The following is a 57,671-nucleotide window of genomic DNA, read 5'->3' as shown; positions in this document are numbered from 1 at the left end:
GATGCACATGGAGCGAGACCACATCAAGGTATAAACGCAATTGACGTTATTTCAATGATTAATATTGGATTGAAAAATATATGGTTACCACCGCAAACATCGCATTCTGTTAAGATGACGAGATGCCAAGCTGGTGGTGATAATTTAAATATCATTCCGGGAAACGGTCATTTTAGCTTAGATGTAAGGGCAGAAAATAATATATTACTAGATGAGTTGAAACAGAAGATCGAGCACGTAATTACGTCTACTGAATCAATGGGATCCAAAATTTCTTATGAGTGGATTGATCTTGCGCCAGGAGCAGAAGTATCAGAAGAAGCAGAGCGTTTTATGCGTAAAGGTATTCTTGAAGTGTATGGGGAAGAGGGATGTACGGGACCGCTGTATACGACAGGAAGCGATGACTTTCATTACTATACAGTGAAAAGACCGCATTTAAAAGCAGTTATGCTAGGACTAGGGGCAAATCTACAACCGGGATTACACCATCCGTATATGAAGTTTGATCATTCTTGTATAATGGATGGGGTAGAAATATTGAAGCAAACTGTATTGAAAGTATTAGAAAACAGGGGCTAGAGAGCTCCTGTTTTTTTGTAGTAATTTGTCGGTAAGTCGATATATTTTCACGCACCAAATAATTTGATGAAAAATGAGCATTTAGTACATGGTGTATAATAATAAGTACCATTTTTTAATAGGAGAAGACGAATGAACGAACAATATTACGATGCTGTATTACATATAAAAACTGTCGGAGAGCAAAAAGGTTTTAATAAATCTTTACATTACCACCGTTATGAGCCGACACCATATAGTGGATTAGAAGAACTGTTGAATCAATACGAGATTAAAGGTGGCGATCGAATTGTAGACTTTGGATGTGGAAAAGGGAGATTGAATTTTTACATGCATCATAAGTGCGGTGCTTCAGCTGTAGGAATTGAAATGAATGAAGAATTTTATAAAGAAGCGATGGAGAACCTTGAGCGTTATGTAAAGAAGGTAAGAAGCAGTAAAGATAAAATCCAATTTGAATGTTGTTTAGCACAGGAATATGAGATTGATCCGCGTGATAATCGGTTTTATTTCTTTAATCCGTTTTCAGTACAAGTGTTTATGAATGTAGTAAATAACATCTTACGTTCGGTAGAAGAAGCAGAGAGAGAAGTGGATATTATTTTATACTATCCTTCGGAGGATTATATTTTCTTCTTAGAAAATCAGACTGCGTTTGAACTGAAGAAAGAAATTAGGTTGCCAGAAGCTTATGAGAAGAATGGGAATGAGAGATTTTTAGTTTATACATTAGGATTATAAAAAAAGCAGGTGCCTTGGCACCTGCTTTTTAAAACTCACGTCTCTATAATTAGTTACGGATTAAGTAATCAAATGCACCTAAAGCTGCATTCGCTCCTGAACCCATAGAGATGATAATTTGTTTGTATGGATTATTTGTACAGTCACCTGCAGCAAACACTCCTGGTACATTTGTAGCACCGTGCTTATCTGTTACGATTTCACCGCGAACGCGTTCAACTGTGTCACCTAACCAGTCTGTGTTTGGCACAAGACCGATTTGAACGAATACACCTTGTAATTCAACATGGTGAACTTCTTCAGTTTCACGATCGATGTAAGAAATACCGTTTACTTTGTCAGTACCAGTAATTTCTTTCGTTTGAACGTTTTTCAGAACAGTTACGTTAGGTAGGCTGTTAAGACGCTCTTGTAATACAGCATCAGCTTTTAATTCTGGCATGAATTCAAGAACAGTTACGTGCTTAACAATACCTGCTAAGTCGATAGCTGCTTCAATACCAGAGTTACCTCCACCAATAACCGCTACATCTTTTCCGATGAATAATGGACCGTCACAGTGTGGGCAGTATGCTACACCTTTGTTTTTGAACTCAGCTTCACCTGGTACGCCAACGTTACGCCAGCGAGCACCTGTTGAAACGATTACGCTCTTACTTTTCAGAATAGCGCCGTTTTCAAGTTCCACTTCAATAAGTTCTTTTTTCTCTAAACGTTTCGCACGTTGTAGATTCATTACATCGATGTCGTATTCTTTTACGTGCTCTTCAAGGCTTGCTACTAGCTTAGGACCTTCAGTGCGTTTTACGCTGATGAAGTTCTCAATACCCATAGTATCCATTACTTGACCACCGAAGCGCTCAGCAACGATACCAGTGCGGATGCCTTTACGTGCTGCATAAATTGCTGCACTTGCACCAGCTGGGCCGCCACCAACAACAAGAACATCGTACGGATCTTTATCAGAAAGCTCTGATGCATCTGGACCGTTACCCATTTTAGCTAGAATTTCTTCAAGTGTCATACGACCACTTCCGAAAGACTCACCGTTTAGGTAAACAGTTGGTACTGCCATGATGTCTTTACTTTCTACTTCCTCTTTGAATGCAGCGCCGTCAATCATAGTATGTGTAATACCAGAATTTAGAACGCTCATTACGTTAAGAGCTTGTACAACATCAGGACAGTTATGACAACTTAGGCTGATATAAGATTCAAAATGATATTCGCCTTGAATGTTTTTTATTTGATCAATTAATTTTTGTTCAACTTTTGGAGCGCGTCCACTCACTTGTAGTAAAGCTAACACTAATGAAGTGAATTCGTGTCCTAATGGAATACCAGCGAATACTACACCAGTGTCTTCACCAGGGCGATTTACGCTAAAGCTTGGTGTTCTCTCTAGTTCAACTTTTTCTACTGTAATCTTAGATGACATAGTAGTTAATTCATCTACTAGAGATAACATATCTTTAGATACGTTATCGTCTCCTGCGCTAACTTTAAGTAAAATGTCATTCTCCATTAATTGAAGGTATTGGGATAGTTGTGTTTTTATATCTGCATCTAGTATCATTTTGATCGAACTCCTTAGATTTTGCCTACAAGGTCAAGGCTTGGTTTAAGTGTTGCAGAACCCTCTTGCCATTTAGCTGGGCAAACTTCACCTGGGTTGTTACGTACGTATTGAGCTGCTTTAATTTTGTTAACAAGAATGCTTGCGTCACGGCCGATACCGTCAGCATTGATTTCCATAGATTGGATAACGCCGTCTGGATCGATGATGAATGTACCACGAGCAGCAAGACCTTCTTCTTCCATTAAAACGTTGAAGTTGCTAGTGATTGTGCGAGTTGGGTCACCAATCATAATGTATTCGATTTTGCCGATAGTTTCTGAGCTATCATGCCATGCTTTATGTGTGAAATGAGTGTCTGTAGATACAGAGTATACTTCAACGCCTAGTTCTTTAAGTGTTGCATATTGGTTTTGTAAGTCTTCAAGTTCAGTTGGACAAACGAATGTGAAGTCTGCAGGGTAGAAACAAACTACGCTCCATTTTCCTTTTAAACTTTCATCAGTAACTTGGATAAATTCTCCATTATGGTAAGCATTAGCTTTAAACGGTTTTACTTCTGTGCCGATTAATAACATATTAAAATTCCTCCTAAATGTTGGTTTTGAGCATCGGAAATTAGTTTGCTCATAAAATATATTTTTTAATTAACTATAATAATTCTAATTCAATATTAATTATCATATAGAAGTGGTTATTTTGTCAAGGAGAATGTAGCACTTTATTGTAATTTTAATTAATATTTATTCTCAATTAAGATTATGAAGTAGTTTAGCAGTGATAGAGTAGAAAATTTAGTTTTAAATGAGTGAATATAGTCATAGGTGAAAGGGTGTTTTAATTTAAGATTGAAATATAAAGATGATAATTAAATTTATTCGTGGAAAGAGTTCTTAGTAGATTTTGTATTTGAAAAGTAACTTCTTATTTTATTGTACAAAGAATTTTGCAATAAATAAAACAAAATGTATCGGAATCTTTTTGAACAATTTTTGTCATCATGGCATTTACTGTTGCAGAAGAAATCGAGTTTTGAGCTCAAATTTATTATCAATGGATTATATGCTGCTGGAGATATTCTAAAGCATGAAGGGAAATTACATTTAATAGCAGGAGCATTCCAAGATGCTGGAAATGCTGTGAATAAAGCGAAACAATTTATTCAACCAGATGCAAGTGAGTACGGAATGGTTTCTTCGCATAATGAAGTATTTAAAAAGAGAAATCGAGAATTGATTAAGCAGATGATGAAATAAGAAAGGAACCAAGTATACCCCCATTTACATCTCTATTTCTATGAATGAGAGGTGTAAATGGGGGTTTTCCTGTTTACTATATTTTCATTCATTATCATGACACCGGTTTCATTAGTTCATGTCATATGAATGTATTTCTCCAAAAAGGGAATACAAAGACTTGAACGTTTTATTTGTAAATCTTTCTTGAAAACAATGAATCTATGCTTGATTTGTGTTGGTCAACATCAAATTATGCTGTCCCTTTTGCTTGTTCGTTTGGAAATGGCATATTCTGTATGGAAGAAATGTATTGTTTTCCATGTTTTCGAGCTAACGATTCCAATATTTGACGAACGCGTTTTGTAAGATGACCTTGTTTTTTTATAGCCTCACAATATGCATCATAGAAAGCGTATTTAGACCAAAGGAAATCATCTTGTTGGAATAAGAAATGATTTTTGTACCATTCACCAATCGTATGGTAACAATTGCTTTCATGTGCTGCTGCACTTTGAGAAAGAATACGATCGGATAAAGACTTAGATAGATGAGAAATTGTGTTTTCTGTTTCAACTCGTAATGTTTTTTCTAACATTGTAATGATGTGTCGAGTAGCCATATGTTAACTCTCCTTTGTGTAAATGGGTAATACCATTCTATATTTAAAAAAATACTTACTATATTATTATACAATATATGGAATGCATCTACCTGCTTTTTAATTTGCATTTACAAAATCTTTTTTATTTGTTTACAAAAATAAAGTAAAGTAAGGTACAGTATATATATGAAAAAACAATAAAGGAATGAACACATTGTATATAACGATAGAAGAGGCCGCGGAGTATTTGAATTTACCAAAATCGTATGTTGAAGATTTAATTCAGCAAAAGAAAATTCGTGCGTTGTTCGATGGAGAGCAATATTTATTAAATAAAGAACAATTTAATACACATTTAGAACAAATGGAGAAATATAAACAGTTAGTGGAAGAAATATTAAACGAGCCCATTCCGGAAGATATGGATGTTAAAGACGAAGATTAAATTTATGAAAAGATCCCGTATTAAGATATACAGAAATGTATCTTAATACGGGATCTTTTCGTATTAGAAGGTTACATATTGCTCTGAAAGCAATTTCATAATTATAATTTAAAGGGATAAAATTTGAAATATTTTTGGGGTATTGATCAAGAGGAGTTTTTATATGAACAAATTCAAAAGCTTGGTTTATGAAGAAAGAGAAGCTTTAAAAGTATTTTTATTATTATTCTATATTATATTCTTTTTATATGACGTTATCTATTATTTTGTTTATCCTGCTATGGATATTAATGAGGCAACGATAGGTTGGCCAGAAGGCGGTATGGGGATAGGTGTATATATAGTAGTAATATCTTTATTTCCTATTTCAATATATCTTCAAAAACAAGGGTATGTTTATTTTGTAAAATATTTATTTTTAATTGGGTACATGCTTATTGATCTTATTAATAACCTAATGATTTATCTACACAGTGATCGTGTTTTTGAAAGCGGAAATATGGTTGAAATACTGTTAATTTTATTTGCACCGATTTTTGTGAATAGAAAATATTTTTATTTAGTTTCCTTTAGTGTAATTGGAAAATATGTATTTTTTACGTTGGTATTACAAGATATAAAAGTTGTGATTCCGCTTGTTTTATGTGTATTCTTTTTTATTATTTCACATTCTTTGTTAAAACGATTTCAGTCTTATGTAAGAACAGTTGTTGAGATGATGAATATTATGAAAGAGACCGAAAATTTAGCTGTAATTGGGACTATGTCTACAACAATTGCTCATGAAATTCGAAATCCATTAACAGCTCTAAAAGGATTTACACAAATCCAAAAAGAAAGAAACCCTACTGATGTGATGAGCTATGAGATTATGCTACAAGAAATTGAGAGGATTAACGGGTTTGTTAGTGAATTGATGTTATTGGGAAAACCGAAACCGATTAATTATGAATGGTGTAATATACGAGAAATCCTTTTATATGTTGTACAGTTAATGGAAAGTTATGCGTCTCAATATAAAGTGAAATTCCACTTGCAAGTAGATGGAAATTTACCCGCTATAAATGGCGATGATAAGCAATTAAAACAAGTGTTGTTAAACATTATCAAGAATGGAATAGAATCGATGCCAGAAGGTGGAGACATTCATATTCGTGCATTCAAAAAAGCTGGAGATAATTTGTGTATTTCTGTCCAAGATCAAGGTTTTGGTATAGAGAATGAGAAGATAGAGAAAATCGGAAAGGCATTTTATACAACAAAGGAGAATGGTACAGGTCTTGGGTTAATGATTACATATAAAATTATTGAAGAACATCAAGGGAGTATCGCAATTCAAAGTAGTATGGGCGTAGGAACGAAAGTGAAAATTTATTTACCAACAGCGTAGTGCATTAGAAGAAAAATTTTTTCAGAAAAGTGCTCTTGTTGTGTAAATATAAACATTTTATAAAATGTTTCAAGAAGGGTTTTTTTTATAAAACACTTCGTTTATAATGGAGGAAAATATCGACATGAAGCTTTGAGCTCGTGTAACGGTTCGGTAGTGTTATGAAATGAAAAGAAAAGAAGGGGTGCACGCGCATCCTTTTTTCTATGCAGATATGATGAAAGGGGTGGTATGATGGAATTAACATTAAATTCGGCTGTATGTTTACACACGATTCAATTTCGAAAAGAGCAAAAGAATTATATTGTAAAAGATACGATTACAGGAGAAAAATATGAAATGCCGCCACTTTGGATTGATGCACTAGCAATGATGCGTGACGGTTTTTTATTGGGAGAAATTGAGGAGAAATTAAAAGAAGAGTATCCGGCAGAAGAAGTAGACATGTTAGCATTCACGAGGCAAATGTTAGAGCTAGAACTTGTCGGAATGGTAGATGGAGAAGAGATAGCTTGTACAAAGAAGAAAGATAAAGATTATTTAGCTTGGGTACGCCCACGGGTGGAACAATTCTTTCTTAATTTAAATAAAAAATATAGAAGCAAAGGTCAAAAGTGATCTTTGCTTTTTTTGTTGTCCTTAAGTAGTTCTTATTTTAAAAAATAACAGCAAATGCTCTGGCAAAAGCACCATCACTATTTTTAATTTTTAAAGGTGCTGCTGAGAAAAAGAAGCGCTTCGTTTTAATGGAATCTAGATTTGTTAAGTTTTCAATTAAATAAATGTTATTCCCTAGTAATATGTGATGAATAGGTGATGTTTCTGTAGTTACTTCATCAGGAGAAATAAAATCTAAACCGACAGATTTTATTTTTAATTTAACTAGTTCTTCAGCTAATTCTTCGGAAAGATAAAATGCTTCTTTCGCATAAGATTCCGTGTTCCATTTATTAGATAGATTGGAATGGAAAATAACAATATCTCCTTCCTTTATGTCGATAGTATTGAGTACTTCCTTAGGCAACTTTCGTTCTTGAACATGAGTTACATCGATAAGAACAGCTTCGCCTACAAATTGATCAAGGGGTAATCGATCAATTGTTGTTGCGCCAGAAATAAAATGCGCAGGAGCATCGCAATGCGTGCCGACATGAACGACAGAATGAAAATCTGTAACTTGATATCCTGTCTCTTCAACACTTGTAATTGCTTCTAGTTGGATTTTTGGTGTTCCAGGAAATTGAGACATATTGTTTTCAAACGTTTGTGATAGGTCAATTACTTTCATCCTAAATACCTCCAATATATGTTTTTAAAATAATAAAAAGCTCATCTTCCATAATCAAGAAAGATGAGCTTTACATACAGTAGTTAAGTTTTATCTTCCAAAATGCAAAGCATTTTGCAGGAATTAGCACCTATTCAGTTTTTATAAACTGAGGTTGCTGGGCTTCAAAGGGCCGGTCCCTCTGCCTCTCTTGATAAAGGTATATTCAGTTTTAAGATTCGGAATTTTTTGTTTGTTTAATTGTAATTCATTTCCTTTTTTAGTGCAATACAAAATAGGTATTCACCCAAATAAAGTATCTCGCATATTGTAGCTTATGTAAGTAGAATGCTGCGAAGGGGTGGGTGCAGTGACAGGGAATGTATTGAACTATTTTGCTGGTGGAAATACAGCTAGAGGATTTTATAGCTTGTATGAAGAGAGTTTAAAAGGGCTAGATAGGTTGTTTATTTTAAAAGGTGGTCCAGGAACAGGGAAGTCTTCTTTAATAAAAGCAATTGGGCGTGAATGGGCTGAAAAAGGATATAATATTGAATTTTTACATTGTTCTTCTGACAATAAGTCAGTTGACGGTGTAATTATTCCGAAGTTAAATGTAGGAATTGTCGATGGGACATCGCCACACGTTATTGAGCCGAAAATGCCTGGAGTTGTAGAAGAGTATATAAATTTAGGGGTTGCTTGGGATTCAAATAAATTAAGAAAGCAGAAATTAGAGATTGAACGATTCGTTTCAGAAGCAAGTAAAGCCTTTCAAGCAGCTTATGGATGTTTTAAAGAAGCGTTAGTTATACATGATGAGTGGGAGAAAATATATATTAATAACATTGATTTTAATAAAGCAAACGAATTAACAGATCAGCTTATACAGAAACTATTTGCAGATAAAAGTGGAGATAAATCGATCGTGAAACACCGTTTTTTAGGGGCTGCTACACCGAAGGGAGCGGTTGATTTCGTTCCTAATTTAACAGAAGGACTGCCGCATCGCTATTTTATAAAAGGTCGCCCAGGTTCCGGGAAATCAACGATGCTTAAAAAATTAGCCAAGGCAGCAGAAGAAAAAGGTTTTGAAGTAGAAGTGTATCATTGTGGATTTGATCCAAATAGTCTCGATATGATTATTGTAAGGGAACTAGGATTTGCAATTTTTGATAGCACAGCACCGCATGAATATTTTCCAAGTCGTGAAGGTGATGAAATTATTGATATGTATGATCTCATTGTTACACCAGGGACAGATGAGAAGTATGCTACGGAAATTCGCGACGTTTCAATTCAGTATAAAACAAAAATGAGCGAGGCGATGTCTTTCTTAGCAAAGGCAAAATCAGTTCGTGATAAATTAGAGCGAATTTATATTGCTGCTATGGATTTTTCAAAAGTCGATGCGTATAAAGAAGAAATTCAAAAAGAGATTGAACGAATTGCAGTTGCTGTAATTGAAAAGAAAAAATAAGTATTTTGTTAGGCTGTCGGGAATTTTCTGACAGCTATTTTAGTATGTAGTAAAATTAGAAGTATATTTGTCGAATTTCCAGGGAAATGATCAAAAAATAGGGAGGGTATGAAATGAAAGTGAAAATTGAATTAGAATTAGAAAGAATTGAAAAAGAGAATGATGTGAAAATTTTATTTGCTGTAGAATCAGGGAGCAGGGCGTGGGGATTTCCGTCGAAAGATAGTGATTATGATGTTAGGTTTGTCTATATACGTCCTGTAGATTGGTATTTATCAATTCATGATAAACGTGATGTAATTGAATATCCAATTAGCGATGATTTAGACATAAGTGGCTGGGATATTAAAAAGGCATTGCAACTATTTGCAAAGTCAAATCCAGCGTTACTTGAATGGATTCGATCACCGATTTTTTATTCGAAAAACTCTAACCTTCCAGAACAACTTCAGCAAATGAGTGAAAAGGATTTTGATCCGAAATCAACAATATATCATTACTTACATATGGCTTCAAAAAACTATCGTGAATTTTTACAAGGTGAAAATGTAAAGTTGAAAAAGTACTTTTACGTATTACGTCCTATTTTAGCCTGTAAATGGTTAGAAGAGAAAGGGACATTGCCCCCAGTAGAATTTGACCGGTTAATTACGGAACTATCAGTAGAGTCTATCGTATTGAATGAAATTGAAAAGTTGCTAATAAAGAAAAAAGCGGGTACTGAATTGGATATTGGTCTAAAAATTAATGTGTTAAATCAATTTTTAGAGGAGCAAATTGATTATTATCAGCAATACGTGAAAGGGATTGAAAAGGGACTAGGCATCGATATTGAAAGCTTAAATACATTATTTCGAAATATGTTGTTTGAAGTATACAAAAAAGAGCATAAGTAAGTTTATGCTCTTTTTTTGTTTGTAGGAATAAAGAAAACAGAGATAGATGCGATAAGACCTGCAAATGAGAATAAGTAAAAATTCCATGCCAAGTCATACTGCATTGTCATAATAATACCGACAAGAACCGGACCGGCGATTGCGCCAATTCGTCCAAGACCAAGTCCCCAGCCTAAAGAGGTAGCTCGGATATGCGATGGGAAGTATTGTGTTACATACGCATTTAATATTTGAGTAATACCGACTGATCCAATTCCAGCAAGACCAATTAAAAGATAAATGATTGTAATGGATGGTTTAATTGTTAATAGTCCGATACATATGGCCGCCATAAGATAGGAGATGCTGATAACAATTTTTGCTCCTATACGATCCGCGATTGCCCCAGCAAATAATGCACCGATAGCTGCAGTAATGTTTAGCATAAGTAGAAATGATAAACTAGATCCAAGTGGATATCCTGCTTGGCGCATCATCTGTGGTAACCAAGTGTTTAAACCATATATTAAAAACATTCCCATTATATAAGTGGTCCAGAAAAGTAGAGTTGCTTTCATGTATTCTTTTGAGAATAATGTAAGGAATCCGTTTTTCTTTTGTATATTAGTTGATGTTTGAGGAATTTCTTTTCTTACATGTAATTCAATTTGAAAACGATCACGAATTTGTTTCGCTTCTTCTTGCCGATTACGTGACAGTAAAAATTGAATGGACTCAGGTAAATAACGAACAATGAAGGGAATGAGAAGTAGAGGAATCATTCCGATGCCAAACATAATTCTCCATCCGAAATCTTCTAACATAAACATGGACAAAATGGCGCCTAGTACGATACCTAAGGGATAGCCGGTAAACATAATTGCATAAATAAAAGATTGTCGCTTTTGGGGTGAATACTCAACAGTAAGTGCCGAAGCTGTTGGGATAACACCACCTAATCCAATTCCTCCGATAAATCGAGATAGCCCGAATAATTCCGGAGAAGGAGTAATTGCAGCTAAGCCCATTGTAATAGAAAAAAGGGCTAGGCAGCATATGAGTGTCCATTTTCGTCCAATTAGATCTGTAATGGTTCCAACTAGAATAGCACCAATAAACATCCCAAATAAAGCATAGCTGGCAATTGTTCCAGCGTGAGCTGGTGATAGTGCCCAGCTATTGTCCTCTAGGAGCTTTGGTAGAACGGCACCGTAAATACCTAAATCATATCCGTCAGCTAGAATGGCTAGCCAACAAATAAAAACAACAAGTTTTGTAATAGAGCTTGAAAAGGTAGTTTTTGTAGATTCTAGATGAGGTGGAGCAGAAGGTTGCATAGTATTCACCTCTTTTTTGTAAATTAATATATTATTTTGTTGAATGCTAATATTTTCCTTCTTATGTCGAAAATTATCTGAAAAATCTTCATAAAAATAAAGAAGTTCAACGGGATTTCCGTTGAACTTCTTTGTTTTTTTACTCGTTATCAACTCGTTTCAATGGCTGATCTGCTGGACCTTCGATAACGTCCCCATCAATTGAAAAGCGAGATCCGTGGCAAGGACAATCCCAAGTGCAATCACCGTTATTCCATTCAACTTCACAGCCGAGGTGCGTACAAGTTGTATCGACAATATGTAATTCTCCTTCTTTGTCTTTATAGGCACCTGCGCGTTTACCGTTGACACGTACAACAGATCCTTCGCCAACTTCAAGATCTTCTGGTTTACGTAAAGCAGTTTCAATTTTTCCTTCAATTAAATGTTTAGCAACATCAATGTTCTGTGTAAGGAATGACTTTATGTCCGGATTCGAGTGGAAGCGTGATGGTACAAAAAGTTCTTTATAGGGATTGTGAATTTTTGTAATTGAATCTTTTAGTAAATGAGCTGCTACAGTTCCAGTTGTCATGCCCCATTTACGATATCCTGTTGCAACAAATATATTTGGATTACTTTCATTAATATGTCCGATATAAGGGAGTTTATCTAAAGTAATTAAGTCCTGTGCAGACCATCTATAAGGAACCTCATCTACTCCAAAAGTAGCTTCAGCAAAGGAATATAGTGCTTCATAATGAAGCATCGTATTAATCCCTTGCCCTGTTTTATGGCTTTCTCCACCGATTAAAATTAGTTGTTCACCATTGCCTGTTATATAGCGTAAGGAGCGTTTGGGATCATCAATACTTAAATACATCCCTCCTGGATAATCTGTTTTCGCTTTTATAGCAAGAGCATAGGAACGTTCTGCATACATTCGCGTAAAGAAAAAGCTATTGGCATCATAAAAAGGGAAATGTGAGCAAGAGACGACATATCCACAAGTGATGCGGTGACCACTCTTTGTAATTACTTGTGGATAAACCCCTTTTTCAATATCTAACGCTGTTGTTTGTTCATAAACTGTTCCACCCATTTCCACAAACTTTTCTAAAAGTGTTTTTAAATAAAGGAGAGGATGGAATTGCGCTTGATTCTTCATTACAAGTGCTGATTGTACTGGAATAGGTAGGGGTAGGGATTGAACATAGTCACAAGGAATATTTAATTTTTGATAGGCTTCATATTCTTTCGTTAAATTTCGTAATCCATTATCAGTAGTTGTGTATAAATAGGAATCTTCATTTGTGAAATTACAGTCAATTTTATATGCTTGCACAGTCTCGCTTATAAATTGTAGAGCTTTATTATTTGATTCGTAGTAAAGCCGAGCTTTTTCAACACCAAAATGATTTATTAATTCGTCATAAATAAGATCATGTTGTGCTGTTACTTTTGCAGTTGTATGTCCAGTTGTTCCATTTAAAATAGAGCCAGAATCAATTAAAACAACTTTCAATCCTTCTTTAGCGAGTAAATAGGCAGTGGTAATACCTGTAATACCAGCACCGATGACAGCAACATCTGTCTTTATATTTTCGGATAAATGAGGAAAAGTAGGAAACTGAGTGGATTTAATCCAATAGGATGATGGCAATTGTGGAAATGTGTCATCTGTCATTACGAAAACCTCCTGATTTAGAACAATTTTCCTTTTAATATCTCCATATTATATGGAATTCATGTGTGCTATTTTTGAAGGATTTTAATTTTAATGAACGAAAGATATAATTATTCTAAAATAATTATTTTTAGGGATTAGTATGAAGAGGTATGCTTTATATAAAACTAAATTCAAGTGATCGTATTTGTTAATACATAGAGAGTTCTTGAGTGAGATAGAGTTTATAGCTTTTAAGTATATTTATATATATAACGGATAAATCCTTATAAAACCTATACTTTCTCTTTATTGAAATAAGGTATAATTATAAAAATATAACCAACCTTTATTACTAGGTCATAAAAGTTGTTGACAATATAGAAAGTCTATTGTTATGATTCATCATGTGGAAAGGTTGATAGAGAGTAAAAAGAGAAATGTTTTTCATTGATAATAAAAGCGAAAAATAAGTGACGATAGAGTGAGTATATTTTCCTTATGATAAATGCTTTTTGGATCGCCTAGTAAAATCAATCTGGAAGCAAGAATTGATATATGCAAGTTGCGCAGGGCGCGGCATAAGAAAGGGGCAAAAGGATGAAGGAGCTTCATACGTTTGGGTGGTATGCAGCGCGTGTATCACCACATTTGCCAAAAAAAGCATTTAAACCAGTTCCTACTCGTTTATTTGGTGGACTGGCTTATTTACTTGTGGCATTGGCGGGGTTAATAACGATTGGTGTATTTGAATTGAATGTGTGGGCAAATCTAGGAATTGCAATTGTTCTTGGACTATGTTTTGCTTCACTTGGATTTTTAGGACATGAAATTTTACATGGAACGGTTGTAAGAAAGGCATGGCTTCGTGATTTTTTAGGTGCGATTGCATTTATGCCATTATCAACTGGTCCAAAACTTTGGAGAAAGTGGCATAATGCAACGCATCATGTTCACACACAGCATGAAGAGAATGATCCAGATGCATGGCCGACACTTGAGAAACTTAAAAAGAGTAAATTTTTGAGCTGGGTATATCACATGCCTCTTCATGTTCGTTCATTCTTTAGTTTTCTGTCACTAACAATTCAATTTACATTGCATTCGACTCGAATGTTCTTTCATTTTATTAAGGAATTTAAGTCATCCAATCAAAAATCTGTATGGCTTCAACTTCTTTTGCCTTGGACGGTTTGGATTAGTCTATTGTTTATTATGGGACCTGCAAAGTGGTTATTTGCATACGTGATTCCGTTGTTAATTGCTAACTTTATTGTAATGGCATATATCGCAACAAATCATCGCTTAAATCCAATTGTTCCAGTAAATGATCCATTAGCAAACTGTTTATCAGTAACAGTGCCGCGCTGGGTAGACGTTTTACATTTCAATTTCTCATACCATACAGAACATCATCTGTTTCCTGCTATGAGCTCTAAATACTATCCGTTAGTAAAAGAGAAAATTAAAGAAATGTGGCCGGAACGTTATCACGAAATGCCAATGACAAAAGCATTGGCAGCGCTTTGGAATACACCACGTGTGTATTATCAAGGAAGTGAGTTAATTGATCCTCATAAAGAACATTTCTACGGTTCTTTAGGAAATGGACTAGACCCTCATAATATTTCATATCGTGAGGAACATATAGAGGAAAAAGAGGCTATTAAAAAGGTAAATCAATAAAATTAGATATATTTTAAAGTGAAAAAGCAAGCTCTCTTGGAGCTTGCTTTTTATTATAAAGAAACTTCTTTCTTGTTCTTTATATTGACGTGGACAGAGTTATTTTCTTTTCGTTGTAGTCGTTTTTCTAGAAGACTAACAAGATAAGTAAATAGAAGAACAAGTGCGAGATAGTATACACCAACAATGATATATGTATCTAATTGTTGGAAGTTACCTGCGGCAATCGATAAACCTGATCCCCATAATTCGGACATCCCTACGTAAGCAACAAGGGAAGAATCTTTCAATCCAATAATAAATTGATTCCCTAGAGGAGGAAGAGATAGGCGAAATGCTTGCGGTAAGATAATACGGCGCATCGCTAAAGGATAAGGCATGCCTAAAGAGCGAGCAGCTTCCAATTGTCCCCGGTCAACGGATTGAATTGATCCGCGGAAAATTTCTGTAATATACGCACCGTTATGAATTGCTAAAGCAATTGCTCCTGCCCAAAAAGGGGTGAAAACAACAACAGATGTAATCCCAAAATAGAGAATTGCGATTTGAACAATTAAAGGTGTACCACGAATAATGGCGATGTATACATGAGCAATACTATTTAAAACCTTATTGTTAGAGATTCGAAAGAAGGCGAATAGTAATCCAATTAGTGAACCTAGTAATAGGGATGTTAATGTTAATTGTAATGTGACAATAGTAGCCTTTAAGAGTGTAGGATAGGTAGAAATAAAAATTTCAAACATATGTGTCACCTCATATTGTATGGATTTTAGTAGGGAATGAAATGCCCCACATGAAAAGTGGGGCATGATTTATGGAATCATTGAATAGCTAACTTACTTCGCTTTTGCCTCTTCCCCAAGAATATTACGGCCAAACCATTTTTTACTGATCTTTTCATACGTACCATCTTTAATGATTTCATCTAAAGCTTTATTTACTTTCTCAACCATTTCTTTATCATCCTTGCGAATAGCAATTCCCATTTCATCAAGATTTAATGGCTTTCCAGCTTCTTTTATATTAGATTTTCCTTCTTTTATCATACGTAAACCAACCATCTGGTCAGTGATTACTGCGTCAACACGCCCAGGCTCTAGGTCCATAAGTGCGGTAATATCACTATCGTACTCTGTAATTTGATCTGTATATTTTGTAACAAGACTTTTAAAGGTACTAGCCTTTACAACACCAATTTTCTTACCCTTCAAGTCCTCTGGAGAAGAGATAGATGTATTCTTTTTAGATACAAAAATTTGGGCACCAGAGCGATAATAAGGATTTGAGAAATTGACAGCTTTTAATCGTTCTTCTGTGATTGCCATACTTCCTAATATCACATCATATTTTTTTGATTGTAGGCCTTGAATCAATGTTTCCCAAGGATTTGTAACAGGAGCAGGTTTCATTCCCATCTTTTTTGCGAGAGCTTCACCTATTTCTACATCAAAACCGACAAGTTTCCCGTCATTTTCTTTATAGTTAAAAGGCTTGTATAAGCCACTCATCGCGTAACGAAATTCCTTTTCACCGTTTGATGAAGTAGTAGAACTTTCCTTACTACAGGCTCCTAGTATGAAGGATGTACATAATGTAATACTCGCAACAATGGTTAATAATTTCTTCTTCATAGAACCCCTCCTATATATTGATCATACGGATGGTTTTAAGTATGTTATCGAGATATTTTATTTGGACAATTAGTTGTGCGCCGTATGAATGTATTTCTTTACGCTTGAAATAGAAGTAACATTATAAAACGTTACGTAAAAATTGCTTTGCCCGTTCATGTGATGGAGCTGAAAAGAATTGCGCTGGAGGAGCATCCTCTACAATTTTCCCATCATCCATAAAGATGACGCGATCAGCTACATCTCTTGCAAAATTCATTTCATGAGTAACAATAACCATGGTCATTCCTTCTTCAGCAAGTTCTTTCATAACTTGCAATACTTCTCCAACAAGTTCAGGGTCTAAGGCTGAGGTAGGTTCATCAAATAGCATAATTTTAGGATTCATAGCAAGAGCTCTTGCTATCGCAATGCGCTGTTTTTGGCCACCTGAAAGTAGGTGGGGCGTTACGTCAGCCTTATCCTGTAGGCCGACTTTTTGTAGGAGTTGATTCCCAATCTCCTTTGCATTTGCTGTCTCCAATTTTTTAACGTGAATAGGTGCTTCTATGATGTTTTCTAGTGAGGTCATATGAGGAAAGAGGTTAAAGTGCTGAAAAACCATACCGACATTTTCACGGACTTTGTTTAAATTTGAATGCTTTGGATCAATTCGTTCACCCTGAAGGTGAATTTCACCTTCATCGTACATTTCTAAAAAGTTAAGACAGCGAAGTAATGTACTTTTTCCGGAACCACTGGCACCAATTAAAACAACAACTTCTTTTTCTTTTACTTCTAAATCAATTCCTTTTAAAACATCAAGTGAGCCAAATGATTTTACTAGATTTTGAACTTGAATCATACAAAACCTCCAGTCAAAAATATATTTTACAAATGTTGCCCCTTATTTCTGTTATTAGTCATAAATTGTCAGAATCCTTTATTTTTTTCGGTGGATTTGATATTCAAGGAAATAATGATTTTTAAAATCCCTATATCTTTCTATAACGAAAATATGGATAATAATATATAGGTAGTACTTATATTGCTTATAAGAAGGGGGAAAGAAGAGATGGAAAAAGAAAGGAAAACATTTTCCTTTGGCTTGCGTATACAGCTTATGCTATTTACTACAGTTTTAGCTTTAATTACATATTCAACAAGTTTATTTTTTATTTACGTTATATATGATTATTTTCAAAGTTATGTAAGTCAAACTGTTTATAATATTATCGTTATGTTATTAGGTGTAGTATGGTCTGGAATTTTAGCATATGGGGCAGCAATATTCTTAATTAAACCACTTCGGAAGTTAGAGGAAGCTGCAAGGAAAGCGGCTGATGGTGATATTCGTGAAGATGTCCCATTGCCAAATACAGATGATGAGATTAAATCTTTAAGTGTTGCATTTAATATGATGCTAGGAAACTTAAGGGGCATGGTAAAAAATATTGATACTACATTTTCGTATACAAATAATCAAGTTCAGCAAATTAGAAAACAAACAGGTGAAGCGACTAAGCAAGCACAAGGTGTGTCTGAAACCCTTGCAGAGATTTCTTCTGGTGCTGAGCAATCCGCAGCATCGATTCAGGCGATTGTTTCTACTGTTGATACAACGACTTCTATTGCGAGTGAAGTGGAAGAAAAGGCGAAACACTCTGATCAATTGTCCTCAGAAATGGTTCAAGCTTTAGGGCAAAGTACTCGTGTCTTTACTTCTTTAATTCAAGGTATTCAAACATTGGCGAAAGAAAATGAAGATTCGATGCAAAATGTACAGAAATTAGAAGAAAGAATGAAACAAGTGGAACAAATAGTTTCTGTTGTAAGTGAGATTGCTAGCCAAACAAATTTATTAGCATTAAACGCTTCTATTGAGGCGGCTCGTGCAGGAGAACATGGAAAAGGCTTTGCAGTTGTAGCAGAAGAAGTACGCAAACTTGCTGATGAAAGTGATCATTCTGCCAGAAACATATCGCAATTATTACGGAATATGCAGGAAGAAGTGCAACAAGTCGCCATGAAAATGACCGAGCAAGTGAAAACAGCTAAAGAAGAGGCGAAACGCGGAGAAGCTACAGAATTAATTTTAAAAGAAATGTCATCAAGTATTATGGAAGTCGCCGATGCAACCAAGCAAATTAGTAGTTATATGAATGAACAAGTGAGTCATATTCATCAAACGGGAGCACAAACAAAGGCTGTAGCAGCAATTGCTGAGGAAACGTCAGCTGGGTCACAAGAAGTGGCACGTGTGACACTACAACAGTCTAAAAATATGGTAGTAATTGATCAATTATTAAAAGATTTAGAGAAGCAAGCAGCTGATTTGAAACGAACAATTGAACGGTTTTCAATGTAAAAAGGAAGAACAGCATTCTGTTCTTCCTTTTTATATATGAAAAGGGGGAATGCTTTGTTGAAAGTGAAAAACGTTGCAAGGGTCATATAAGGTTTTCACTTTACGCAATCTTTGAAAGTTAGAGCCATAATAACTAGTTTGCCAATTCTTAATGTCGATATCGGGCCAATTGACATAGTCGCCTAGTGTATAAGGATCTAAACTTTCTCGTAAGTCTTTAACCCAGCGTATATTTTGATTTTCTTCATCGTCGCATTTCCAAGAAGTAATATATTCTTGAGCAATGATTGCCTTGCGATGGAAATAAGCGGTTTCATTAGGAGAAATATTTTCTACAGCACCTACGAGTGATTGATGCCAAATACTCGCATCTTTATTTGGTGCATGAGAAAGAAAATATTGCATGGTTTGAATGCCTTTAAGAGGGATAGGTTTATATACGTAGGAACCAGAGCGTTTAAAGTTTTCAGGAATATTACCGCTGTTAAAGAATTGAACAGCCTTTATATATGGGACTTCATCTATAAATAGAGAAGGATTACCAGTTTCAAGAAGAGGAGATAATAAGGAATGGAGTTCAGAGGGAGAGCCAACAAACTCACCTTGTGCTTCGATTTTATTTCGTTGCTTTGCGAATAATTCAATTGATGAAGTGAGACGTTCGTCTATATAAGGCGCCCAGTTTTGCCAAGCTTGAAAGGCAGCAATAAAGTCTTGCCATTCCCATGTAATTGAGAAGATTGATACATTTTTTATAGGATGTACTCGAAAAGTTAAGGATGTAACAATTCCGAAGTTTCCACCACCACCACCACAGCATGCCCAAAATAAGTTAGAGTTTTCTTGCTCGTTTGCACGAATGAGTTTTGCGCCAAATTTTCCGCACGCTTGTACCATTTCAACTTCTACTAATTGATCACATGTTAATCCAAATAAGCGTGAAAGCATACCGATGCCACCGCCAAGTGTTAATCCAACAATTCCAACGCTTGCACTTGTACCAGCCGGTATTGTAACACCATAATTCCAAAGCTCTTTATAAACAGTGCCAAGATTTGCACCAGCTTCAATTGTTGCTGTTAATTTATCTGTATTAACAGTAATGCGATGCATTTCACTCACATCAATAATAAGTCCTCTATTTAAAAGAGAAAAATTTTCATAGCTATGACGTCCGCTTCTTAAGCGAAACGGTATATGACGTTCACGTGCCCATTTTAAGGCGTTACACACATCATTTTTATTTTGGCAAAAAACAATAATACAAGGGAGTTTTGGAATACTTAAATTTAAATTTATTCGGGCTACGTCGTAGTCAGGATCTGAGGGAATAATGATACGACCTGTTAATTTTGTTTGTTTCAATTTATCACTCCTTTCTAAAATAAACAGTGCTTTTTATTAATATATGAAAAGCGTATGTAACGTGTGTGGACAAGAGTAGGTGAGGAATGAGATTTTCCTTTGTGAGAAATAAATAAAGCATAAGAATAAGGAATCTACATAGAGTTTCATGAAAACAGTTGCAAACTGTTCATATTTTGTTATGATAGTGTTACGAAAACGTTTGCATAAATTTTAATGGGATGCAAAAGGAGAGAATGATTATGAATAAGACATGGTGGAAAGAAGCGGTTGCTTATCAAATTTATCCACGTAGCTTTATGGATTCAAATGGCGATGGTATTGGAGATTTACAAGGTATTATTGCAAAACTGGATTATTTAAAAGATTTAGGTATAGATGTAATTTGGATTTGTCCAATGTATAAATCGCCTAATGATGATAATGGTTATGATATTAGTGATTACCAAGATATTATGGATGAATTTGGTGCGATGGAAGATTTTGATGCGTTACTAGATGAGGTTCATAAGCGTGATATGAAGCTTATTATTGATTTGGTTATTAATCATACAAGTGATGAACATCCGTGGTTTATTGAATCACGTTCTTCTAAAGACAATCCGAAGCGTGATTGGTATATTTGGCGTGATGGTAAAGATGGCGTGGAACCAAACAATTGGGAAAGTATCTTTAATGGCTCTGCATGGGAATATGATGAAGTGACAGAGCAATATTATTTACATTTATTCTCGCGTAAACAACCAGATTTGAACTGGGAGAATAAAGAAGTTCGTGAAGTTTTATATGATACTGTTAATTGGTGGCTTGATAAAGGTATTGATGGTTTCCGCGTCGATGCGATTAGCCACATAAAAAAAGAAGATGGTTTAAAGGATATGCCAAACCCAAAAGGGTTAAAGTATGTGCCTTCTTTTGACAAACATATGAATGTCAATGGTATTCAGCCATTATTAGAAGAATTAAAAGAAAACACATTTGCTAAATACGATATTATGACTGTTGGGGAAGCAAATGGTGTGAAAGTTGAAGATGCTGATCTTTGGGTTGGAGAAGAGAACGGTAAATTCAATATGGTATTCCAATTTGAGCATTTAAGCTTATGGGATGCAGAAAAGAAGAAAGATCTTGATGTTGTTGAGTTGAAAAAAGTATTAACAAAGTGGCAAAAAGGTTTAGAAAATAAGGGCTGGAATGCTTTATACATTGAGAATCATGATAAGCCACGTATTGTGTCTACTTGGGGAAATGATAAAGAATACTGGCGTGAAAGTGCAACAGCTTTAGGAGCGATGTATTTCTTTATGCACGGTACACCGTTTATTTATCAAGGACAAGAAATTGGTATGACGAATGTTCAGTTCCAAAATATTGAAGATTATGATGATGTAGCAATTAAAAATTTATATCGCGAGAAAATTGCAGAAGGAGTATCTCATCAAGATATGATGGAAATTATATGGGCTTCTTGCCGTGATAATTCACGTACACCTATGCAGTGGAATGCTGAAAATAATGCTGGCTTCACAACAGGAACACCTTGGTTTGGGATGAATCCAAACTACAAGGAAATTAATGTTGAAAAGCAGAAAAATGAAGAGGACTCTATTTTCAATTTCTATAAAAAAATGATTGCCTTGAAAAAAGAGCATGATGTATTGAATTATGGTACGTATGATTTAATTTTAGAAGATGATTCGCAAATTTACGCATATACTCGTACATTGCAGGGTGAAAAAGTAATTGTAATTAGTAACATTTCGAACCAGGAAGCTGTATATAATGAGAGTACATTCGCACTAGAACGCAAACGTTTGCTCTTAAATAACTATGAAGTTGCCGAACATGATCAATTAACTACAATTACGTTAAAACCTTATGAAACAAGGGTTTATCGCATTTCATAATAAAAAAGGATGCTCTTTGAGCATCTTTTTTTATTAAAAAAAATAAATTTCTATTGCAATGTGAAAACGCTTTTATTAAAATAGATTTATGAAAACGGTTGCGTAACAAAAAAAGAAGGGATGCAAGGAATCGTTTTCATAAGAGAAATAGAAATTATAATTCAAATCATTATGTTGTTATAAATAAAGGGGAGGAAGAACAGATGAAAATTACGTCTTTTGATTTTTGGCAAAAGTTCGGGAAAGCGTTATTAGTTGTTGTAGCTGTAATGCCAGCAGCTGGCTTAATGATTTCCATCGGTAAGTTAATTGGGATGTCTGCTGGGGATATTAACGCAGTTCATACAATTGCTCGAGTAATGGAAGACATCGGTTGGGCAATTATTACAAATCTACACATTTTATTCGCAGTAGCAATTGGGGGATCTTGGGCGAAGGATCGCGCAGGTGGTGCGTTTGCAGCGCTATTAGCATTCGTCTTAACAAACCGAATTACAGGAGCTATATTTGGTGTAAACCCTCAAATGTTAACGGATTCAAAAGCGACAGTTTCTTCGGTATTAGCAGGAGATTTACTTGTAAAAGATTATTTCACTTCTGTACTTGGTGCACCAGCATTAAACATGGGAGTTTTCGTAGGGATTATTACTGGTTTCTTAGGAGCTACTTTATACAACAAATACTATAACTATAATAAACTACCACAGGCATTAGCATTCTTTAATGGAAAACGCTTCGTACCATTCGTTGTAATTGTTTGGTCTACAGTTACTGCGATTATATTATCACTTTTATGGCCATTTATCCAAAGTGGATTAAATGAATTTGGTCGCTGGATTGCAGCATCTAAAGATAGTGCACCAGTTGTTGCACCATTTGTATATGGAACGTTAGAACGCTTATTATTACCGTTTGGATTACATCATATGTTAACAATTCCGATGAACTACACAGAGCTAGGCGGAACATATACGATGTTAACTGGTTCAAAAGTTGGACAAGTTGTAGCAGGACAGGATCCATTATGGCTTGCATGGATTACAGATTTAAATAACTTGTTAGCAAATGGAGACACGAAAGCGTATAATGATTTATTAAATAATGTTGTGCCAGCTCGTTTCAAAGCTGGGCAAGTTATCGGTTCAACAGCAGCATTAATGGGTATTGCGTTTGCAATGTTCCGTAACGTTGATAAAGATAAGCGTGCAAAGTATAAACCGATGTTCTTATCAGCAGCATTAGCAGTATTCTTAACAGGTGTTACAGAACCAATTGAATTCATGTTCATGTTTATTGCGCCAGTATTATATGTTGTGTATGCAATTACAACAGGACTTGCATTCGCATTAGCAGATTTAATTAATTTACGTGTTCATGCATTTGGATTTATTGAGTTAATTACACGTACACCAATGATGGTCAATGCAGGTTTAACGAGAGATTTAATCAACTTTGTCATTGTTTCATTAGTGTTCTTCGGTCTTAACTTTACATTATTCAACTTCTTAATTAAAAAATTCAATTTACCAACACCAGGGCGTGCAGGTAACTATATTGATAATGAAGATGAGTCATCAGAAGGAACAGGAAATGTACAAGATGGTTCATTAGCAACAAAAGTTATTGATTTATTGGGCGGAAAAGATAATATTTCTGACGTAGATGCTTGTATGACACGTTTACGTGTAACAGTAAAAAATTTAGATGTGGTTGCACCAGAAGCACAGTGGAAACAAAATGGTGCTTTAGGACTTATTGTAAAAGATAAAGGTGTACAAGCAGTATATGGCCCGAAAGCTGACGTATTAAAGTCAGACATTCAAGATATGTTAGGTGCGTAATAATATGAAATTGCTAACTTTAAATTGTCACTCTTGGCAAGAAGAGAATCAAATTGAAAAAATAAAGTATCTTGCCAAAGTAATTCAAGAAGAAGATTATGATGTGATCGCATTGCAAGAAGTAAGTCAATCTATACAAGCTGAAAATGTATGCGGTAACAAGAAAAAAGATAATTTTGGACTATTACTACTAGAAGAGTTAAGAGCCTTACATGTAAAAGAGTACAATATTATTTGGGACTTCTCTCATATTGGATATGATGTGTACGAGGAAGGATTAGCAATTATAACAAAGCATAACGTTGTAAAAGAAGATACGTTCTTTATTTCAGAAAATAAGGATACAGCGTATTGGAAAACACGCAAAATTGTAAGTGCAACAATTGCTTATAATGGTAAGAAGATAACGTTTTACTCTTGTCATCTCGGTTGGTGGAATGATGAAGAAGAATCATTCAAAGGCCAGGTCGATCGTTTAATAGAGCGTGTAGATAGCAATGAACTCTCCTTCTTAATGGGTGATTTTAATAACAATGCTCGTCTGCAAGGAGAGGGTTATGAGTATATTATGAAAAAAGGTTTATATGACACATATGAACTAGCAATGGAGAAGGATGAAGGAACAACTGTCCAAGGTGAGATTGCTGGTTGGGATGAAAATAAACAAAACTTACGAATCGATCTAATATTATGTAACCAAAGTAAAACGGTTAGTTCTTCAAAAGCTATTTTTAATGGTACAAATCGAAATGTAATTTCAGATCATTTCGGTGTAGAGGTACAATTAGATATATAATAGAAGAAATCCTCACAGATAATAAAAAGCTGTGAGGATTTTTTTGATGAATACAAGTATTTCCAAGAGAAAATAATTGTACTTTTTATGACATTTCCTATATATTTGTTATTATTGAATGTAAAACTAATTTGGTCATTTTGTATGCATACTTTTTTTACTTCGTTATATAATGAAGTAGGTGAAATATTTTATGGGAAAAAATAGTGCATTTTCGTTTAATCCACGATGTAGAAAGTGATATAATTGCAAAATGTATGTATCATTTTCTAAAGAAGGAAAAATATATAATTAGGTGATAGCTTATATGAAACAGATTTGGCGTATTTATAAGACAGATTTACGGAATGTAGCCAAACATTGGGCTGCAATTGTTATTGTATTAGGTTTGATGGTTCTACCATCGTTATATGCATGGTTTAACATTAAAGCCTCTTGGGATCCTTACGGAAATACGAAAGGAATCCAGATTGCAGTTTCTAACCAAGATGTTGGGTCAAATTTAAGAGGGAAAGATATTAACATCGGGAAAGAAATTGTAGATTCACTTAAGAAGGACAAAAATTTTGGTTGGAAGTTTGTCGATGAAAAGCAAGCAATTTATGGAGTAGAGCGTGGAGATTATTCCGCAAGTATTACTATTCCAAAAGATTTTTCTGAAAAGATTGCAACAGTCTTGAATGAAAATCCAGAGAAACCGGAAATTGAGTATTACGTAAATGAAAAGGTGAATGCCATTGCACCGAAGATTACAGCTAAAGGTGCATCAGGTCTTACTGAAGAAATTAGTAAAAACTTTGTTAAAACTGCAAACGGTGAGATTTTTGAAATTTTCAATGACCTTGGAATCGATTTAGAAACTAACTTACCGAGTATTGAAAAAGTAAAAGATCTTGTATTTAAGTTAGAAGCGCAGTTCCCAGAAATGAATACACTCATGGATAAGGCGTTAGATGATGCAACTCGCGCGGAAGATGTTGTGAAAGTAGCTCAGAAAGAGTTACCAGTTGTAGAAAGTGTTATTAACGATGGGCAGGAAGCGTTAGGGAATTTAGATAAGTTCTTTGCAAGGCAAGATCAAACGTTAAAAAATGCTCCAGGGACGATAAGAAATGATTTAGTAGCAGCAAAAGGTGTTATGGATAGTGCAGCTGCATTTACTGACTTTTTAATGAATCCAGGTGTGGATTTAAATATCCCTGATTTGTCTGGAATGAATGGATTACCTGAATTCCCAGCGAGACCGGATCTTTCTAAGTTGCATAATGATGGCTATACAAATATAGCGCAAAATATTAATCAAACAGTAAACAATGTTTTAAGTTCAGCACGTGCAGGAACAGCTTATGCACAAAGTGTTATGGATGGATTGCAAAATGGGAGCGTTGATCCAGAGATAGCTAAGAAAAATATTTCGACTATATCTAATAATCTTCAAACACATATTGACAATCTATCTTATGTAATTGATGTTATGGCTCGTTTAGAGCAAGGAGCTCAAACTGAGTTTGGGCAAAATTTCTTTAAAACAAGAAAAGAGCATTTAACAGCTATTAAAGATGGACAACAAGATTTAAATAATCGATTTAAACGTTTAAATGATTTAATTAGCACAGGTCAAGAAGTAAAACAAGATGTGCGAGATGGAATCAATCAGAAACTAAATGAAACAAATGCTTTAATCGATCGAGCTGAAAAAGATTACAACGAAACATTTGTAGCAGATTATAAAAAAGCGGTAAGTACAGTTGATCAAGCTAAAGCTGATGCAAATGCAATATATGATAATGCAAAAGCAGATTACGATAAAGCGAAAAATGGTTTTGAGAGTACTAAATCTAGCTTCCAAAAAGCGCTGGAGGATGTACAGAATAAAGGTGTTAACGGTTTAGAAGGATCGAAAGCAGCCTTAAACAGTTTAAATGGTCAATTCCAATCTGGCATCGGCTTAATTGACGATATGATTCCAGTTCTAGAAAGCACAAATAAGGTTTTAGCAGATGTAAATAGTGATAAAAACCTTAATAATGGAATTGCAAAGTTAAATAAAGCGAAAAGTAGTTTGCAAAAAGGTGTAGATGCAACGAATAAGGGAATTACACTTCTTAACAATGGACAGAAACCGACAAAAGATGTAATTGAAAGTATTAACAATGCTGCGAAGGGCGGATCAGCTCAATTAACAGATGTATTATCGACGTATGATTCAGAAATTGTACCTAATTTCAATACAGCAATTGCTCGTACAAAAGAGATGTCTAAAAACACATCCCAAATTTTAAACGAGACAAACAAAAAGCTTCCAGATGTTAAAAAATTACTAGAAGATTCATCAAAAGGCTTAGTAGACGGTAGAAAGAAATTAGCAGACATTAAAGCTGAAATGCCGGAGACTGAGAAAAAGATTAAAGAATTAGCAAATAAAATTCGTGATTTTGAATCAGAAGAGGATATAAAAGACATCATACGCTTATTGAAAAATGATGTTGAAAAGCAAAGTGATTACTTCGCAAATCCAGTAAATTTAAAAGAGAATAAATTATTTGCGATGCCGAACTACGGTTCAGCGATGTCACCATTCTATACAGTGCTTGCACTATGGGTTGGTGCACTATTAATGGTTTCGTTATTAACAGTAGAAGTACATGAAGAGGGCGCGAATTATAAGAGCCATGAAATATACTTCGGACGCCTATTAACATTCTTAACAATAGGGCTTTCACAAGCATTTATCGTATCGATGGGGGATATATTCTTACTCGGTACGTACGTAGTCGATAAATTCTGGTTTGTGTTATTTAGTTTATTTATCGGTGGAGTCTTTGTTTGTATCGTATACTCACTCGTTTCTATTTTCGGAAACGTTGGGAAATCGATGGCGATCATTTTACTTGTACTGCAAGTAGCAGGATCGGGCGGAACATTCCCAATTCAAATGACACCACCGTTCTTCCAAGCAATTTATCCGTTCTTACCATTCACATACGCAATTAGTGCAATTCGTGAAACAGTAGGTGGAATGCTTTGGGATATAGTAATTAGAGATTTACTCGTGTTAAGTGCTTTCGTAGTAGTCATCGTTGTTGCTGCGATATTGCTAAAAACACCAATTAACAAATCAAGTGAAAAGTTTGTTGAGAACGCAAAAGGAAGTAAAATTATTCATTAAAAATAAAAGGTTCCTACCGAGAGTGGTAGGAACCTTTTTGTATTGAAAAATAGGTTTAATCAAATTTTAATTTCTTTAATGCTTCTGCGAATGGATTGTTTAATGGTTCTTCTTCTTTCTGCTGTTGTTTCATATATTTTTGGACGTCACGTTTATCAGCCTTGTTGCCTGATTCTTTCTTACGTCTCTCTTGGAACGTAGAAAGTTTTTCGCGATAGCCACATTTACATGCGAAAATTTGGCCAGACCCTTCACCACGTAGTTCTAGTTTCTTTTTACACTGAGGGCAGCGTGCGTTTGTAGTACGGGATACATTTTTACGATGACCACACTCGCGATCTTGGCATACAAGCATTTTACCTTTTTTACCGTTTACTTCTAACATTGGTTTACCGCAGTCTGGACAAGACTTCGTTGAGATATTGTCGTGTTTATATTTTTTATCGCTCGATTTAATTTCAGCAACAATTTCTTTCGTATAGTTTTTCATTTCTGAAATAAATACTTCTTTTCTTAATTTACCTTTTGCGATCGCTTCAAGTTTTTGCTCCCATTCACCAGTTAGTGTAGGAGATTTTAGTTCTTCTGGCACTAAATCAAGTAACTGACGCCCTTTTGATGTAATGTGAATATCTTTACCACGTTTTTCAATTAAGAATGAATTGAAGAGCTTATCGATGATATCCGCACGTGTAGCTACAGTACCTAATCCACCAGTTGATTTTAATGTATCAGCAAGTTGTTTGTTTTGCGTATCCATGTATTTTGTTGGGTTTTCCATCGCTGAAAGTAACGTTGCTTCATTAAAACGTGCAGGTGCTTTCGTTTGACCTGATGTTTGGACAATTAGTTTTATGTTTAATGTATCGCCTTTTTCAATGCGAGGTAAGATTTGTTCTTTCAAATCGTCTACTGCATCATCATCTTCAAATCGATTTTCATATACTTCTTTCCAACCAGCATGCAAAATTGTTTTTCCGCGTGCGATGAACGTTTCGTCACCAATTTTTGTACGTAATGTTAGTTGTTCATATTCAAAGGCTGGGAATAAAACTGCTAAGAAACGTTTCACAACTAAATCATAAATTTTACGTTCTTTATCTGTGAAAGCTGAGAAATTTACATAGCTCTCTGTTGGGATGATTGCATGATGATCGCTTACTTTACTATCATCAACAAATGATTTATTAGATTTTACAGGTTTTTGCAATACTTTATGCGCTAAAGGACGGTATTCTCCGACGCCACATGCCTTCAGACGCTCTGGAAGCGTTCCGACGATATCAGATGAAATGTAGCGTGAATCTGTACGAGGATACGTTAAAACTTTATGTTGCTCATATAGTTTTTGCATAATGTTTAATGTTTCTTTTGCAGAGTAACCAAAGATTTTATTCGCATCACGTTGTAGTTCAGTTAAATCGTAAAGACCAGGAGCGAACGACTTCTTTTGTTTCTTATCAATATCTACAACAGTAGCATTTTGCTTACTGATTTTATTCACAAGTGCATCAATTTTTTCTTTATTAAAGCTGCGACTATTTCCTTTTATATCCTGCCAAGTTAGCTTTAATCTCTCCTCTGTTTGAGCTTCGATACCGTAGTAAGTTTGAGCTTTAAAATTCTTTATTTCGTCTTCACGGCCTGCAATAATGGCTACAGTAGGTGTTTGGACACGACCACAATTTAGTTGGGCATTAAAGCGGGTAGTTAAAGCTCGAGTCGCATTAAGACCGATATACCAGTCAGCTTCTGAACGTGCGACAGCTGAAGCGTATAAATTGTCATATGCTTTGCCAGGCTTTAAATTTGCGAAGCCATCTTTAATTGCTTTATCAGTAACCGATGAAATCCATAAACGCTTAATCGGTTTGTTCATTTTAACTTTATCGATAATCCAGCGCGCTACTAATTCACCTTCACGGCCAGCGTCTGTAGCTATAATGATTTCACTTACATCTTTTCTAAGTAGCTGGCTTTTCACAGCGTTAAATTGTTTTCCTGTTTGTTTAATTACCGTTAGTTTTAAACGCTCAGGTAGCATTGGTAAATCTTCTAAATTCCACTTTTTATATTTTACATCATAGCTTTCTGGATCTGCTAATGTAACGAGATGGCCTAAAGCCCAAGTAACAATATATTTACTACCTTCAAGGTAGCCGTTTCCTTTTTTATCACATTTCAGTACACGTGCGATATCACGTGCAACAGAAGGCTTTTCAGCAATTACAATACTTTTTGCCATATTAAAAACATCCTTTCAAATTTCCATACGTTAAATATAGCATACATCTTTGCTGGATTCAGTTATGCTACAGGTTTGAAATATTTCCGATTAAATGAATGAGGGGGAATTTACGTATATGAATAAAAGATTGATATAAATGTCAGATTTTTGAGTGTATCCGTTGACATTGTAAATGAATTTCATTATCATTAAGAGAGGTTACCAAAATATTGTCAAAATAATATATGGGAAAGTTGATTAATACATATAAATTATGTTCTTAATTGATAATGAAATTCATTTTAACCATAAGAAGGCAAGAAAAGGTTTTACCAAAAGAGTTATGATTTCTATCATTCTATAAATAGATGAGGGGGATAAAATGATAGGATTATAATCTGTTTAAAATCAGATGATGGCGACAGAACATAATCTGCACCATGAATAACTATGAAAAAAAGATATTTGTTTATTATGCTTATTGTTTTATCGATTGCTTCTATTTTCATTGGTGTAAAAGATATAAGCCTCATGGATATTGTGCATTGGGATCAAGATAAAATGCAAGTTGTATTCATTAGTAGGTTGCCACGTTTAATCAGTATTATCGTTGCTGGTGTGAGCTTAAGTATAAGCGGCCTAATTATGCAGCAATTGAGCAGAAATAAATTTGTATCTCCGACAACTGCGGGTACGATGGATAGTGCGAAGCTTGGGGTGTTAGTGTCGTTAATGTTATTTACGACAGCGAGTCCTCTTGAGAAAATGCTTGTTGCATTTGTCTTTGCATTAGCTGGTACATTTTTATTTATGCAAATTTTAAAGAGAATTAAGTTTAAGGATGCGATATTTATTCCACTTGTAGGGATTATGTTTGGGAACATTATTAGTTCCGTTACAACATTCTTTGCATATAAATATGACTTAATTCAAAATATCAATTCCTGGCTACAAGGTGACTTTTCAATGATTATGAAAGGAAGATATGAGATTTTATATTTAAGTATCCCGCTTGTAATCATCGCCTTTTTATATGCAAATCGCTTTACCGTTGCTGGAATGGGAGAAGACTTTGCTGCGAATTTAGGGATGAATTATAATCGAGTACTAAATATTGGACTTGTTATCGTTTCTTTAATTTCCGCGTTAGTTGTTTTGACTGTAGGAATGATTCCATTTTTAGGGCTTATTATTCCGAATATTGTTTCTATTTATCGCGGAGATAACTTGAAGAATAGCTTACCGCACACTGCCTTGTTAGGAGCAGTTTTCGTACTAGCTTGCGATATACTTGGCCGGGTCGTAATTTATCCGTACGAGATTTCTATTGGTCTTACAGTAGGAGTAATCGGAAGCGGAATTTTCCTTTATTTATTGATGAGGAGAAACGCATATGCAGCTTAGAAAACAAAGAAATTATAAGATGATTTTGGCATTACTAGCCATTGTATCAGTTATAGCCATTGGGATATTTTTATTTATTAACTTAAATATGAACACATTAGATTATGCCTTGCCGAGAAGAGGTAAGAAATTGTTAGCGATGATCATAACAGGCGGAGCGATTGCATTTTCGTCAATGATCTTCCAAACGATTAGTAATAACCGTATTTTAACACCGAGTGTTATCGGTTTAGATTCACTTTATATGTTTATTCAAACGTTTGTTGTGTTTGTATTTGGATCACAACATTTCACGATGATGAACACAAACGTAAACTTCCTTATATCAGTAAGTTTAATGGTGATTTTCTCACTATTTCTTTATAAGTTTCTGTTTAAAAGAGAAGGGAATAATATTTACTTCCTACTTTTAATCGGATTAATATTCGGTACATTCTTCCAAAGTTTATCGTCCTTTATGCAAGTGCTCATTGATCCAAATGAGTTCCAAATTGTACAAGGGAAAATGTTTGCAAGTGTAAATAATGTAAAAACAGAGCTACTTGTAACATCTATCATTGGAATTGTATTGGTTATTGCTTATGTGTATAAAGAGCTGAAATTATTAGATGTACTATCACTCGGAAGAGATGAGGCAATTAATTTAGGAGTAGATTATGACAAAGTCGTGAAGAAGCTTTTAATTGTAATTGCAATTTTAGTATCTATTTCCACAGCGTTAGTAGGACCCATTACATTTTTAGGACTGCTTGTAGTAAACGTTGCACGTGAATGTTTGCATACATACAAACACAAATATTTAATAATAGGTTCTATCCTTATTAGTATTATCGCCTTAGTAGGAGGACAATTGATTGTTGAAAGAGTGTTTGAATTTAACACGACTTTAAGTGTCATTGTTAACTTTGTTGGTGGCGTGTACTTCATTTATCTTCTATTAAAGGAGAGCAAGTCATGGTAGAAGTAAGAAACATATCAAAGCAATATGGTAATAAAAATGTTGTTGAAGATGTCTCTATTAAAATAGCAAAAGGAAAGATCACATCTTTTATTGGTCCAAATGGAGCAGGGAAAAGTACGGTTCTTTCTATGATTAGTAGGTTATTAAAAAAAGATGCTGGTGAAATCTACATTGAAGATAAAGAAATTGGGGAATGGAAGAGCGATGAGCTTGCTAAGAAAATCTCAATTTTAAAGCAAACGAATCATATTAATTTAAGGCTTAGCATTCGAGAATTAGTTAGTTTCGGTAGATTTCCATATTCACAAGGTAATCTGACAAAGGAAGACTGGAGCCATATTGAGGAAGCTATTCGCTATATGGAACTTGAGGACATCCAGCATAAGTATTTAGACCAACTCAGTGGTGGGCAGAGGCAAAGAGCGTATATCGCAATGGTTATTGCTCAAAATACAGAATACATTTTATTGGACGAGCCACTGAATAATCTAGATATGAAACATTCTGTACAAATTATGAAAGTACTGAGACGACTTGTTGAAGAGCTTGGAAAAACGGTTGTTATCGTAATTCATGATATTAATTTTGCTTCTTGTTATTCCGATCATATCGTTGCTTTGAAAGATGGAAAAGTAATGAAAGAAGGTCCAACGAGCGAAATTATTGATAAAGCTGTTTTAAAAGATATTTATGATATGGACATCCATATAGAAGAGATATCTGGAAACAACATTTGTATTTATTTTTCATAAGAGGAAGTTATTTTTGATGGTGTAAATGTGCTATCGATTTAAATAATTTTAAAAATTTTATTGAGGTGATTGAAGTGAAGAAATTAGCGATGCTATTATTAACTTTCATGCTTGCTGTTGTCGCTGTGGCATGTAGTAATGGTGCTTCTACTGACAAGAAGACCGAGGCAAGTGAAAGTAAATCAAAAGAAATTACGATTAAGCACAAATTAGGCGAAACGAAAGTTAAAACGAATCCGAAAAACGTTGTAGTATTCGACTTCGGTTCATTAGATACATTAGATAAACTAGGTGTTGACGTGGCTGGTGTGCCGCAAAAAAGTGTACCAGAATACCTTTCTAAATATAAAGATAAAAAGTATAAAAACGTTGGTGGTTTAAAAGAACCAGACTTCGAAAAAATCAATGAAATGAATCCGGAATTAATTATCATTTCTGGACGTCAAGCTGATTCATATAAAGAATTCGAAAAAATTGCTCCAACAATTTACGTAGAACAAGATACAAAAGAATACATGAAATCATTTAAAGAAAACACAGAAACATTAGCAAAAATCTTCGGTAAAGAAGATAAAGCGAAAAAAGAAATTGCAGCAGTTGAAAAAGACGTGGCAGAATTAAATGAAAAAGCGAAGAAAAGCGATAAAAAAGCTTTAGTTATTTTAGCGAACGATGGTCAAGTAAGTGCATACGGCCCTCAATCTCGCTTCGGCATTATTCATGATGTGTTTGGCGTAACTCCTGTTGACCCAGAAATTAAAGCAGATACACATGGTAATAAAGTTTCATTTGAGTACATCCTTGAGAAGAACCCTGATTACTTATTTGTAATTGATAGAGGCGTAGTAACTGGCGGGAAATCTTCTGCTAAGCAAGTTGTTGAAAATGAACTGGTAAGTAAAACAAACGCTGTGAAAAACAAAAACGTAGTTTACCTTGATGCAAACTACTGGTACTTATCTGGTGGCGGACTTGAGTCTGTATCAGCAATGGTGAAAGAAGTATCAAAAGCTATAAAATAATAGTATGAAAAGAGTGATAGGATTCCCTATCACTCTTTCTGTATAAGAAAGTAAAGAACTTGTTATTTTACTAGAATGAGAGTAGACTTTGAAGTAGATGAATAAAAAAAGCACATGGGAGTTTGCGGATGCAAACTGAGAGTATGACTAACCCGTCATTGACCATTTGAACCTGTTGGATAATGCCAGCGTAGGGAGAGTGTAAAAGCACATGTTCAGACCCTTTGCATACGCAAAGTGTCTTTTTGTGTATCTCCCATCATTAAAGTTAGGAGATGAAAAGAATGAATGTACAAGAAATTAGTAAAGTAGTGGAACTGGTAAGAGAGTCTAATCCACTCGTGCATAATATTACAAATGTCGTTGTAACAAACTTTACAGCAAACGGTTTGTTAGCGTTAGGAGCATCGCCTGTAATGGCATATGCGAAAGAAGAAGTAGCTGAAATGGCTAGCATTGCTGGAGCTCTTGTTTTAAATATGGGTACACTTCGTCCTGAAGAGGTAGAAGCGATGTTACTTGCTGGTAAATCAGCAAATACAAATGATGTACCGGTATTGTTTGATCCAGTCGGTGCAGGAGCAACTTCTTATCGAACAGAAGTTGCGAGACATATTCCAGCTGAAATAAATTTAGCGATAATTCGTGGAAATGCAGCAGAAATAGCTAATGTTATTAATGAAGAATGGGAAATCAAAGGTGTAGACGCTGGTACTGGAAATGGTAATGTTGTAAGTATTGCAAAACAGGCAGCGGATGAATTAAATACAGTTGCTGTGATCACTGGGCAAGAAGATATCGTTACCGATGGAGAGCGAACTATTCTTATTCGAAATGGCCATAGCATTTTAACGAAAGTTACTGGAACAGGCTGTTTATTGACTTCTGTAATAGGAGCATTTGCAGCAGTTGAAAAAGATTATGTGAAGGCAGCTGTCGCAGCATTAACATTTTATGGAGTAGCTGCGGAACTGGCAGCAGCCAAAACGGTAGAAAAAGGACCTGGTAGCTTCCAAATTGAGTTTTTAAATCAATTAGCGAATACAACTTCAGAGGATATTGAGAAGTATGGAAAGGTTGAGTTTGTACAGTAAGGAGGGGAAATAGATGTCGCGTATTACAATGGATGAAATGTCTAAATTACTACCAGTATATTTTATTATGGGTAGTAACAATTGTACGAAGGAGTCACTGCAAGTATTGAGAGAGGCACTAGAAGGCGGTATAACACTTTTTCAATTTCGTGAAAAGGGAGAAGGGGCTTTAACTGGTGAGAAACGTATTCGTTTTGCGAAAGAACTACAAACACTTTGCAAAGAGTATAATGTGCCGTTTATTGTGAATGATGACGTTGAATTAGCTCTTGCATTAGATGCAGACGGTGTACATGTTGGACAAGATGATGAAGGAATAACATCTGTTCGTGAAAAAATGGGAGATAAAATTGTTGGAGTATCTACACATACAATTGAAGAAGCACGCTGGGCGATTGAAAACGGAGCTGATTATTTAGGAGTTGGTCCTATTTTCCCAACGAGTACGAAAAAAGATACGAAAGCAGTTCAAGGAACGAAAGGGCTAAAGTATTTTAGAGAACACGAGATTACAATACCGATTGTTGGTATTGGCGGAATTACAATTGAAAATACAGCTTCTGTTATAGATGCCGGTGCGGACGGTATTTCGGTTATTTCTGCGATTAGCTTAGCTGATTCTGCGTATGAAAGTACGAAGAAATTAGCTGATGAAGTAAATAAGAGTTTGTAAGAGAAGATCATGTGGCATAAAATGCTACGTGATCTTTTGTCGTATAAAACAAAATATGCCGCTTAAACTAGTATGTATAAACATATATTGTTTCGGAGGCGAAGGTATGATTGTATTCCAGGATATTATAACTGCTTATGAGAAAATGAAGGGCATTGTACATATGACACCGCTAGATTATTCGAGCACATTTAGTGAATTATCACAGAATGATGTTTATTTAAAGCTTGAGAATTTACAAAAGACAGGTTCCTTTAAAGTACGTGGCTCTTATAATAAAATGGTTTCTCTTGAGAAAGGTGATTTAGAAAATGGTGTTGTTGCGGCGTCTGCTGGAAATCATGCACAAGGGGTTGCGTATTCTAGTAATATGCTCAGTATTCCTTGCACGATTGTAATGCCAAAAGGTGCGCCGTTAAGTAAGGTGCTTGCGACGAAAAGGTATGGTGCTCATGTGGAATTACAAGGTGATGTATTTGACGATGCATTAGCTTACGCACTAGATTTAAAAGAGAAGACAGGAGCAAAATTTGTACATCCATTTGATGATGAAGCAGTAATTGCGGGTCAAGGGACAGTCGGATTGGAAATATTACAACAGCTTGAAGACGTAGAAGCTGTTATTTGTCCTATTGGAGGCGGGGGATTAATTGCAGGAGTTGCGATGGCAATTAAAGAACAAAAACCATCAGTAAAAATATATGGTGTGCAGACACTTGCTTGTCCAGGAATGAAACAATCACTTGAGGAAAAGAAAGTAATAACGGTAGATTCGGCGCCAACCATGGCAGATGGAATTGCAGTTAAAAGGCCAGGAGATTTAACTTTTGAACTTGTACAACGTTATGTGGATGATGTGTTTTGTGTAGATGAAATGGAAATCGCTCGGACGATGTTAATGCTTCTTGAGCGGAATAAATTGTTGGTCGAAGGGTCCGGCGCGAGTTCATTGGCTGCTTTGCTTTATCAAAAAATCCCAATAAGAGAAAAAAAGGTCGTATCCGTACTAAGCGGTGGAAATGTCGATGTAAACTTTATTTCACGTATTATTGAGCATGGAATGGTTGAAGCAGGGCGTTTCGTTCATATTGCGACAACGATTAAAGATAAGCCAGGGTATTTGCAACACTTACTCGAGGTTGTAACAAGTTTTGAAGCGAATGTATTAAATATATATTTAGAACGAATTGGTACAAAGGTATTTCCAGGATATGCGCAATTGCACTTATCATTAGAAACTAAAGATAGAAATCATATCGAAGAAGTATTGAGTGGTTTAAAAAAGAAAGGGTATGCTGTAGAAGTTATTGATTGAAATGATTTATACAAGCCTTTTTATGAGGAAGTAAATAAGAACTTATAAAAAAGATCATGTAGTATGAATATGCTACATGATCTTTTTTATTTTCTGATTTTTCTGATGGTATAATTTAGAAAAGGGGAGGGGATTTTTTGAAACGGAAAAGGTTTGTAGAGTTGCAAAATGAATTGTTTCGTTTATTTGAAAAAGGGGAATTTGATGCTATTTATAGATGCATAGATGAAGCAAAAAGAGAGTTTCCTGAAAGAATAGATAAAACGAGCTTTTGGGAAGCATGTGCATTTTCGGTAGAAGGTAAGTATGAAGAGGCAATTGTTATTTTAAACGAAGCTTACAAAAAGGAATTTGGTGGAATCCACATACGCTCATATATGATGAGGATTTAAAGGGATTACGAGATAAAATAGGTTTTAAAACGATAGTGCAAAAATGTGAAGAAATTTTTAAGAAACAGCAGTTAACAGCTCATCCGAAGTTATTTACTTATGGAAATGAAAAAGCGCTGGCAGGTATATTTTCTTTACATTGGAGAGGATCAAACATAAATGATTTTGCACCGTATTGGTGTGAAGAAAAAATACTACGTGAGTATATGTTAGGCTTTTCTCAATCCTCACAAATATATGGAATGAATTCTTATAGCTGGGATAATCATGAGATAGCTATAAAAGATGTTATGAAAAGTTTTAATGATTTTACAAATAAATATAACTTGGAAGACATCATCATCGCGGGAGCTTCTCAAGGAGGTAATATAGCAATTGAGTTAGCGTTAAAGAATATGTTAGAGGCTCAAAAGTTTATTGCTGTTATACCTGCTATTCGAGATGTAGAGGCAATTGAAAGTATGGTCATATCGAACGATATAACGAATGTGAAAGGATATATTGTCACGGGAGATAAAGATCCATTTTATGAAAATACACTTCAATTAATGTCTATGTTCGAGAAATATAATGTGAACTGTAAATTAATTGTGAGAGAAGGATTAGGTCATCTTTTCCCAGAGGACTTTACACAAATATTAAAGAACATAATGGAAGAATGGACAGTTAAAAATATTTAAACAAACGTTTGATTAAAAAAGCACAAACCTTTTAAAATTGTAGGTTTGTGCTTTTTCTTTAAAACATAATTGATATTAAGAGCATTCCAATTCCGATAGAAGTAAAGGTTGCGATCAGGCCAGGAATCATAAAGCTATGATTTAAAACATACTTACCAATTCCTGTTGTACCAGTGCGATCAAAATTAATTGCAGCAACGATTGTCCCGTAGTTTGGAATGAAGAAGTATCCATTTACTGCAGGGAACATTGCAATTAGTAAAGCTGGTGGAATACCAAGTGATAGTCCAAGTGGCATTAGAGCACGAACTGTTGCTGCTTGGCTATACAGTAAAATAGATAGAATGAATAATGCGATAGCAAATAGCCATGGTGCACTAGTCACTAAGTGTTGAATTGATCCTTGAATCATATTTAAGTTTCCGTTGAAGAACGTATCTCCCATCCAAGCGATACCAAAAATAGCAACAACTGCTGTTGTACCTGCTTTAAAGACGTTACCAGATACAATGCTTTCCACATTTGGTTTACAGATAATAATAATAAGAGCAGCCACGGTGAACATAACTATTTCAATTGTGTTTGGCATTGAAAGATGAACTAACTTTCCATCTACCATCCATCCTGGACGAAGTGTTTCAAATGAACCGAGAAGTACAACAAGGAAAGTTGAGATTAGGAAAAGGACAACGGATAATTTTGCGCCTTTTGTACCTACAAACTCTTTTTTCTCTTCAAGCTTAGGAATCATTCCCTCTTTCAATCTCTTCAAGTATTCAGGGTCTTCATTTAATTCTTTTCCCATCTTACTAGCAACGAATGCAGCTACCATACAAGCGATGAAAGTAGAAGGAATACTGACTTTCAAAATATCTAACAAGGTGATTTTATAGTCGGCTAACATTGCTAAAAGTGCAACTGTTGCAGCCGATATTGGACTAGCTGTAATTGCCTGCTGGGAAGCGATAACGGCAATTGACATAGGTCGTTCAGGTCTAATTCCTGATTCGCGAGATACTTCGGCGATAACAGGAAGTACAGAATAAGCGACATGACCAGTTCCTGCGCATAGTGTGAATAAATAAGTAACAATAGGAGCAAAGAATGTAATGCGCTTTGGGTTTTTTCGTAATGCTTTCTCAGCGAGATGGACAAGATAATCCATTCCTCCAGCAGCTTGCAAAGCACCGGCAGCTGTAATTACTGCTAAAATCATAAGCATTACATCAATAGGAGGAGCTGTAGGTTGTAAGTGGAAGACGAAAACAAGTATTGCCATACCAACGCCACCCATTACTCCTAGACCAACTCCGCCTAAACGTGCGCCAATAAAAATGCAGAGTAGTAACGTAAGAAATTGTAGCCAAAACATGATGAACTACCTCCGAAATTCGTAAGTTAAGATATATTCGAATAGTTTAATTTGAGCGAAAATTAAATAAATATCCGAAATAATCCTTGTGTTATATACGTTTTTTATTATATAACACAAGAAATGTAACATTCACGAACTTTGTTAAATTATTTCGAAAAAATAATACATTAAAACTTTATATTTACATCTTTAAATGGGTGGACACTTTAATTTTTATGTTGTAATATTTGGAAGAGGATATTTTAATTCTCATAGAACTCCCATATCGTTCAACTCGTTCAGCGAGAAAGGCAAACTTATGGAAACATGAGGACGCAAAACTACAGGGGCTAAGGTCGAAGGGCTAAGCTAGCCAGTTACCGGACGGATAGGGTTGGTCTTGGCCAATGCTTTTTCATTGGTCTTTTTTTTTTGGTTTTTATTTGAGAATCGTTATCAATTAAAGGTGTGTTTTGAAATTATTATTTTGTATTAACTGAATTAAGGAAGGTAATGTGAATGAAAAAATATTGGCATAAGCTATCGTTTCTTCAAAAGAATGTATTGTTAACTGTACTCGTTATTCTAACGCTTGTTGGTAGTATGGGGGCGTTAAGTTTTAATATGTTTCAAAATAGTATGATGTCTATATTTGAAAGGCATTCTTTTGAAACAGGAGATACGGTATTACATAAATTAGACGCAGAAATATTGAGAGATGTTGCAAAAGACCCAACGGCAGAAAGAGAAAAAAGAGAGAAATTAACAGAGAAATTAACAGAGAAATTAGATGAATCAACGAAAGAATTGAACAGTGTTGGACAAACGTATGTTGTTGGAGCGAAAAAAAATGAAAAAGGTGAGTTACAAATCGTCGGTTTGTCTACAGGTTTAGCAAATGTTGTTGAAGTAAAGCCGGGAGACTATTATAAACAACCAGATCGTTGGATGAAAGCATATGATAAAGTAATGAGCACGAAAAAAGCAAACATGACAGAAGTATATGAAGACGAATTAGGATCATGGGTAACGATATTAGAGCCAATTAAAGATGGAGAAGATAATATTGTGGCAATTGTTGCAGCCGATGTAGATGCCTCTATTGTTCCTAGTACAAAGGAAAAATTCATTATACAAGGTTTAATGTTTATTTGTATTTCTGTTTTAATTGCAACTGTTATTCAATTCTTAATTGTACGTAACGCACTTGCTCCATTGCGAGATTTACGTGAAGGATTGCGCAAAGTCGGTGAAGGTGATTTAAGTATTAAATTAGAGGAGAGACCAGATGATATTGGTATTATTAATGCGTATTTTAATAATACCATCGAGAAGTTTAAAGGAATTATAGATAAAGTGAAGCAGACAGCAGAACAGGTTTCCTCATCTTCACAAGAATTGTCAGTGAGTACGAAAGAGAATAGCATGGCAGTTCAAGAGATCGTAAGTTCTATGGTTGAGTTAAGAGCTGGCGCTCAGTCACAAGAAACTGCAGTACCACAGTATTTAGGTATTGTATATGAAATGGAAGATAAGATGGAAGAGATAACGAATGCTGCAAAACAAATGGCGAAAGAGTCTGAAGGTATGGAGCACCATTCAGTAAAAGGAAATGGTGTTATTGAACAGACGATTAATCAAATGAACATAATACAAAATGCAGTACAAGATTTATCTTCTATCATTTATTCTTTGGAAACAAGATCAAAAGAAATTAGTGATATTGTAACTGTAATTACAGGTATTTCAAATCAAACTAATTCGCTAGCTTTAAATGCTTCTATTGAGGATTCACGTGCTGAGGAAACCGGAAGGGGATTTGCCGTTGTTGCTGATGAAGTGCGTAAATTAGCAGAGCAGACGGAAGCATCAGCAAAAGATATAGCGAAATTAATAGGGGAAACACAAGCTGAAACGGAAGAAGCTGTTGTTTCAATGCAAAAAGCTTCAAAAGAAGTAGAATCAGGAATTAAACTTGTTCAAAGTAGTGGTGCTTTCTTTGAACAAATTTCAAGGTCAGCACAATCTGTTACAAATCAAGTTAGAGTTGTTTCTAGCAATTCAAGTGATATATTGCAAAATAGCCAAAATATTGTTCGTGTTGTAAATGAACTATCACTTATCGCAAATACGTATGCGAATAGTAGTAGTAATATTGAAGAAAGTATGAAAGAACAGGAAATGTCTGTACAAGATATTGCTGAATTAGCTAGTTCTTTAAGCTGGCTTTCACAGGAGTTACAAGAGTTAATTGGGGAATTCAAAAGTTAAATGAAATGATTATACATGCTTTTGTTTGTTCAATAAAATAAATCATGCTACAATGAAAACGAATTAAGAACCGGGGAGCCAATTGGCTGAGAGGATGTAAGTATACATCGACCCTCAACCTGATCTGGATAATGCCAGCGTAGGGAGTTACTTTAAAGTGATGTAGCATAAGTTATTATAGAATAACTTGTATACAAGGCTTTCCTACATGGTAGGAAAGCCTTTTCTTTTTTTTGGAAACATATTTTGTAAGGGGGATTTTATTATGTCACAACAAGTTACAATTTCATTTTCAGTAGTACCACAAGCGAAGAACAAAGATGTGTATTCCGTTGTTGATAAAGCAATTGAAGTTGTACAACAGTCGGGAGTTCGTTATGAAGTAGGGGCAATGGAAACAACGTTGGAAGGAGAATTAGATGTACTTCTTGACGTCATTAAACGTGCGCAACAAGCTTGCGTCGATGCTGGAGCAGAAGAAGTTATCACTTCTATTAAAATTCACTATCGTCCAAGTACGGGCGTAACGATTGACGAAAAGGTTTGGAAGTACCGTGATGAATATGCAAAACCAGAAGCGATCTAAAATAATTACAACAATTTGGCTTATCCTTCTCATTGCTATATGGGAAGGATCTGTTTCATTATTTAAAATTGAGCCGTGGATTTTACCGAAGCCATCAGCAATTGTGCAAGAGTTAATTGGAATGAAAGATTTACTATTACCGAATACAGTGCAAACGTTACAGGAAGTAATAATTGGGTTGTTTTTTGCAATTATACTTGGGACGAGTATTGCTATCATTATGGATGTTATCCCGTTATTTCGGATTTTAATGAATCCGTTGCTAGTTATTTCGCAAACAATTCCAATCGTTGTGCTCGCTCCATTATTTATTATTTGGTTTGGGTACGGAATGTTGCCAAAAGTAATGGTTGTTATTCTTGTTTGTTTCTTCCCAATTGCCCTTAGCATTTTAGAAGGTTTCCAAACGGTAGATAAAAATATGCTGAAACTGTTACAAACAATGAAGGCGACGAAATGGCAAGTTTACCAGAAAGTAAAGTTTCCAGCAGTGCTCCCATACTTTTTCTCAGGTTTAAAAATTGCAGTTACATATAGCGTAATGGGGGCAATTATCGGAGAATGGCTCGGTGCAAGTGAAGGGTTAGGGGTTATGCTTACGAGAGCTACAAAATCCTTTTTAACTGCTCGAGTATTTGGTGTTGCAGCGATTATCGTCATGGTGACATTATTCCTGTACTTTATTGTTGAATTTATGGCAAGAATAACAGCACCATGGATATACAGAAAGGGCGGCAGAAAATGAAAAAAGGTTTAAAAATTATGTTAGCTGCATTATTAGCAGTTGGTGTTGCCGGATGTAATGCGGCGAAGAAAGAAGAGAGCACAAGCAAAGAAAAGAAAGTGAAAGTCGTTTTAGATTGGTTCCCAAATACAAACCATACTGGTTTATATGTGGCGAAGACTAAAGATTATTATAAAAAACAAGGGTTAGATGTAGAAATCATTCAACCAGGTGATAATGTTACGGCCGAACAAATGATAGCTTCAGGAAAAGCTGATTTTGCGATAAGTGCACAAGAAAATGTAACATTGGCTCGCGTTGAAGGTATTCCTGTTGTGTCGGTCGGTGCAATTATTCAACATAATACATCTGCTTTTGCATCGTTAAAGAAAGATAATATTGCTTCAGCGAAAGATTTTGAAGGTAAACGTTATGGTGGCTGGGGAGGACCAGCAGAAGAAGCGACGTTAAAGACAATTATGGATAAACATCAAGCTGATTTTAATAAAGTTGAAAAAATTATTCTTGGACAAACAGATTTCTTTAAATCAATCGGTCGTGATGCAGACTTTGAATGGATTTATTATGGATGGGATGGAATTGAAGCGAAGCGTCAAGGAAAAGAGTTAAATACAATTATGGTAAAAGACTTAGATCCAGCGCTCGATTTCTATAGTCCTGTCATTATTACAAGTGAAAAACATACGAAGCAAGATAAAGATTTTGTGAAAAAGTTTATGACTGCAACGACGGAAGGTTATAATTTTGCAATTAAAGAACCGAAAGAAGCTGCTGATATTTTAATTAAGGCTGTTCCAGATGTGAATAAAGAATTAGTACAAGAAAGTCAAAAGTGGTTAAGTACAAAGTATCAAGATGATGCAAAAGCGTGGGGAGTACAGAAGGAAGAGATTTGGACGAATTACATGAATTTCTTATATGACAACAAAGTTATTAAAAAGAAAATTGATGTAAAAGATGCTTTTACAAATGAATTCCTTCCAAGTGAAAAATGAGTGGATTACAAATAAAAGATATTGTAAAAGCTTTCGATGGAAAGAATGTATTAGCAAATATTAGTGCTTCCATACAAGAGGGAGAGTTTGTCTCCTTTGTGGGCCCAAGTGGTTGTGGAAAAAGCACATTATTAAATATGATTGCGAGTGTTGAACAACCAACGAGCGGAGAAGTGTTTTATAACGAGAATTATGTAAAAAAACAAGATGTTGTTAGTTATATGCCACAACAAGATTTATTACTACCGTGGCGATCTGCTTTGCAAAATATAGTTCTTCCATTAGAAATCGAAGGGAAGCCTAAAAAACAAAGGCTGACAGAAGGAATGGAAGCATTAAAGCAGTTTGAGCTAGATGAATATGCAAATCATTACCCAGATGAGCTATCAGGTGGAATGCGCCAAAGAATTAGTTTCCTTCGCACATATTTATGTGAAAAGCCAATTATGCTACTCGATGAGCCTTTTGGAAAATTAGATGCATTTACAAAAATGGAAGTACACAGTTGGCTTTTAAATTCTTGGCATCAAGAAAAGCAGACAATTGTTATGGTTACACATGACTTAGATGAGGCAATTTTGCTTTCTGATCGCGTATTTATTTTATCTCAAAGACCGGCATCAATTGTTGGAGAGGTACAAGTGAAATTACCTCGACCGCGAACAATGGATATGTTAACATCTCTGGAGTTAAAGAAAGATAAGGAAGAAATTTTAAGAGTATTGGCTCCTTATATGAAAAAATAGAAAAAGCCTCTTAACAGTTTTAGTATAATTACTGTTAAGAGGCTTTTTTGCAGAACATGAAATGAATAAGAAGGAACAAAAGGAAAAATAGCGAATAGAATATAACAGAGTAGTTTATACTCGTAATATAACAAATGTAAAAGGAGTGAAAGGATAAAATGACTTTATCGACTGTTCTTCAAATGGTTTTAGCTTGATACGGGAGAAGTCTGCCCATTTTTAAAGATTAAGCTAAATTGAAGACAGCAGGTAAAGAACCTTAATCCTTTTTTACGATAATAAATTGTAATGGGTAAGGTGTATTCACCTTACCCATTTTTATATGTACAACTAAATAAGGCTTTATACTGTTGTTCTCTCTATTTAGCTTATGAACTATAAGTAGAGGAGAGAGATAAAATGAGTATATTAACAGTAGAAAATGTAAGCCATTCATATGGTGAGAAAACTATTTTATATAATACATGTTTTCGATTATTAAAGGGCGAACATGTTGGGTTAGTAGGGAAAAATGGAATTGGAAAATCAACATTGTTACGCCTTTTAACAGGAGAGCTTATACATGATGATGGGAAAATTGAATGGTTTCCACATGTGAAGGTTGGCTTTTTACAGCAACATATGGATTTACAAGAAGGTATAACAATTGAAGAATACTTGCAAAGTGCATTTTCTAGTTTGTATGCGATTGAATGTGAAATGTTAAAAATTACAGAAGAGATGGCTATAACGGAAGAGATAGGGAAACTATTAGTAAAGTATGGCGAGCTACAAACGATACTTGAAGGTTCTAATTTCTATCAAATTCGTACAGAAATTGAAGAAGTAGCAACCGGTTTAGGCTTGTTTGAAATAGGGATGGAAAAGGATGTTTCAAAGTTAAGTGGTGGTCAGCGGACAAAGTTATTACTTGGAAAACTCCTTTTAGAAAAAGCGGATGTTTTATTATTAGATGAGCCAACTAACTATTTAGATACAGCGCATATAGAATGGTTGCAATCGTATTTAAAAATGTATGAAAAAGCTTATATTATCATTTCGCACGACGAGGCATTTTTGAACAATATTACGAATGTTATTTATCATCTAGAAGAACGAAAGGTTAAGCGCTATGTAGGAGATTATGAAGCCTTTTTGCAAAGTTATCAATTACAAAGGAAACAATTACAAGCGGCGTATGCGAAACAACAAAAAGAAATTGCACATTTAGAAACCTTTATTCAAAAAAATAAAATTCGAAAAGCGAAACAAGCAAAAAGTCGTGAGAAGGTATTAGAGAAAATGCAAAAGGTGGAAAAGGTTAACGATGTACCTCGTGCGCGTTTTGATTTTAATGTTTATACTGAGCCAGTGAGTCGTATATTACAGGTAGAGAAACTGAAAATTGGTTATGGTGAACCGTTATTTCCAGAATTGGATTTTCAAGTAAAAAAAGGGGAAAAGATTGCAATTGTTGGTCATAATGGGGTTGGAAAAACAACAGTGTTAAAAACATTACTAGGACAAATAAAGCCGTTAAGCGGTTCAGTTTTTATTGGTGAACGGGTAAAACCAGCTTATTTTGCACAAGAGGAATTCGCTTCAGAAATAACTGCACTAGAAAGAGTATGGGCAGGGAGACCAGATATGACAAGAAAAGAAATCCGACAAGCATTAGCAAAGTGCGGATTGAAAGAAGATCATGTTTTAAAACCTATCCATTTATTAAGTGGAGGGGAACAAACGAAAGTACGCTTATGCGAACTTATCGTAACTCAAAGCAATGTTTTAATTTTAGATGAACCAACTAACCATTTGGATACAGAGACTAAGATGGCTTTGCAGGAAGCGTTAAAACAATATAAAGGTACGGTTTTAATTGTTTCACATGAGCCCTCTTTCTATAAAGCATGGATAACAAAAGTATGGAATATTGAAGAATGGAACGTTTAAAAATAATCACAAAGAAAAGGCATTAGCTTTTATGAGCTAATGCCTTTTCTTTGTAATTAACATGATTTTCGAGAATTCTTACATGAGAATTGTATGAAGAAGCACTCTTATGGTGCGCTTATAAGCGTGCTTTTTCTGCGATTATATTTATAATAATACTAGATGCCTTTCCCTAATAGGCCACTATCTTTCTTTATATATATATAGATAGTTTGAAGTGGAATAAAAATTATTCCTATATGTAAAGGATAATGTGATTAGTATGGGAAGACAATAGTAATTAAAGGAAATTCATGTAAAATTCAGCTGAGCTTCATACAAACTTCATATTATAAACTAAATATAAATATAATAGATTATTAGAATGTTTATTTTTTACTTTTTATAAAATTAAAAGTTTGAATTTAGGAATTAACGTTAAAACCTAAATTCAAACCTTATTGAAATAATTAAATAAGGTTACGTTTAGTTTTCACTAATGACTGCATTTAAAAGTTCAGCAGGATTTCCTGTTCCTGCGCCTCTGATTGTAACGAATCCACCCGGAGGAATTTCGCCACTCCATCCTACATTAGTAATTACATAACGATTATTTGTTTTACTACTAATTTTAGAATCCAAAACTTGTGTGTCTTTGCTATTGCGTAATGTAGCAGAAAATTGAAATTTCATGTAAAATAATAGTAAAAATATGTAAAGGAGGGAATAGTGTGGATGTGTTTTTGAATATTGCTGAAGAAAAAATTCGTCAAGCAATACGGAATGGAGATCTCAATAATATTCCGGGAAAAGGAAAACCACTACAATTAGAAGACCTTTCAATGGTACCTCCAGAATTAAGAATGAGTTATAAAATATTGAAAAATGCGGGTATGATTCCACCAGAAATGGAATTGCAAAAAGATATATTAAAAATAGAGGATTTAATCGCTTGCTGTTATGATGAGGTTGAGAGAATAAAATTACAAGAAGAACTAACAGTAAAAACTTTGCGTTTTCAGCAGTTAATGGAAAAGAGAAAAATTAAAGACAATTCAGCATTTCGTATGTATCAAGATAAAGTATTTCGCAAATTACGTTAAGAGGGATAAGATGAATCATTTTCAAACGGTAGAAGAATTAGCGACATATATTGAAGAACAGCAGTTAGTACTTCTGTTTATAAAAACGGAAAATTGTGGTGTTTGTGATGTTATGTTAAGGAAAGTAAATTATGTATTAGAGGGTTATGATTATGTAAAGAAAGTAGAGGTTTTACTACAAGACATGCAAGAGATTGCGGGTCGATATTTAGTATTTACAGGGCCGACAGTTCTATTATTTCATGAGGGGAAGGAGATTCTTCGTGAATCGCGCTTTATTTCACTTGAAAATATAGAGAGAGTACTTCAATTGTTAGAAAAATAAGGGAGGTTTTTATATGGGGTTTGTTATTGCAGCGTTGCTATTTTGTGTTTTAGTTTGGATGATTGCAGCATCAGTTAAATCAAATAATCGAAGAGTAAACCTTACTAAAAAAAGTAATGCACATAATATTTCTAACACCTCATCACCATCATTTTTCTTTGCTGGATCTGATAGTAATAGTTCACATGATGGCGGTCATTCACATGATTGCGGAGGATCTTTTGGCGGAGATAGTGGAGGTAGCTGCGATGGAGGCGGCGGTGGTGATTGATGAGAAATACGCCTTATACGGGCGTATTTCTTTTTAAACAAACGTTTGATTAGTGGAATTACATACACATAAAAAACAGTTAAACAAACGTTTGATTAAAGTTTCACTTTATAAACATGTTATAAGGGGAATGGAAATGAAAAGGGAACCGAAAGTGAAAAACAAAGGGAAAGTAGCATTATTTTTATTAGTTGCTGGAGGCGTATTTCTTGTTAAACTGGGGTTTAAATTTGGAACAATACACATGATTCGAGTTTGGTTTGAAAATACGTTTTCGTAAATAAGGAATATAGCCTCTTGCGATAGAGGTTTTTCATTTGTTATTATTAGACTGAACGGTCGGTTTAAAGAGGTGTGAGAATGAGAAAAAGCGCAGAAGAGATAAAGAAAGAAATTGCATATAAAGCAGAGAGTCTGTTTTCACAAAAAGGCTATGCAGCTACATCTATGGAAGATATTTGTGAGATTACAGGGCGAAGTAAGGGAAGTATTTATTATCACTTTAAAAGTAAAGAAGAATTATTTTTATTTGTAGTGAAACAGCATACGTATGATTGGCTTGAGAAATGGAATGAAAAAGAGAAGTTGTATATTACTAGTACTGAGAAATTATATGGCTTCGCAGAATATCATGTAGAGGATATACAGCAACCTATTTCTAATGCAATAGAGGAATTTTCTATGAGTCAAGTTGTAAGCAAAGAGATTTTAGATGAAATGCTAGCTTTAACTAGAGAATCATATGGTATTTTTGAGAAATTAATTGAAACAGGTATACAGTCTGGAGAGTTCCGTGAAGATAACACTCGTGATCTTATGTATATTGTAAACGGCTTATTATCGGGGCTGGGAGTGCTCTACTACGAGCTTGATAATAACGAATTAAAACGAATTTATAAAAGGGCAATAGATGTATTGTTAAAAGGGATGGCAGCTGAATAATAAATCAGCAGCTTTTCTTATAAAACAAATTAGACCGAACGGTCGGTTTATAAAAGGAGGAGTGAAAATGAAAGCTTTATTTAAAAATCGAGCATTTATGCTCGTTATGGCATCTGATATTTTACAGCAATTTGCAATTTGGATCAGAAATATGGCTCTTTTGTATTTCATAATGGAGCGAACGAATAATGATCCAATGTCAGTGTCACTATTATCAGTTATGGAATATGCACCTATTTTTATTTTCTCGTTTATTGGTGGTGCGCTAGCAGATCGCTGGAACCCGAAAAGAACAATGGTCGCTGGAGATGTGTTAAGTGTACTGTCTATTATAGGAATTGTTTTGTTGTTAAAGATTGATTACTGGCATGCAATATTTTTTGCAACACTCGTTTCCGCAATTGTAGGTCAGTTCTCTCAGCCGTCATCTTCACGTATATTTAAGCGCTATGTAAAGGAAGAACAGGTAGCAAGTGCTATTGCATTTAACCAAACATTACAGTCATTATTTATGATTTTTGGACCAGTTGTAGGTTCAATTGTGTATACACAACTTGGCTTATTTACGTCACTATATAGCTTGATCATTTTATTTTTGTTATCGGCTATTGTTCTTTCGCTATTACCAAAATGGGTTGAACAAGAGCAAGCGGTGAGAGGTTCATTAAAAAATGATATAAAAGAAGGATGGAAATACGTTCTTCATACGAAAAATTTACGCATGATTACGATCACTTTCACAATTATTGGTTTAGCAGTTGGATTAACGAATCCATTAGAGGTATTCCTTGTGATCGAACGTTTAGGCATGGAAAAGGAAGCAGTTCAATATTTAGCTGCAGCTGACGGAATAGGTATGTTAATCGGTGGTATTGTTGCAGCAGTTTTTACTTCAAAAGTAAATCCGAAAAAAATGTTTGTATTCGGCATGAGTATATTAGCGATATCATTTTTGGTAGAAGGACTGTCTACATCGTTTTGGATTACTAGTTTGATGCGATTTGGCACAGGAATTTGTTTAGCCTGTGTAAATATTGTGGTCGGGACGCTTATGATTCAACTTGTACCAGAAAATATGATTGGAAGAGTAAATGGGACAATTTTACCACTGTTTATGGGTGCTATGTTAATTGGAACTTCACTAGCTGGAGGATTGAAGGAAATGACTTCACTAGTTATTGTATTCTGTATAGCAATGTCACTTATTTTATTGGCAATTTTGCCAATCTTACGTATGAGGATGAATAAAGAAGAGATTGTTAATCAAGAGGAACTAACGAATGCAGTAGTTTCGAAATAGCCATTGTAAGGGAGCAGAGCTGCTCCCTTTTTCTATGGGAATCTTTTGACAATGAAATGTACCAACTATATACTGATGTTGTAAAAATAATTTTACAGGTTAGGAGAAATAATGTGAAAAATCAAATCTATGAATTACGCACTGAAAATAATATTTCACAAGGTGCATTAGCTGATATGTGTAAAGTTTCAAGACAGACGATAAATGCAATTGAGAATAATAAATATGACCCAAGTTTAGCATTAGCATTCCGTTTAGCCGAAGTATTAGGAACAACTGTTGATAAACTATTTTTGTACAAGCAGTAGGGGGAGTAGTTGTTGGGGAAAGAGAAAATAAGTCTTTTAGTTACGGCATTAGTAGCTATAAGTACGCTAGCGTTTGCACTTTACTATTGGTTAACTGAACTTCAAGTAAACTGGTATGCACTATTTATTTGTAGCATCGCATTACATTATATGTTTAAAAGTTTGGTATCGTATAATGGTGAAGGGGCAACTGAGGAGAACGAAGATTTAGAAAAACATGTATTGAAAACAAGTGCAAATGTTACATATTATGTACTAGTTGTATTAATTTTTGGTTTGTTTTTCGCATCGGTAGGTTTTAATAAATGGATTGATTTTCATAACATACCGCTTCTGTTTGCGTTATGCGCTGCTATAGTTGTAAAGCCAGCTATAGAGTTTTTAATTGTAAGGCGTTATCGTTAAAAATAAAGAAAAAGATCCTCTTCTTGTGTGAAGAGGATCTTTTTCTTATATTGTTTTAGTTTTAGGATTAGGTGGCGTAACGGACGTATCATTTTCAGGTACTCTAGTTAATAGGAATCCCCCGATAATAAATAGGACAATAACACTAAGGACACCAGCGTTAGTTTTTCCTGTTAATTGTGTTGTGACACCAACTAATACCGGACCCATAATTGCTGCGAATTTACCGAAGATATTATAGAATCCGAAGAATTCATTTGCAGATTCTTTCGGTACTAGTTTTGCGAAGTATGAACGGCTAAGTGCTTGAATTCCGCCTTGAGAAGTAGCAACTAGCATTGCTAAGATCCAGAAATCAAGTGTCGTTTTTAAGAAATAAGCATATGTGCAGATAATGATATAAATAATAATACCGACATATAGCATTTTTTTACCGGTAAATGTTTCCGATAATTTTCCGTATAATAAAGCGAATGGACAAGCGACAATTTGTGTTACAAATAAGATGATTAATAGATTAGTTGCACTAATACCGAGATCTGTTCCGTAAGCGGTAGACATAGTAATAATTGTATCTACCCCGTCAATGTAGAAAAAGTAAGCTATTAGGAACATAAATACAGTTTTATATTCTTTAATATTTTTAAAAGTATTAGCAAGGCGCTTGAAGCTCATTGCAATTGGTCTTGGCTGACGTTCAATATAGTGTGTTTGCTCTACATTTTTTAGCATTGGAATTGTAAATAGTCCCCACCAAAGAGCTGTTATTGCAAAGGAAATTTGACTAGCAATGCCGACCGATAAGGGGATAGTTCCTTTTTGAGCAAGAATAATAAGAGCCATACAACCGATAAAAGGAATTGTACTCCCAATATAACCTAATGCAAAACCTCTCGTAGAAATTCGGTCCATTCTATCTTTAGAGGTAACATCTACTAAAAATGCATCATAAAAAATATTTGCCCCAGCAAAGCCGACTAATGCGAGCATATAGCAACCTAGTAATAAGTACCACTGAGATGTTGGAACAACTGCTAGCATACTTGTAAATACGATACCGAGTCCAAAGAAGAATGTGAAAAATCGTTTTTTAAATCCTTTATAATCAGCAACTGTGCCGAGAATAGGAGCAAGTATAGAAATTAAAAGTGTAGCAAACGAGTTTGCATATCCCCAATAAGCTGTTGAAGTTGCACCAGATAGTCCGGCTTCTTTTGCAGCTGCCTTAAAGTAAATAGGAAATACTGCAGTTGTAATGACGAGCGAATATACTGAGTTTGCCCAATCATATAATATCCAGCTTTTTTCTTGCCTGGACATTCTTTTCATATAATGTTCCCCCTTAAATTTGTTCTACTAACAGTGTACAAAAATAAAAATTGTAAAAAGAGAAATAAGGATGATTTTTACATAACTTTTACATATATACACAGTTCTTTACAATTGAAGTAAATCCTCTACAATTGCTCCGTCTGTTTCACCTAAGTGCAAACCGAGTAACCTAGCGATAGTGGGGCCTTCATCAATAAGTCTCATATACGGGATTGTAACGCCACTTTGAATACCTTTCCCAGCAGCCATAAAAATTGTTTCATAGTTAGGTTTTGTTGGGGAGTATCCGTGTGTTCCAAATGTATATTTTTTACTAGAAGTAACATCTTTTCTAGTAATCTCTTTTATGAAATCACCTATATGATTCTCAATGAAGTAATACCCTTCCATGGCTTCTAGCATAAATAAGCAATTACCATCAGCACCGCGTTCTTTTGCATCTTCATCGTGTAGAATAAATTCAATTCCGTTTTGTTTATTCTGAAGAAGTTCTTCGAGAAGAAGTTGAATCTCTTTAATCGTTTCAGTATCATTTTTATCTTTTACATGTACGTATGCAGATCCGTCACAGCTTTGGCAATAAGCTTTCCAATCTTGTACTTTTCCATTTTTGTTTACGGATATAAGCCCTTTTTGACGGAATAGGACATTTAATTGGATTGCTTTGTTTTCACTTAAAGCGCTATGATCGCCAAGTGCAATAATTGTACTTTCTTCGTATATACTACTTTCTTTTAATGCATGAATAATTTTTCCTAGACGTTCGTCGTGCCTATGGACTGCAGCTAGTGTTTCTTTAGACTCAAAACCATGATAATGTCTTTGCGTGTCTAAATCAGTAAAATGTACAAACATAACATTAGGTTTTTTTCGTCTGAATTGTATGGACAGCGGAAGCAAGGACGAAATCATCAAGCTCAGGCTGTGACAATCCATTTCGTATATGGCCAAAACGACGATTTAAATCTAATTGATATAGAGGACTACCGCTAAATAATGAAACTAAAATTTGATTTTGCCATGGTCTATTTGGAAAGATTTCTGGTAAATTGTAATCAATATTTGCTCTTCCAGTAACAGGCCATAGTAGGGCTGCTGTCGTTAAATTTGCTTTACGTGCTTCATCGTATAAAGTTGTTCCTTTAATGGACTTTCGATACCAATGCCAATCTGGTGACTCACGTCCTGGTTGAAGTAATGTATTACTGACAACGCCATGTTTATTAGGATAATTACCGGTTATAATTGTTGTATGACTCGGATATGTTACAGAAGGATAAATCGGCTCTACTTTTTCCGCAACAGCGCCCTTTTTCATTAAAGATTGGAAATTAGGGAGTTTTTGTAATATCGGAAGATCTAAAGCTGATAAACAGTCAAAAGATAATATGATGACGTGATTTGTTAATGCTTTATCCATAAAGTAGACCTCCTGATTATATAAAACCTATTCTTATATATTACTATTAATACCTGGTGATAAAAATATGTTTTTGAATAAAATTTATTGTTTATTTTCAGAAAAGTTAAACATATAATGATTATAAGGGAATGAATGTAAGGAGGGAATACTATGGATTGGCTGGATGGCTTTGGTACCTTTTATATCATTGGTGGAATCACAATTTTCCTTGTATTTGCAATTTCTTATTTACTAAAGAAACGTTTTCCAGACAAACAGTTTGATATTATATTTTCACTTATTTTAATACTTCTTTGTTTAGCTTTCTTTCCTGTTACAATGATCGTTATCGGTGGATGGGAAGGAATGGGATACGGATTTATTTGTTTCTTCGTTTTAATTGGTACACTTATTGGCATGGTTGCTCATCAACTTGTAAAAATCGTTCGGAAAAGTTATGTATAAAATAACAATAACTGAAAAGAATGTATAAAAATAAGAAAATTTACTCTTGTTTTGCAATAAAATTTATATTATGATATTCAACAAATTTATTTCGTTATAACGATGAAAAAGGACTAGTACATGTCTTACCTTTTTTGTAGAGAGAGAATCCTTTTGGCTGGAAGATTCTTAAAAAGGCGATATGGAACCTACCTTTGAGTTCTGCATATGCAGCGGGGAATTCCCGTTATCAAAAAGAGAGCATACTCAATTTTTTGTGTATGAATCAGGGTGGTAACGCCGACAAAGCTCGGTCCCTATTTGGGGACGCGGGCTTTTTTTATTTTCTAAAGGAGGAAGAGTGACTATGGCAAAAGAACAAGTACAGGCTATTACGAAAATGGAAGATGACTTTGCTCAGTGGTATACCGATATTGTGAAAAAAGCAGAGCTTGTTGATTATTCAAGTGTGAAAGGTTGTATGATTTTACGTCCATACGGTTATGCATTATGGGAAAATATGCAGAAAGTGATGGATGAAAAATTAAAAGCATCTGGTCATGAAAATGTGTATATGCCAATGTTTATTCCAGAGAGTTTATTACAAAAGGAGAAAGATCATGTTGAAGGATTTGCTCCTGAAGTGGCATGGGTTACTCATGGTGGGGATGAGAAATTAGCGGAAAGACTTTGTGTACGTCCTACATCTGAAACTCTATTTTGTGAGCATTTTTCAAAAATTGTTCAATCATATAATGATTTACCAAAGTTATATAACCAGTGGTGTTCAGTAGTTCGTTGGGAGAAGACGACGAGACCATTCCTTCGTACAACTGAATTTTTATGGCAAGAAGGTCATACCATTCATGAAACAGCAGAAGAATCTCAAACTGAAACATTAAATATTTTAAATTTATATGCTGCTTTTTGTGAAGAGTATTTAGCAATTCCAGTTATTAAAGGGCAAAAAACAGAAAAAGAAAAGTTTGCAGGAGCGAAGGCAACCTATACGATTGAAAGTTTAATGCATGATGGAAAAGCGCTTCAGACAGGAACATCTCATAATTTTGGAACGAACTTCTCTGAAGCATTTGATATTAAGTTTTTAGACCGTAACGGTAAGTGGCAATACGTACATCAAACATCTTGGGGTGTATCAACAAGAATGATAGGTGGACTTATTATGGTTCATAGTGATAATAATGGACTTGTAATGCCACCGAAAGTGGCACCATTACAAGTTGTTATCGTTCCTATTGCTCAGCATAAAGAAGGTGTGTTAGAAAAAGCAACAGAGTTACAAGGTCGTATTCAGAAGGTTGCACGTGTAAAAATAGATGCTAGCAATAAAACACCTGGCTGGAAATTTAATGAGTATGAAATGAAGGGTACTCCAATTAGATTAGAGGTTGGTCCAAAGGATATTGAAAAGAATCAAGTAGTACTTGTAAGGCGAGATACGAAAGAAAAAGAGTTTATATCAATGGATCAATTAGAAGAACGTATTCCATCATTACTGGAGGAGATTCATCATTCTTTATTTAATAAAGCAAAAGCATTTCGAGATGAGAATACTTATAGTGTGACGAATTTCGAAGAGATGAAAAAAGCAGCTGATGAAAAGCAAGGCTTTATTAAAGCGATGTGGTGCGGAGAACTAGCTTGTGAAGAAAAATTAAAAGAAGAAGTTGGAGTATCTTCACGTTGTATTCCGTTCGAACAAGAAAGCTTAGCGGAAGAATGTATTTGCTGTGGTAAAGAAGCTAAGCACATGGTGTATTGGGGAAAAGCGTATTAATATTCTTGCATAGAGATGATAAAAAGGACTTTGGATTGAATAATAAATTTCAATCCAAAGTCCTTTTATTTTAGTTTTATAATTTGTATCGTGTATTTTTTAGATGGAAGGATGTTGCTTTTTTATTTTGCATTTTTGCGACGAATAAATAGTACCATACCAATTAGGAATGTTGAAATCTCCATTAATACATCCTTTTGTAATATTTCATAGGGAAAAGGATTTTACACAAAAAACAATATATAGAAAAAGAAGTTCATAATTTTTATGTTCATATTCTAATATTCAAAATAAATATTCCGGAATGATATGTTAAGATTAATAGTAAGACGGATAAAAAAAGGGGGGCTGAAGAATATAGGATTGCTTATATTCTTATAAAAATTATGAAGCAAATAACAAAACAAATCATAACAGGTACATTTCTAGCAACAGCAGCATCTTTTGTTTCGACTCATGCCTTTGCAGAAAGTGATAATCTAGCGACAGTAAATGCAACAAACTTAAATATACGTGAACAACCTACAACTCAAGGTAAAGTTGTAGGAACAGTAAAACAAGGAACAACTGTACAAGTTTTAAGTCAGGAAAAAGAATGGGCTAAAATCTCTCATGATGGAAAAGAGGGGTATGTTTCATTACAATTTTTGAAATTGTCGGGTAAAACCCCAGGTGCTGAGCAACAACAACCAACAATTAATAATGGACAAAAAGAAGAGGGAATCGTTACGGCGACTCGTTTGAATGTACGTAATAGTCCAGTTTTAGGTAGTTCAATGATTGGTTATGTTCAAAAAAATGAAAAAGTAACGGTATTAGGAAAAGCAAACGGCTGGGCAAAAATCAGCTACCAAGGAAAAGAAGGTTACGTATCGTTAGAATTTGTAAAATTAGAAGCAGGAAAACAAGAAGAAAAGCCAGCGGAAAACATTACAAATGGAACGCAAGAAATTGGAATAATCAATGCGACAAGTTTACGAGTAAGAAGTGC

The 57,671-nt window shown here is 34.8% G+C and carries 51 protein-coding genes, 3 pseudogenes, 4 riboswitches and 1 other annotated feature (1 of these 59 running past the window's edge); of the genes and pseudogenes, 39 read left to right on the top strand and 15 right to left on the bottom strand.

What is annotated here, in order from left to right; genetic code table 11:
• Nucleotides 1-582, top strand: the 3' portion of a protein-coding gene (locus tag VK90_RS23205) for a M20 peptidase aminoacylase family protein (protein WP_048375539.1). 534 nt of this gene lie to the left of the window's left edge; 582 of the gene's 1,116 nt are visible here — the last part of the coding sequence; the start codon falls outside the window, past its left edge; its stop codon occupies nt 580-582.
• Nucleotides 583-714: 132 nt separating this feature from the next.
• Nucleotides 715-1,323: an SAM-dependent methyltransferase gene (locus VK90_RS23200; RefSeq protein WP_048375536.1), complete on the top strand. Its 609-nt coding sequence runs from the start codon at nt 715-717 to the stop codon at nt 1,321-1,323.
• A gap of 49 nt (nt 1,324-1,372) precedes the next feature.
• On the opposite strand, the gene ahpF is transcribed toward VK90_RS23200, so the two are convergent.
• Together ahpF and ahpC are read right to left on the bottom strand one after the other, a co-directional pair.
• Entirely contained in the window at nt 1,373-2,899 is a 1,527-nt protein-coding gene (ahpF, locus tag VK90_RS23195; protein ID WP_048375534.1) for an alkyl hydroperoxide reductase subunit F, read from the bottom strand.
• A 14-nt stretch (nt 2,900-2,913) separates the two neighbouring features.
• The gene (ahpC, locus tag VK90_RS23190) at nt 2,914-3,477 is read right to left on the bottom strand and encodes an alkyl hydroperoxide reductase subunit C (protein WP_000924421.1); all 564 of its coding nucleotides are present in this window, start codon (nt 3,475-3,477) and stop codon (nt 2,914-2,916) included.
• Nucleotides 3,478-3,948: 471 nt separating this feature from the next.
• Here ahpC and VK90_RS23185 point away from each other — a divergent pair.
• Nucleotides 3,949-4,155, top strand: a pseudogene (locus VK90_RS23185) (thioredoxin reductase); the annotation flags it as partial.
• A 232-nt stretch (nt 4,156-4,387) separates the two neighbouring features.
• Here the strand turns inward: VK90_RS23185 and VK90_RS23180 are convergent.
• Nucleotides 4,388-4,756 (bottom strand): hypothetical protein, encoded by a 369-nt coding sequence (locus tag VK90_RS23180; RefSeq protein ID WP_048375530.1) that lies wholly within the window; start codon nt 4,754-4,756, stop codon nt 4,388-4,390.
• 187 nt (nt 4,757-4,943) lie between these two features.
• On the opposite strand from VK90_RS23180, the gene VK90_RS23175 reads away from it, so the two are divergent.
• The 3 genes from VK90_RS23175 to VK90_RS23165 all read left to right on the top strand — a co-directional run bounded on the left by VK90_RS23175 (nt 4,944) and on the right by VK90_RS23165 (nt 7,191).
• Nucleotides 4,944-5,183, top strand: a complete 240-nt coding sequence (locus VK90_RS23175) for a helix-turn-helix domain-containing protein (RefSeq protein WP_029953170.1) — start codon at nt 4,944-4,946, stop codon at nt 5,181-5,183.
• A gap of 163 nt (nt 5,184-5,346) precedes the next feature.
• Entirely contained in the window at nt 5,347-6,573 is a 1,227-nt protein-coding gene (locus VK90_RS23170; RefSeq protein WP_048375527.1) for an ATP-binding protein, read from the top strand.
• A gap of 234 nt (nt 6,574-6,807) precedes the next feature.
• Nucleotides 6,808-7,191, top strand: coding sequence for a hypothetical protein (locus tag VK90_RS23165; protein WP_025150548.1), 384 nt, complete (start codon nt 6,808-6,810; stop codon nt 7,189-7,191).
• Nucleotides 7,192-7,228: 37 nt separating this feature from the next.
• On the opposite strand, the gene VK90_RS23160 is transcribed toward VK90_RS23165, so the two are convergent.
• Complete coding sequence (locus tag VK90_RS23160) at nt 7,229-7,861, bottom strand: cyclase family protein (RefSeq protein WP_048375525.1); 633 nt, start codon at nt 7,859-7,861, stop codon at nt 7,229-7,231.
• A gap of 87 nt (nt 7,862-7,948) precedes the next feature.
• Nucleotides 7,949-8,061: riboswitch (SAM riboswitch) on the bottom strand.
• Between the two features lie 149 nt (nt 8,062-8,210).
• On the opposite strand from VK90_RS23160, the gene VK90_RS23155 reads away from it, so the two are divergent.
• Complete coding sequence (locus VK90_RS23155) at nt 8,211-9,320, top strand: PRK06851 family protein (protein ID WP_048375523.1); 1,110 nt, start codon at nt 8,211-8,213, stop codon at nt 9,318-9,320.
• A gap of 113 nt (nt 9,321-9,433) precedes the next feature.
• Nucleotides 9,434-10,216: a nucleotidyltransferase domain-containing protein gene (locus VK90_RS23150; protein ID WP_048375522.1), complete on the top strand. Its 783-nt coding sequence runs from the start codon at nt 9,434-9,436 to the stop codon at nt 10,214-10,216.
• Nucleotides 10,217-10,218: 2 nt separating this feature from the next.
• Here the strand turns inward: VK90_RS23150 and VK90_RS23145 are convergent, their stop codons facing one another.
• The gene (locus tag VK90_RS23145) at nt 10,219-11,532 is read right to left on the bottom strand and encodes an MFS transporter (protein WP_048375520.1); all 1,314 of its coding nucleotides are present in this window, start codon (nt 11,530-11,532) and stop codon (nt 10,219-10,221) included.
• 139 nt (nt 11,533-11,671) lie between these two features.
• Nucleotides 11,672-13,198: an FAD-dependent oxidoreductase gene (locus VK90_RS23140; RefSeq protein ID WP_048375519.1), complete on the bottom strand. Its 1,527-nt coding sequence runs from the start codon at nt 13,196-13,198 to the stop codon at nt 11,672-11,674.
• A gap of 579 nt (nt 13,199-13,777) precedes the next feature.
• On the opposite strand from VK90_RS23140, the gene VK90_RS23135 reads away from it, so the two are divergent.
• Complete coding sequence (locus VK90_RS23135; protein ID WP_025150542.1) at nt 13,778-14,863, top strand: fatty acid desaturase family protein; 1,086 nt, start codon at nt 13,778-13,780, stop codon at nt 14,861-14,863.
• A 53-nt stretch (nt 14,864-14,916) separates the two neighbouring features.
• Here VK90_RS23135 and VK90_RS23130 read toward each other — a convergent pair whose 3' ends face one another.
• The 3 genes from VK90_RS23130 to VK90_RS23120 all read right to left on the bottom strand — a co-directional run bounded on the left by VK90_RS23130 (nt 14,917) and on the right by VK90_RS23120 (nt 17,341).
• The gene (locus tag VK90_RS23130; protein ID WP_048375517.1) at nt 14,917-15,609 is read right to left on the bottom strand and encodes an amino acid ABC transporter permease; all 693 of its coding nucleotides are present in this window, start codon (nt 15,607-15,609) and stop codon (nt 14,917-14,919) included.
• Nucleotides 15,610-15,702: 93 nt separating this feature from the next.
• On the bottom strand, nt 15,703-16,497 hold the full coding sequence (locus VK90_RS23125; RefSeq protein WP_048375516.1) for an ABC transporter substrate-binding protein: 795 nt from the start codon (nt 16,495-16,497) through the stop codon (nt 15,703-15,705).
• Between the two features lie 121 nt (nt 16,498-16,618).
• Nucleotides 16,619-17,341 carry an amino acid ABC transporter ATP-binding protein gene (locus tag VK90_RS23120; protein ID WP_000616905.1) on the bottom strand — a complete coding sequence of 241 codons (723 nt, stop codon included), beginning with the start codon at nt 17,339-17,341 and terminating at the stop codon, nt 16,619-16,621.
• A 183-nt stretch (nt 17,342-17,524) separates the two neighbouring features.
• Here VK90_RS23120 and VK90_RS23115 point away from each other — a divergent pair, with 183 nt between their 5' ends.
• The gene (locus VK90_RS23115) at nt 17,525-18,844 is read left to right on the top strand and encodes a methyl-accepting chemotaxis protein (protein WP_442853655.1); all 1,320 of its coding nucleotides are present in this window, start codon (nt 17,525-17,527) and stop codon (nt 18,842-18,844) included.
• A gap of 30 nt (nt 18,845-18,874) precedes the next feature.
• On the opposite strand, the gene VK90_RS23110 is transcribed toward VK90_RS23115, so the two are convergent.
• A complete protein-coding gene (locus tag VK90_RS23110) occupies nt 18,875-20,209 on the bottom strand; it encodes an FAD-binding oxidoreductase (RefSeq protein ID WP_048375513.1) in 1,335 nt (444 codons plus the stop codon).
• 242 nt (nt 20,210-20,451) lie between these two features.
• Here VK90_RS23110 and VK90_RS23105 point away from each other — a divergent pair, with 242 nt between their 5' ends.
• The 4 genes from VK90_RS23105 to VK90_RS23090 all read left to right on the top strand — a co-directional run bounded on the left by VK90_RS23105 (nt 20,452) and on the right by VK90_RS23090 (nt 27,922).
• Complete coding sequence (locus VK90_RS23105; RefSeq protein WP_002174667.1) at nt 20,452-22,116, top strand: glycoside hydrolase family 13 protein; 1,665 nt, start codon at nt 20,452-20,454, stop codon at nt 22,114-22,116.
• 203 nt (nt 22,117-22,319) lie between these two features.
• Nucleotides 22,320-23,957, top strand: a complete 1,638-nt coding sequence (locus tag VK90_RS23100) for a PTS transporter subunit IIBC (protein ID WP_048375511.1) — start codon at nt 22,320-22,322, stop codon at nt 23,955-23,957.
• Between the two features lie 4 nt (nt 23,958-23,961).
• On the top strand, nt 23,962-24,753 hold the full coding sequence (locus tag VK90_RS23095; protein ID WP_048375509.1) for an endonuclease/exonuclease/phosphatase family protein: 792 nt from the start codon (nt 23,962-23,964) through the stop codon (nt 24,751-24,753).
• A gap of 307 nt (nt 24,754-25,060) precedes the next feature.
• Nucleotides 25,061-27,922, top strand: a complete 2,862-nt coding sequence (locus VK90_RS23090) for a YhgE/Pip domain-containing protein (RefSeq protein ID WP_048375507.1) — start codon at nt 25,061-25,063, stop codon at nt 27,920-27,922.
• Nucleotides 27,923-27,977: 55 nt separating this feature from the next.
• Here the strand turns inward: VK90_RS23090 and topB are convergent, their stop codons facing one another.
• A complete protein-coding gene (topB, locus tag VK90_RS23085) occupies nt 27,978-30,167 on the bottom strand; it encodes a DNA topoisomerase III (protein WP_048375505.1) in 2,190 nt (729 codons plus the stop codon).
• A 432-nt stretch (nt 30,168-30,599) separates the two neighbouring features.
• On the opposite strand from topB, the gene VK90_RS23080 reads away from it, so the two are divergent.
• From VK90_RS23080 to VK90_RS23045, 8 genes and pseudogenes are all read left to right on the top strand, one after another.
• Nucleotides 30,600-31,553, top strand: coding sequence for an ABC transporter permease (locus tag VK90_RS23080; protein WP_033719739.1), 954 nt, complete (start codon nt 30,600-30,602; stop codon nt 31,551-31,553).
• Nucleotides 31,543-32,514 (top strand): iron chelate uptake ABC transporter family permease subunit, encoded by a 972-nt coding sequence (locus VK90_RS23075; protein WP_082148035.1) that lies wholly within the window; start codon nt 31,543-31,545, stop codon nt 32,512-32,514. The genes VK90_RS23080 and VK90_RS23075 overlap by 11 nt, the downstream gene beginning before the upstream one ends.
• Complete coding sequence (locus VK90_RS23070; protein ID WP_002174674.1) at nt 32,508-33,266, top strand: iron ABC transporter ATP-binding protein; 759 nt, start codon at nt 32,508-32,510, stop codon at nt 33,264-33,266. Before VK90_RS23075 ends, VK90_RS23070 begins: the two co-directional genes overlap by 7 nt.
• 74 nt (nt 33,267-33,340) lie before the next feature.
• Nucleotides 33,341-34,288: a siderophore ABC transporter substrate-binding protein gene (locus tag VK90_RS23065; protein WP_048375503.1), complete on the top strand. Its 948-nt coding sequence runs from the start codon at nt 33,341-33,343 to the stop codon at nt 34,286-34,288.
• Between the two features lie 104 nt (nt 34,289-34,392).
• Nucleotides 34,393-34,502: riboswitch (TPP riboswitch) on the top strand.
• Between the two features lie 70 nt (nt 34,503-34,572).
• On the top strand, nt 34,573-35,382 hold the full coding sequence (gene thiM, locus VK90_RS23060; protein ID WP_048375501.1) for a hydroxyethylthiazole kinase: 810 nt from the start codon (nt 34,573-34,575) through the stop codon (nt 35,380-35,382).
• 13 nt (nt 35,383-35,395) lie between these two features.
• A complete protein-coding gene (gene thiE / locus VK90_RS23055) occupies nt 35,396-36,055 on the top strand; it encodes a thiamine phosphate synthase (protein WP_048375499.1) in 660 nt (219 codons plus the stop codon).
• Between the two features lie 106 nt (nt 36,056-36,161).
• Nucleotides 36,162-37,370, top strand: coding sequence for a threonine ammonia-lyase (gene ilvA / locus VK90_RS23050; protein ID WP_048375496.1), 1,209 nt, complete (start codon nt 36,162-36,164; stop codon nt 37,368-37,370).
• 137 nt (nt 37,371-37,507) lie between these two features.
• Nucleotides 37,508-38,442: pseudogene (locus VK90_RS23045) on the top strand (DUF3089 domain-containing protein).
• Nucleotides 38,443-38,500: 58 nt separating this feature from the next.
• Here VK90_RS23045 and VK90_RS23040 read toward each other — a convergent pair.
• A complete protein-coding gene (locus VK90_RS23040) occupies nt 38,501-39,814 on the bottom strand; it encodes an anaerobic C4-dicarboxylate transporter family protein (protein WP_048375495.1) in 1,314 nt (437 codons plus the stop codon).
• 282 nt (nt 39,815-40,096) lie between these two features.
• A riboswitch (cyclic di-GMP riboswitch) is annotated at nt 40,097-40,181 on the top strand.
• A 134-nt stretch (nt 40,182-40,315) separates the two neighbouring features.
• On the opposite strand from VK90_RS23040, the gene VK90_RS23035 reads away from it, so the two are divergent.
• The 6 genes from VK90_RS23035 to VK90_RS23010 all read left to right on the top strand — a co-directional run bounded on the left by VK90_RS23035 (nt 40,316) and on the right by VK90_RS23010 (nt 47,071).
• On the top strand, nt 40,316-42,067 hold the full coding sequence (locus VK90_RS23035; RefSeq protein ID WP_048375493.1) for a methyl-accepting chemotaxis protein: 1,752 nt from the start codon (nt 40,316-40,318) through the stop codon (nt 42,065-42,067).
• A gap of 61 nt (nt 42,068-42,128) precedes the next feature.
• Nucleotides 42,129-42,230, top strand: a riboswitch (TPP riboswitch).
• 102 nt (nt 42,231-42,332) lie between these two features.
• Nucleotides 42,333-42,653 carry an MTH1187 family thiamine-binding protein gene (locus tag VK90_RS23030; RefSeq protein ID WP_000082898.1) on the top strand — a complete coding sequence of 107 codons (321 nt, stop codon included), beginning with the start codon at nt 42,333-42,335 and terminating at the stop codon, nt 42,651-42,653.
• On the top strand, nt 42,625-43,398 hold the full coding sequence (locus VK90_RS23025) for an ABC transporter permease (protein ID WP_048375491.1): 774 nt from the start codon (nt 42,625-42,627) through the stop codon (nt 43,396-43,398). Before VK90_RS23030 ends, VK90_RS23025 begins: the two co-directional genes overlap by 29 nt.
• Nucleotides 43,395-44,393 carry an ABC transporter substrate-binding protein gene (locus VK90_RS23020; protein ID WP_002174683.1) on the top strand — a complete coding sequence of 333 codons (999 nt, stop codon included), beginning with the start codon at nt 43,395-43,397 and terminating at the stop codon, nt 44,391-44,393. Before VK90_RS23025 ends, VK90_RS23020 begins: the two co-directional genes overlap by 4 nt.
• Nucleotides 44,390-45,139 carry an ABC transporter ATP-binding protein gene (locus tag VK90_RS23015; RefSeq protein ID WP_025150523.1) on the top strand — a complete coding sequence of 250 codons (750 nt, stop codon included), beginning with the start codon at nt 44,390-44,392 and terminating at the stop codon, nt 45,137-45,139. Before VK90_RS23020 ends, VK90_RS23015 begins: the two co-directional genes overlap by 4 nt.
• A gap of 399 nt (nt 45,140-45,538) precedes the next feature.
• Complete coding sequence (locus VK90_RS23010) at nt 45,539-47,071, top strand: ABC-F family ATP-binding cassette domain-containing protein (protein ID WP_048375489.1); 1,533 nt, start codon at nt 45,539-45,541, stop codon at nt 47,069-47,071.
• A gap of 465 nt (nt 47,072-47,536) precedes the next feature.
• Here the strand turns inward: VK90_RS23010 and VK90_RS29245 are convergent, their stop codons facing one another.
• The gene (locus tag VK90_RS29245) at nt 47,537-47,692 is read right to left on the bottom strand and encodes a hypothetical protein (protein ID WP_162791015.1); all 156 of its coding nucleotides are present in this window, start codon (nt 47,690-47,692) and stop codon (nt 47,537-47,539) included.
• Between the two features lie 89 nt (nt 47,693-47,781).
• Here VK90_RS29245 and VK90_RS23005 point away from each other — a divergent pair, with 89 nt between their 5' ends.
• The 8 genes from VK90_RS23005 (at nt 47,782) to VK90_RS22970 (ending at nt 51,704) form a co-directional block, all read left to right on the top strand.
• A complete protein-coding gene (locus VK90_RS23005; RefSeq protein WP_048375487.1) occupies nt 47,782-48,153 on the top strand; it encodes a J-domain-containing protein in 372 nt (123 codons plus the stop codon).
• Nucleotides 48,154-48,163: 10 nt separating this feature from the next.
• Nucleotides 48,164-48,478 carry a thioredoxin family protein gene (locus tag VK90_RS23000; protein ID WP_002174687.1) on the top strand — a complete coding sequence of 105 codons (315 nt, stop codon included), beginning with the start codon at nt 48,164-48,166 and terminating at the stop codon, nt 48,476-48,478.
• 13 nt (nt 48,479-48,491) lie between these two features.
• A complete protein-coding gene (locus VK90_RS22995; RefSeq protein WP_002174688.1) occupies nt 48,492-48,749 on the top strand; it encodes a hypothetical protein in 258 nt (85 codons plus the stop codon).
• A 136-nt stretch (nt 48,750-48,885) separates the two neighbouring features.
• Nucleotides 48,886-49,029, top strand: a complete 144-nt coding sequence (locus tag VK90_RS22990) for a hypothetical protein (RefSeq protein ID WP_025150520.1) — start codon at nt 48,886-48,888, stop codon at nt 49,027-49,029.
• Nucleotides 49,030-49,109: 80 nt separating this feature from the next.
• Entirely contained in the window at nt 49,110-49,691 is a 582-nt protein-coding gene (locus VK90_RS22985) for a TetR/AcrR family transcriptional regulator (protein WP_025150519.1), read from the top strand.
• Between the two features lie 67 nt (nt 49,692-49,758).
• On the top strand, nt 49,759-50,991 hold the full coding sequence (locus VK90_RS22980) for an MFS transporter (protein ID WP_048375485.1): 1,233 nt from the start codon (nt 49,759-49,761) through the stop codon (nt 50,989-50,991).
• 56 nt (nt 50,992-51,047) lie between these two features.
• Entirely contained in the window at nt 51,048-51,299 is a 252-nt protein-coding gene (locus tag VK90_RS22975; protein WP_081806890.1) for a helix-turn-helix transcriptional regulator, read from the top strand.
• Between the two features lie 12 nt (nt 51,300-51,311).
• The gene (locus VK90_RS22970; protein ID WP_048375483.1) at nt 51,312-51,704 is read left to right on the top strand and encodes a hypothetical protein; all 393 of its coding nucleotides are present in this window, start codon (nt 51,312-51,314) and stop codon (nt 51,702-51,704) included.
• A gap of 45 nt (nt 51,705-51,749) precedes the next feature.
• Here the strand turns inward: VK90_RS22970 and VK90_RS22965 are convergent, their stop codons facing one another.
• Both VK90_RS22965 and VK90_RS22960 read right to left on the bottom strand, forming a co-directional pair.
• Nucleotides 51,750-53,033: an MFS transporter gene (locus VK90_RS22965; RefSeq protein WP_048375481.1), complete on the bottom strand. Its 1,284-nt coding sequence runs from the start codon at nt 53,031-53,033 to the stop codon at nt 51,750-51,752.
• Between the two features lie 108 nt (nt 53,034-53,141).
• Nucleotides 53,142-54,456 (bottom strand): annotated as a pseudogene (locus tag VK90_RS22960) (alkaline phosphatase family protein).
• A 153-nt stretch (nt 54,457-54,609) separates the two neighbouring features.
• On the opposite strand from VK90_RS22960, the gene VK90_RS22955 reads away from it, so the two are divergent.
• The 3 genes from VK90_RS22955 to VK90_RS22945 all read left to right on the top strand — a co-directional run.
• Complete coding sequence (locus tag VK90_RS22955) at nt 54,610-54,903, top strand: YesK-like family protein (protein WP_048375479.1); 294 nt, start codon at nt 54,610-54,612, stop codon at nt 54,901-54,903.
• A 93-nt stretch (nt 54,904-54,996) separates the two neighbouring features.
• Nucleotides 54,997-55,204, top strand: a binding site (T-box leader).
• A gap of 45 nt (nt 55,205-55,249) precedes the next feature.
• Nucleotides 55,250-56,680 carry a proline--tRNA ligase gene (gene proS, locus VK90_RS22950; protein WP_002174694.1) on the top strand — a complete coding sequence of 477 codons (1,431 nt, stop codon included), beginning with the start codon at nt 55,250-55,252 and terminating at the stop codon, nt 56,678-56,680.
• A 386-nt stretch (nt 56,681-57,066) separates the two neighbouring features.
• On the top strand, nt 57,067-57,671 hold a 605-nt coding region (locus VK90_RS22945; RefSeq protein ID WP_156185461.1), incomplete at its 3' end, for an SH3 domain-containing protein.

Origin of the sequence: Bacillus sp. LK2 (assembly GCF_001043575.1) — a bacterium.
GTDB classification, from domain to species: domain Bacteria; phylum Bacillota; class Bacilli; order Bacillales; family Bacillaceae_G; genus Bacillus_A; species Bacillus_A paramycoides.
Note: the sequence above shows the minus strand (reverse complement) of the source record. Positions and strands in the feature narration are given on the sequence as shown.

Excerpts from the sequence above, each read along its gene's own strand:
- VK90_RS23120 (WP_000616905.1), bottom strand. The coding sequence starts at position 17,341 with ATGATTCAAGTTCAAAATCTAGTAAAATCATTTGGCTCACTTGATGTT.
- VK90_RS23100 (WP_048375511.1), top strand. The coding sequence starts at position 22,320 with ATGAAAATTACGTCTTTTGATTTTTGGCAAAAGTTCGGGAAAGCGTTA.
- VK90_RS23070 (WP_002174674.1), top strand. The coding sequence starts at position 32,508 with ATGGTAGAAGTAAGAAACATATCAAAGCAATATGGTAATAAAAATGTT.
- ilvA (WP_048375496.1), top strand. The coding sequence starts at position 36,162 with ATGATTGTATTCCAGGATATTATAACTGCTTATGAGAAAATGAAGGGC.
- VK90_RS22985 (WP_025150519.1), top strand. The coding sequence starts at position 49,110 with ATGAGAAAAAGCGCAGAAGAGATAAAGAAAGAAATTGCATATAAAGCA.
- VK90_RS22990 (WP_025150520.1), top strand. The coding sequence starts at position 48,886 with ATGAAAAGGGAACCGAAAGTGAAAAACAAAGGGAAAGTAGCATTATTT.
- VK90_RS23175 (WP_029953170.1), top strand. The coding sequence starts at position 4,944 with ATGAACACATTGTATATAACGATAGAAGAGGCCGCGGAGTATTTGAAT.
- VK90_RS23145 (WP_048375520.1), bottom strand. The coding sequence starts at position 11,532 with ATGCAACCTTCTGCTCCACCTCATCTAGAATCTACAAAAACTACCTTT.
- VK90_RS23160 (WP_048375525.1), bottom strand. The coding sequence starts at position 7,861 with ATGAAAGTAATTGACCTATCACAAACGTTTGAAAACAATATGTCTCAA.
- ahpF (WP_048375534.1), bottom strand. The coding sequence starts at position 2,899 with ATGATACTAGATGCAGATATAAAAACACAACTATCCCAATACCTTCAA.
- thiE (WP_048375499.1), top strand. The coding sequence starts at position 35,396 with ATGTCGCGTATTACAATGGATGAAATGTCTAAATTACTACCAGTATAT.
- thiM (WP_048375501.1), top strand. The coding sequence starts at position 34,573 with ATGAATGTACAAGAAATTAGTAAAGTAGTGGAACTGGTAAGAGAGTCT.
- VK90_RS23130 (WP_048375517.1), bottom strand. The coding sequence starts at position 15,609 with ATGTTTGAAATTTTTATTTCTACCTATCCTACACTCTTAAAGGCTACT.
- VK90_RS23090 (WP_048375507.1), top strand. The coding sequence starts at position 25,061 with ATGAAACAGATTTGGCGTATTTATAAGACAGATTTACGGAATGTAGCC.
- VK90_RS23010 (WP_048375489.1), top strand. The coding sequence starts at position 45,539 with ATGAGTATATTAACAGTAGAAAATGTAAGCCATTCATATGGTGAGAAA.
- VK90_RS23075 (WP_082148035.1), top strand. The coding sequence starts at position 31,543 with ATGCAGCTTAGAAAACAAAGAAATTATAAGATGATTTTGGCATTACTA.
- VK90_RS23040 (WP_048375495.1), bottom strand. The coding sequence starts at position 39,814 with ATGTTTTGGCTACAATTTCTTACGTTACTACTCTGCATTTTTATTGGC.
- VK90_RS22975 (WP_081806890.1), top strand. The coding sequence starts at position 51,048 with ATGTACCAACTATATACTGATGTTGTAAAAATAATTTTACAGGTTAGG.
- VK90_RS23180 (WP_048375530.1), bottom strand. The coding sequence starts at position 4,756 with ATGGCTACTCGACACATCATTACAATGTTAGAAAAAACATTACGAGTT.
- VK90_RS23135 (WP_025150542.1), top strand. The coding sequence starts at position 13,778 with ATGAAGGAGCTTCATACGTTTGGGTGGTATGCAGCGCGTGTATCACCA.
- VK90_RS22980 (WP_048375485.1), top strand. The coding sequence starts at position 49,759 with ATGAAAGCTTTATTTAAAAATCGAGCATTTATGCTCGTTATGGCATCT.
- VK90_RS23125 (WP_048375516.1), bottom strand. The coding sequence starts at position 16,497 with ATGAAGAAGAAATTATTAACCATTGTTGCGAGTATTACATTATGTACA.
- VK90_RS22955 (WP_048375479.1), top strand. The coding sequence starts at position 54,610 with ATGGATTGGCTGGATGGCTTTGGTACCTTTTATATCATTGGTGGAATC.
- VK90_RS23035 (WP_048375493.1), top strand. The coding sequence starts at position 40,316 with ATGAAAAAATATTGGCATAAGCTATCGTTTCTTCAAAAGAATGTATTG.
- proS (WP_002174694.1), top strand. The coding sequence starts at position 55,250 with ATGGCAAAAGAACAAGTACAGGCTATTACGAAAATGGAAGATGACTTT.
- VK90_RS23030 (WP_000082898.1), top strand. The coding sequence starts at position 42,333 with ATGTCACAACAAGTTACAATTTCATTTTCAGTAGTACCACAAGCGAAG.
- ahpC (WP_000924421.1), bottom strand. The coding sequence starts at position 3,477 with ATGTTATTAATCGGCACAGAAGTAAAACCGTTTAAAGCTAATGCTTAC.
- VK90_RS23020 (WP_002174683.1), top strand. The coding sequence starts at position 43,395 with ATGAAAAAAGGTTTAAAAATTATGTTAGCTGCATTATTAGCAGTTGGT.
- VK90_RS23140 (WP_048375519.1), bottom strand. The coding sequence starts at position 13,198 with ATGACAGATGACACATTTCCACAATTGCCATCATCCTATTGGATTAAA.
- VK90_RS22995 (WP_002174688.1), top strand. The coding sequence starts at position 48,492 with ATGGGGTTTGTTATTGCAGCGTTGCTATTTTGTGTTTTAGTTTGGATG.
- topB (WP_048375505.1), bottom strand. The coding sequence starts at position 30,167 with ATGGCAAAAAGTATTGTAATTGCTGAAAAGCCTTCTGTTGCACGTGAT.
- VK90_RS23080 (WP_033719739.1), top strand. The coding sequence starts at position 30,600 with ATGAAAAAAAGATATTTGTTTATTATGCTTATTGTTTTATCGATTGCT.
- VK90_RS23000 (WP_002174687.1), top strand. The coding sequence starts at position 48,164 with ATGAATCATTTTCAAACGGTAGAAGAATTAGCGACATATATTGAAGAA.
- VK90_RS23095 (WP_048375509.1), top strand. The coding sequence starts at position 23,962 with ATGAAATTGCTAACTTTAAATTGTCACTCTTGGCAAGAAGAGAATCAA.
- VK90_RS23200 (WP_048375536.1), top strand. The coding sequence starts at position 715 with ATGAACGAACAATATTACGATGCTGTATTACATATAAAAACTGTCGGA.
- VK90_RS23170 (WP_048375527.1), top strand. The coding sequence starts at position 5,347 with ATGAACAAATTCAAAAGCTTGGTTTATGAAGAAAGAGAAGCTTTAAAA.
- VK90_RS22965 (WP_048375481.1), bottom strand. The coding sequence starts at position 53,033 with ATGAAAAGAATGTCCAGGCAAGAAAAAAGCTGGATATTATATGATTGG.
- VK90_RS23105 (WP_002174667.1), top strand. The coding sequence starts at position 20,452 with ATGAATAAGACATGGTGGAAAGAAGCGGTTGCTTATCAAATTTATCCA.
- VK90_RS23025 (WP_048375491.1), top strand. The coding sequence starts at position 42,625 with ATGAATATGCAAAACCAGAAGCGATCTAAAATAATTACAACAATTTGG.
- VK90_RS23015 (WP_025150523.1), top strand. The coding sequence starts at position 44,390 with ATGAGTGGATTACAAATAAAAGATATTGTAAAAGCTTTCGATGGAAAG.
- VK90_RS23150 (WP_048375522.1), top strand. The coding sequence starts at position 9,434 with ATGAAAGTGAAAATTGAATTAGAATTAGAAAGAATTGAAAAAGAGAAT.
- VK90_RS23165 (WP_025150548.1), top strand. The coding sequence starts at position 6,808 with ATGGAATTAACATTAAATTCGGCTGTATGTTTACACACGATTCAATTT.